40 protein-coding genes, 1 tRNA gene and 1 pseudogene (2 of these 42 running past the window's edge) are annotated in these 57,671 nt (G+C 57.1%); 14 read left to right on the top strand and 28 right to left on the bottom strand.

The window, feature by feature from the left end; genetic code table 11:
- Nucleotides 1-1,146 carry the 3' portion of a Do family serine endopeptidase gene (locus HDF09_RS18275; RefSeq protein ID WP_183768898.1) on the top strand. It extends 444 nt beyond the left edge of the window, so only the last 1,146 of its 1,590 coding nucleotides appear in the window; its start codon lies off the left edge, out of view; it ends in the stop codon at nucleotides 1,144-1,146.
- A gap of 61 nt (nucleotides 1,147-1,207) precedes the next feature.
- On the opposite strand, the gene fdhD is transcribed toward HDF09_RS18275, so the two are convergent.
- From fdhD to HDF09_RS18295, 4 genes are all read right to left on the bottom strand, one after another.
- Nucleotides 1,208-2,158, bottom strand: coding sequence for a formate dehydrogenase accessory sulfurtransferase FdhD (fdhD, locus tag HDF09_RS18280; protein WP_183768899.1), 951 nt, complete (start codon nucleotides 2,156-2,158; stop codon nucleotides 1,208-1,210).
- 50 nt (nucleotides 2,159-2,208) lie between these two features.
- A complete protein-coding gene (locus tag HDF09_RS18285; RefSeq protein WP_183768900.1) occupies nucleotides 2,209-3,144 on the bottom strand; it encodes a carbohydrate kinase family protein in 936 nt (311 codons plus the stop codon).
- A 65-nt stretch (nucleotides 3,145-3,209) separates the two neighbouring features.
- The gene (locus HDF09_RS18290) at nucleotides 3,210-4,388 is read right to left on the bottom strand and encodes an acyltransferase family protein (protein WP_183768901.1); all 1,179 of its coding nucleotides are present in this window, start codon (nucleotides 4,386-4,388) and stop codon (nucleotides 3,210-3,212) included.
- Between the two features lie 5 nt (nucleotides 4,389-4,393).
- Nucleotides 4,394-6,634, bottom strand: a complete 2,241-nt coding sequence (locus HDF09_RS18295; protein ID WP_183768902.1) for an alpha-N-acetylglucosaminidase — start codon at nucleotides 6,632-6,634, stop codon at nucleotides 4,394-4,396.
- 218 nt (nucleotides 6,635-6,852) lie between these two features.
- Here HDF09_RS18295 and HDF09_RS18300 point away from each other — a divergent pair, with 218 nt between their 5' ends.
- The gene (locus HDF09_RS18300) at nucleotides 6,853-8,139 is read left to right on the top strand and encodes an EamA family transporter (protein ID WP_183768903.1); all 1,287 of its coding nucleotides are present in this window, start codon (nucleotides 6,853-6,855) and stop codon (nucleotides 8,137-8,139) included.
- A 114-nt stretch (nucleotides 8,140-8,253) separates the two neighbouring features.
- Here the strand turns inward: HDF09_RS18300 and HDF09_RS18305 are convergent, their stop codons facing one another.
- Nucleotides 8,254-8,895 carry a TetR/AcrR family transcriptional regulator gene (locus HDF09_RS18305; RefSeq protein WP_183768904.1) on the bottom strand — a complete coding sequence of 214 codons (642 nt, stop codon included), beginning with the start codon at nucleotides 8,893-8,895 and terminating at the stop codon, nucleotides 8,254-8,256.
- A gap of 128 nt (nucleotides 8,896-9,023) precedes the next feature.
- On the opposite strand from HDF09_RS18305, the gene HDF09_RS18310 reads away from it, so the two are divergent.
- From HDF09_RS18310 to HDF09_RS18320, 3 genes are read left to right on the top strand one after another with little or no spacing between them, the layout of a single operon-like run.
- On the top strand, nucleotides 9,024-9,587 hold the full coding sequence (locus HDF09_RS18310; RefSeq protein WP_183768905.1) for a cysteine hydrolase family protein: 564 nt from the start codon (nucleotides 9,024-9,026) through the stop codon (nucleotides 9,585-9,587).
- Between the two features lie 34 nt (nucleotides 9,588-9,621).
- Nucleotides 9,622-9,951, top strand: coding sequence for a hypothetical protein (locus HDF09_RS18315; protein ID WP_183768906.1), 330 nt, complete (start codon nucleotides 9,622-9,624; stop codon nucleotides 9,949-9,951).
- 8 nt (nucleotides 9,952-9,959) lie between these two features.
- Nucleotides 9,960-11,228 (top strand): MFS transporter, encoded by a 1,269-nt coding sequence (locus tag HDF09_RS18320; protein WP_183768907.1) that lies wholly within the window; start codon nucleotides 9,960-9,962, stop codon nucleotides 11,226-11,228.
- A 31-nt stretch (nucleotides 11,229-11,259) separates the two neighbouring features.
- Here HDF09_RS18320 and HDF09_RS18325 read toward each other — a convergent pair whose 3' ends face one another.
- The 3 genes from HDF09_RS18325 to HDF09_RS18335 form a co-directional block, all read right to left on the bottom strand.
- Nucleotides 11,260-11,745 carry a DinB family protein gene (locus HDF09_RS18325; RefSeq protein WP_183768908.1) on the bottom strand — a complete coding sequence of 162 codons (486 nt, stop codon included), beginning with the start codon at nucleotides 11,743-11,745 and terminating at the stop codon, nucleotides 11,260-11,262.
- A gap of 155 nt (nucleotides 11,746-11,900) precedes the next feature.
- On the bottom strand, nucleotides 11,901-12,632 hold the full coding sequence (locus tag HDF09_RS18330) for an SDR family NAD(P)-dependent oxidoreductase (RefSeq protein WP_183768909.1): 732 nt from the start codon (nucleotides 12,630-12,632) through the stop codon (nucleotides 11,901-11,903).
- A 105-nt stretch (nucleotides 12,633-12,737) separates the two neighbouring features.
- Nucleotides 12,738-13,484, bottom strand: coding sequence for a glucose 1-dehydrogenase (locus HDF09_RS18335; protein ID WP_183768910.1), 747 nt, complete (start codon nucleotides 13,482-13,484; stop codon nucleotides 12,738-12,740).
- A 165-nt stretch (nucleotides 13,485-13,649) separates the two neighbouring features.
- Between HDF09_RS18335 and HDF09_RS18340 the strand changes: the two genes are divergently transcribed.
- Nucleotides 13,650-14,042, top strand: a complete 393-nt coding sequence (locus HDF09_RS18340) for an ArsR/SmtB family transcription factor (protein ID WP_183768911.1) — start codon at nucleotides 13,650-13,652, stop codon at nucleotides 14,040-14,042.
- 125 nt (nucleotides 14,043-14,167) lie between these two features.
- On the opposite strand, the gene HDF09_RS18345 is transcribed toward HDF09_RS18340, so the two are convergent.
- Nucleotides 14,168-16,936: a bifunctional YncE family protein/alkaline phosphatase family protein gene (locus HDF09_RS18345; RefSeq protein ID WP_260181747.1), complete on the bottom strand. Its 2,769-nt coding sequence runs from the start codon at nucleotides 16,934-16,936 to the stop codon at nucleotides 14,168-14,170.
- A 184-nt stretch (nucleotides 16,937-17,120) separates the two neighbouring features.
- On the opposite strand from HDF09_RS18345, the gene HDF09_RS18350 reads away from it, so the two are divergent.
- Nucleotides 17,121-17,705 carry a KdsC family phosphatase gene (locus HDF09_RS18350; protein ID WP_183768913.1) on the top strand — a complete coding sequence of 195 codons (585 nt, stop codon included), beginning with the start codon at nucleotides 17,121-17,123 and terminating at the stop codon, nucleotides 17,703-17,705.
- Here HDF09_RS18350 and HDF09_RS21400 read toward each other — a convergent pair.
- The 3 genes and pseudogenes from HDF09_RS21400 to HDF09_RS18365 form a co-directional block, all read right to left on the bottom strand.
- Nucleotides 17,702-18,510: pseudogene (locus HDF09_RS21400) on the bottom strand (family 1 encapsulin nanocompartment shell protein). The gene HDF09_RS18350 and the pseudogene HDF09_RS21400 overlap by 4 nt on opposite strands.
- Nucleotides 18,503-19,576, bottom strand: coding sequence for a Dyp-type peroxidase (locus HDF09_RS18360; RefSeq protein ID WP_183768914.1), 1,074 nt, complete (start codon nucleotides 19,574-19,576; stop codon nucleotides 18,503-18,505). Before HDF09_RS18360 ends, HDF09_RS21400 begins: the two are co-directional and overlap by 8 nt.
- Nucleotides 19,577-19,756: 180 nt before the next feature.
- Nucleotides 19,757-20,932 (bottom strand): glycoside hydrolase family 5 protein, encoded by a 1,176-nt coding sequence (locus tag HDF09_RS18365; RefSeq protein WP_260181753.1) that lies wholly within the window; start codon nucleotides 20,930-20,932, stop codon nucleotides 19,757-19,759.
- A gap of 265 nt (nucleotides 20,933-21,197) precedes the next feature.
- On the opposite strand from HDF09_RS18365, the gene HDF09_RS18370 reads away from it, so the two are divergent.
- The gene (locus tag HDF09_RS18370) at nucleotides 21,198-21,596 is read left to right on the top strand and encodes a hypothetical protein (protein ID WP_183768915.1); all 399 of its coding nucleotides are present in this window, start codon (nucleotides 21,198-21,200) and stop codon (nucleotides 21,594-21,596) included.
- A gap of 202 nt (nucleotides 21,597-21,798) precedes the next feature.
- On the opposite strand, the gene HDF09_RS18375 is transcribed toward HDF09_RS18370, so the two are convergent.
- The 8 genes from HDF09_RS18375 to HDF09_RS18410 form a co-directional block, all read right to left on the bottom strand.
- Nucleotides 21,799-23,370: a GMC oxidoreductase gene (locus HDF09_RS18375; protein ID WP_183768916.1), complete on the bottom strand. Its 1,572-nt coding sequence runs from the start codon at nucleotides 23,368-23,370 to the stop codon at nucleotides 21,799-21,801.
- Between the two features lie 25 nt (nucleotides 23,371-23,395).
- Entirely contained in the window at nucleotides 23,396-24,109 is a 714-nt protein-coding gene (locus HDF09_RS18380) for a gluconate 2-dehydrogenase subunit 3 family protein (RefSeq protein WP_183768917.1), read from the bottom strand.
- Between the two features lie 254 nt (nucleotides 24,110-24,363).
- Entirely contained in the window at nucleotides 24,364-25,320 is a 957-nt protein-coding gene (locus tag HDF09_RS18385) for a carbohydrate kinase family protein (protein WP_260181754.1), read from the bottom strand.
- A gap of 46 nt (nucleotides 25,321-25,366) precedes the next feature.
- Entirely contained in the window at nucleotides 25,367-26,722 is a 1,356-nt protein-coding gene (locus HDF09_RS18390) for an APC family permease (protein ID WP_183768918.1), read from the bottom strand.
- 15 nt (nucleotides 26,723-26,737) lie between these two features.
- Nucleotides 26,738-29,491 (bottom strand): glycoside hydrolase family 2 protein, encoded by a 2,754-nt coding sequence (locus HDF09_RS18395; RefSeq protein ID WP_183768919.1) that lies wholly within the window; start codon nucleotides 29,489-29,491, stop codon nucleotides 26,738-26,740.
- Between the two features lie 204 nt (nucleotides 29,492-29,695).
- The gene (locus HDF09_RS18400) at nucleotides 29,696-30,856 is read right to left on the bottom strand and encodes a LacI family DNA-binding transcriptional regulator (protein ID WP_183768920.1); all 1,161 of its coding nucleotides are present in this window, start codon (nucleotides 30,854-30,856) and stop codon (nucleotides 29,696-29,698) included.
- Between the two features lie 185 nt (nucleotides 30,857-31,041).
- On the bottom strand, nucleotides 31,042-32,172 hold the full coding sequence (locus HDF09_RS18405) for a tetratricopeptide repeat protein (RefSeq protein ID WP_183768921.1): 1,131 nt from the start codon (nucleotides 32,170-32,172) through the stop codon (nucleotides 31,042-31,044).
- A 114-nt stretch (nucleotides 32,173-32,286) separates the two neighbouring features.
- Nucleotides 32,287-32,481: a hypothetical protein gene (locus HDF09_RS18410; RefSeq protein ID WP_183768922.1), complete on the bottom strand. Its 195-nt coding sequence runs from the start codon at nucleotides 32,479-32,481 to the stop codon at nucleotides 32,287-32,289.
- A 14-nt stretch (nucleotides 32,482-32,495) separates the two neighbouring features.
- Here HDF09_RS18410 and HDF09_RS18415 point away from each other — a divergent pair, with 14 nt between their 5' ends.
- Nucleotides 32,496-36,071 (top strand): TonB-dependent receptor, encoded by a 3,576-nt coding sequence (locus HDF09_RS18415; RefSeq protein WP_183768923.1) that lies wholly within the window; start codon nucleotides 32,496-32,498, stop codon nucleotides 36,069-36,071.
- Nucleotides 36,072-36,412: 341 nt separating this feature from the next.
- Here the strand turns inward: HDF09_RS18415 and HDF09_RS18420 are convergent, their stop codons facing one another.
- From HDF09_RS18420 to HDF09_RS18430, 3 genes are all read right to left on the bottom strand, one after another.
- Nucleotides 36,413-37,078 carry an HD domain-containing protein gene (locus tag HDF09_RS18420; RefSeq protein ID WP_183768924.1) on the bottom strand — a complete coding sequence of 222 codons (666 nt, stop codon included), beginning with the start codon at nucleotides 37,076-37,078 and terminating at the stop codon, nucleotides 36,413-36,415.
- A gap of 94 nt (nucleotides 37,079-37,172) precedes the next feature.
- Nucleotides 37,173-38,135 carry a GlxA family transcriptional regulator gene (locus HDF09_RS18425; protein ID WP_183768925.1) on the bottom strand — a complete coding sequence of 321 codons (963 nt, stop codon included), beginning with the start codon at nucleotides 38,133-38,135 and terminating at the stop codon, nucleotides 37,173-37,175.
- Nucleotides 38,136-38,272: 137 nt separating this feature from the next.
- Complete coding sequence (locus tag HDF09_RS18430) at nucleotides 38,273-38,893, bottom strand: TetR/AcrR family transcriptional regulator (RefSeq protein WP_183768926.1); 621 nt, start codon at nucleotides 38,891-38,893, stop codon at nucleotides 38,273-38,275.
- A 410-nt stretch (nucleotides 38,894-39,303) separates the two neighbouring features.
- Here HDF09_RS18430 and HDF09_RS18435 point away from each other — a divergent pair, with 410 nt between their 5' ends.
- The 4 genes from HDF09_RS18435 (at nucleotide 39,304) to HDF09_RS18450 (ending at nucleotide 44,373) form a co-directional block, all read left to right on the top strand.
- Nucleotides 39,304-40,686 carry a PQQ-dependent sugar dehydrogenase gene (locus HDF09_RS18435; protein WP_183768927.1) on the top strand — a complete coding sequence of 461 codons (1,383 nt, stop codon included), beginning with the start codon at nucleotides 39,304-39,306 and terminating at the stop codon, nucleotides 40,684-40,686.
- 251 nt (nucleotides 40,687-40,937) lie between these two features.
- Nucleotides 40,938-42,311, top strand: coding sequence for a multicopper oxidase family protein (locus tag HDF09_RS18440; RefSeq protein WP_183768928.1), 1,374 nt, complete (start codon nucleotides 40,938-40,940; stop codon nucleotides 42,309-42,311).
- 64 nt (nucleotides 42,312-42,375) lie between these two features.
- On the top strand, nucleotides 42,376-43,137 hold the full coding sequence (locus HDF09_RS18445; protein WP_260181769.1) for a hypothetical protein: 762 nt from the start codon (nucleotides 42,376-42,378) through the stop codon (nucleotides 43,135-43,137).
- Nucleotides 43,138-43,179: 42 nt separating this feature from the next.
- Nucleotides 43,180-44,373: a VIT1/CCC1 transporter family protein gene (locus HDF09_RS18450; protein ID WP_183768929.1), complete on the top strand. Its 1,194-nt coding sequence runs from the start codon at nucleotides 43,180-43,182 to the stop codon at nucleotides 44,371-44,373.
- A gap of 496 nt (nucleotides 44,374-44,869) precedes the next feature.
- On the opposite strand, the gene HDF09_RS18455 is transcribed toward HDF09_RS18450, so the two are convergent.
- The 5 genes from HDF09_RS18455 to HDF09_RS18475 all read right to left on the bottom strand — a co-directional run bounded on the left by HDF09_RS18455 (nucleotide 44,870) and on the right by HDF09_RS18475 (nucleotide 56,751).
- Nucleotides 44,870-48,232 carry a TonB-dependent receptor gene (locus HDF09_RS18455; protein WP_183768930.1) on the bottom strand — a complete coding sequence of 1,121 codons (3,363 nt, stop codon included), beginning with the start codon at nucleotides 48,230-48,232 and terminating at the stop codon, nucleotides 44,870-44,872.
- A gap of 474 nt (nucleotides 48,233-48,706) precedes the next feature.
- Entirely contained in the window at nucleotides 48,707-48,925 is a 219-nt protein-coding gene (locus tag HDF09_RS21405) for an ATPase, T2SS/T4P/T4SS family (protein WP_183768994.1), read from the bottom strand.
- Nucleotides 48,926-49,332: 407 nt separating this feature from the next.
- Nucleotides 49,333-49,409, bottom strand: a tRNA-Pro gene (locus HDF09_RS18465).
- Nucleotides 49,410-49,786: 377 nt separating this feature from the next.
- The gene (locus HDF09_RS18470; protein ID WP_183768931.1) at nucleotides 49,787-51,427 is read right to left on the bottom strand and encodes a hypothetical protein; all 1,641 of its coding nucleotides are present in this window, start codon (nucleotides 51,425-51,427) and stop codon (nucleotides 49,787-49,789) included.
- A gap of 86 nt (nucleotides 51,428-51,513) precedes the next feature.
- Nucleotides 51,514-56,751: an MBG domain-containing protein gene (locus HDF09_RS18475; RefSeq protein ID WP_183768932.1), complete on the bottom strand. Its 5,238-nt coding sequence runs from the start codon at nucleotides 56,749-56,751 to the stop codon at nucleotides 51,514-51,516.
- Between the two features lie 433 nt (nucleotides 56,752-57,184).
- Here HDF09_RS18475 and HDF09_RS18480 point away from each other — a divergent pair, with 433 nt between their 5' ends.
- Nucleotides 57,185-57,671, top strand: partial view of an XdhC family protein gene (locus HDF09_RS18480; RefSeq protein WP_183768933.1) — the beginning only. Its footprint extends 635 nt past the window's final position; 487 of the gene's 1,122 nt are visible here — the first part of the coding sequence; the start codon lies at nucleotides 57,185-57,187; the stop codon falls past the right edge of the window.

The following is a 57,671-nucleotide window of genomic DNA, read 5'->3' on the forward strand; positions in this document are numbered from 1 at the left end:
GGATATATTGTGACGAACAACCACGTGGTCGATGGCGCGGTGGAGATGCGGGTGACGCTGCATGACCGGCGTGTGCTGAAGGCGAAGCTGGTGGGGCGTGATCCTCTGACGGACATTGCGGTGATCAAAGTGGACGCGCACGATCTGCCGAGCATTGCGTGGGGCGATTCGACGAAGCTGAAGCCGGGACAGACGGTGCTGGCGTTCGGGAGTCCGTTTGGGTACTTTCAGTTTTCGGTGACGCGTGGCATTGTGAGTGCGGTGGATCGGCAGAATCCTTATCGTGATGATGCACGGAAGCCGGGTGGATATATTCAGACCGATGCGGCGATCAATCCTGGGAACTCGGGCGGACCGCTGGTGAATGCGCGCGGAGAGCTGGTTGGAATTAATACGTTCATCATCTCGAACGGTGGCTCGTTTGCGGGCGCCGGGTTTGCGATTCCTTCGCAGATGGTGCGGGCGACGGCGGAGCAGCTGATCAAGACGGGCGCGGTGCATCACGGCTATCTCGGGATCAGCATGAACGATGTGACGCCTGAGAATGCGAGCTTCTTCAACCTGAAGGAGGCGACGGGAGCGATTGTGACGCAGGTGACGCCTGACTCTCCGGCTGCGCAGGCGGGGCTGAAGAACGGCGACGTGATCGATGAGCTGAATGGGCAGAAGGTGATCAACGGAGGCGCGCTGCAGGTTGCGGTGAGCGAAGATACTCCGGGGACGCAGATTGCTTTGGGCATCATTCGCAATGGCTCTTCGCAGACTGTGAACGTGAAGGTCGGTGAGTATCACAAGGATGCTGAGGTGGCGAGCAACGGTGAGAGTGCTGGTCCGCAGAAGGGCAAGCTGGGATTGGCTGTTGCGGAGCTCACTCCTGATGTGCGGCAGCAGCTGCATATTCCTTCGCAGGTGCAGGGAGTTGCGATTCAGAGTGTTCGTCCGGGAAGCCCGGCTGATGACGCGAGCCTTGCTCCTGGGGATGTGATCCTTGAAGTGGATCGGCATCCGGTGACTTCGGCGGAGCAGTTTGTGAATGCGGCGCACGCGAATGCGGCAGGGAAGGATCTGTTGCTGCTGGTCTGGTCGCAGGGCGGAGCCAGCTATCGCGTGGTTCATCCTGATGCAGGGAACCAGAGCGGGATGTAAGCGCTGACGTACCTTGGGCCGCTGCGGGAGATCGCGGCGGCCTTTTTTTTGAGGGTGGTGCTTAGTCTGATGTGTGGCCGAGGATGTGCCCTGCGCCGTTGTAGATATTGAAGTGACCATCGCGGAGGAAGCCTACGAGGGCGATGTCGAAGTCATTTGCGACTTGGACGGCGAGGCTGGACGGAGCGCCGACGGAGGCAACCATGGAGACTCCGCCCATGAGGGATTTTTGCAGGAGCTCGAAGCTGGCGCGGCCGGAGAGTAAGAGCAGAGTGTCGCGGAGGGGCGTGCGGTCGGCTAGAAACTCTGCGCCGAGGAGCTTGTCGACTGCGTTGTGACGGCCTACGTCTTCGCGTACGGCGAGGAGTTTTCCGGTTGCGTTGAAGAGAGCTGCGCCGTGGATTCCGCCGGTTTGATTGAAGAGGGTTTGGGCTTGGCGCAGGCGATTCGGCAGCTGGTAGAGAACTTCGGCTTCGATTTGGAAGGTGTTTTTTCTGCGCGGGGGACAGACGGTTTGGAGTGCGAGCAGAGAGGCTTTGCCGCAGATGCCGCAGCTGGAGGTGGTGTATAAGTTGCGCTCGAGGTTGGCGAGGCTGACGACTACTTCGGGTACGAGGTCTACGCGGACGACGTTTTTTTCTGGCCGATAGGGGAGCGCGCTCTCTGTTTGGAGTTTTGCTGCGGGGAGTTCGGGGCTGTTGGCGAGGTAGAGGATCTGGTCGATGTCGTTGGGGTCGCGCACGACTCCTTCGGTCATGAGGAAGCCGGCGGCGAGGTCGAAGTCGTGACCCGGTGTGCGCATGGTGACGGAGATGGACTTTACGGATCGTGCGTCGAGGGGGCCGTGGGCTAGTTGAAGCTCGAGCGGTTCCTCGACGGCGAGGGCGTCCTGCGCGTGATGCGAACTGACGCCGAGGACCTTTTCGATGGAGACGGTGTGGGTGGCTCGGTTCAGCTCCGGATTCGGTCCGAGATTTGACTGCGGATTTTGAGTGGGGTCGGAGCTCTTCATGAGCGTGTGAGTCCTTCTGAACGACCTGGCAATCGGCTTAGGGAACGGGCCTAGACGTAGTGAGGTGCGTGATGTCGTGAGCCGGTTTTCATTAGGTCTTCGATGATTTCGAGGGGTTGGATTCCGCCTCTGGCTCCGACTGCGGTGCAGTTCAGAGCAGCTGCGGCGCAGGCGAAGTCGAGTTGGCGCGACAGGGGCCAGTTTTGCAGCAGGCCGTAGATGAATCCTGCGTGGAAGATATCTCCGGCTCCGGTGGTGTCGACTACGGAGACGCAGTAGGCGGGAGTGTGGCGGAGCTGCTTGCCATCCCAGGCGACTACGCCTTCTTCTCCCAGTGTTGCAGCTACGAGAGTGCATCCGTAGCGGCGTTGGATTTGCTGTAGGGCTTTTTCGAGGTTGGGCTCGGAGGTAAGACGGCGGGGGAAGTCGCGGCTCACGATGAGGTAGTCGATGTTTTCGATGAGCTCTTCTACGCCGGGATAGAGCTCGTCTAAGTCGGCGATGACTGGTATGCCGGCGGCGCGTGCCCAGGTTGCTGCGAGGGTGGCTGCGGCGGTGTCGTGGCCGTCGACGTGAAGGGCTCGGGCGTTTACGATCCACTCGCGATTGAGATCGGCGGGCTGGAGGATGAGTCGTTCGTCTCGCCGGCAGAGAACGGTTCGCTCGCCGCCGGCGTCGACGAGGATCAAGGATTGCGGGCTGGCGGCGCCTGCGGCTGTGATGATATGCGTCTCGACACCTGCGTGCGCGAAGGCTTCGCGATGAAGCGCGGCGGCTGCGTCATCGCCCAGCTTGCCTACGTAGCGCGTTTTGATTCCCCAGCGCTGGCAGGCTACGACGGTGGATGCGACTTGTCCTCCGGGTAGGACGGTGGCGGTTTGATACTCGACCTTGGAGCCGCGTGGTGGGTAATTGACCAGGGGGATGACGGTGTCTGTGGCGTTGAGCCCGACGCCGACCAGATCGACCTTCGACGGTTTCGTCATCTTTTCACTGTAAATGGAATCGTGCGTCCTGCGGTATTGGCAGGACGCATGAGGGTTGAAGGGAATTAGATTTTGATAAAGATTTTGCGGCGGTAGAGCACGGCGACGAAGAGCCAGCAGACAGCTACGAACGCTAGGCCGTAGAGCAGAGAGGCGAAGGGTATATTCGGAACCAAATGTTGGATGGAGCGAAAGATGGATTGCTGCAGATTGACGCCGGGGTGCACATGAATGCTGGCGATGGCGGCTGCGAGCAGCTCCGAGAAGGCGTAGGCGACGATGGCGTTGGTTCCAAAGATGAAGAAGGGTTTGAGGACGCCGGAGTGATCTTGTTTGGCGGGTTTTTTCCCGGGTAGATCGACGAGGAAGAGGCTGAGGGCGAGGAAGGAGAGGCTGAGACCGCCGGCGAAGAGGACGAAGGAGCTGGTCCAGAGTTTTTTGTTGATGGGGAAGGAGAGGTTCCAGAGGCCGCCCAGGAGAATGCCGCTGAGGCCAGCGATGGCGATGCCGGTTATCTTCTGGTTGAGCGTGCGCTGGGTGCGCAGCCAGATGCCGGTGAGAACGCCGAAGAGAGCGGTGGCTAGCGCAGGGATCGTACTGAGAAGACCTTCGGGGTCGCGGGTGTGCTCGTAAAGATGAGACGCTGAAAATAACTGGCGGTCGAGCCATGCGGTGAGGTTTGCGTCGCGATCGAGCAGGGGAATGTCGTGCGTGGGGACGCCGTATCCAGGGACAGGAACGAAGCGCATGAGGATCCAATAGGCAGCTAGAGCGGAGATCGCGAGAACTGCTTTGCTGCGCCAGCCGGGACTGATGATGTAGAGCGAGGCAATGAGGAAGTAACAGATGGCGATGCGGGGAAGCACGCCGTAGAAGCGCATGGTGTGGAAGTTGAAGAAGGGGAAGCTGTGGATCGCGAGGCCGATTACATACAGCGTGATGGAGCGGCGCAGGACGTGTAGGAAGAGCGTCTGTTTTGTGGCGCCTTGTGCGAGCCTCGAAGCTGTGGAGAAGACGGTCGAGATGCCGACGAGGAAGAGGAAGGTGGGGAAGACGAGGTCGGTTGGGGTGAAGCCATTCCAGGCCGCGTGCTTGAGTGGCCAGTAGGCCAGCTGTTCATCGCCGTTGTTGTTGACGAGGATCATAAAGGCGATGGTGAGGCCGCGGAGGAAGTCGAGCGAGAGGAGGCGTGCTGGGCGGGCGCCGGTGAGAGAGGGCCAGGGGGTTTGGGAGGGTGCGCTCATCGTTGTCATAGTTTACTGGTGTGCCTCGGGTTGTTGATTGGGAGAGCTAGATGAAGTGTATGCGCGATGGCCAGGGCAGCGTCGTAGGAGTCACCGTGCGGTGTGGCGTCGTAGGCTTTCTGGCTGTGATTCCACTGGTCGCCGAAGGCATACCAGTCGATGGTTTTCGGAGCCTCGCCGGTTTCGAGTGAGGCGGAGAGCGAGTCGAAGTACATCTGCCAGCGCGCCATGTAGTAGTCGCGGGTCAGGCCGGCCCAGTCGCGGTTGCCATACTCGTGGAGGCCGTACTCGCTGGCTTTGCGATCGCCCCAGGTGGTGAGGATGGAGCGGGCGTCGTAGTTGAGACGGTCGAGTTCTGTGGGTGAGGAGGCCCAGGGTGGGACGAAGGAGAGCCATCTGCCGAGGAGGAAGAAGGGACTGGTCTGGAGGAGCTGGTCCTGTAGCTGCATGTCGCGAAGCCACTCCTTCGTGAGTCTGGCGAAGGCGGTTTTGTCTTTGGAATCGTAGGCCTGTTTGATCAGCGGCAAGAGGCGGCGGCTCTCGTTGGCCATGGTTTGTCGGGCTACATCGACCAGGTCGTAGCGGTAGGTTTCGGTGGAGCGTAGTGAGGGGTTGACTTCGAGGAGTTCGGTGAGTGCGGGGGCGAAGTCGGCTGGGTTATAGCGCAGGACGTCGGGGGACCAGGTTGCGGCGCGGGTTGCGGTGAGGGACGGCTGGGAGTTGAAGAGCGAGTCTTGTGAGGCGTCGCGTTCGCCGTGCTGTGTGTTGCCGTCGGCTCGGTAGCCGTAGGCTGTTTTGAGCAGGATCTGCCAGGCGCGACGAGCGTGTGGATCGTCTGCTCCGTATCGGCGGGTCGCGTAGGCGTTGGTCCATTCGGTGAGGTCGACTGGATCGGCGTGCCAGGCCATCTCGGTGTAGAGGTCGAAGGCGAAGGGGTTGGTGTCCATGCCTTCGGTGAAGACGGCGGTGCCGACGATGCGGCTGCCGGGGAGCGCAGCCATCCTGGGGAGGCGAACTGCGTAGTCGTAGAGCGGTGCTCCCATGGTGGTGCGTCCGCCGAACTCCCACAGGCCGCCGTAGAGCCAGGATGCGCCGCGAAACTCGCGGTCACGGTCCTCTCGGGGAATGCGACCCTGCTCGATCTCGGCTATGAGGACGTGGCTGGTGTCGAGGGAGGAGAGCAGCTCCTGGGTTGGGTTCTGCTGCCATCCGAGCAGCATCCACAGTGCGTCGGGATGGTCGCGCATGAGGGCTTGCTGTACTTTTTTTGCGGCGGCGGGGACTGGGACGTCGCCGGCGGCTCCACCCTCCTGGAAGATCTCCATGTCGTAGATGGCTGAGTCGCCATAGAGTTCGCGCTGATGGCGGTAGAAGGATGCTGCGAGTTTGTCGAAGTTTGGATCGCGGGGATCGAGCCAGCCGGGGCGAGTGAATCCGTTCCAGTCGCCTTGCGTGATGACGTGTGCGCCGGGGTGAAGGGAGGCGAAGTCTGCGGGGACGATGCCGTAGTAGCCGGGCAGGACGGGCGTGATGCCGAGGCTGCGAAGGGTGGCGATGAGTTGTTGTGCTGAGCGCGATCGCTTCTCGAGAAGCTCCTTTGAGATGGGGCCCTGGAAGCAGCACATGTTGCCCATGAGCTGCCAGTTCTGATGGGCTGGCTGGACGATCCAGTTGCGGATGGCCTGGTCGGAGTAGCCGGCGTCGCGGAAGGTCTGATAGAGGACGAGATCCATGCCGCGCTCGATGAGGATGGCGTTGGTGCCGCTCAGGGCGAGAAGGTCGATCTCATGCTGCCAACGCTGCTGATCCCAGTAGGGGGCGGAGTAGCCGTCGACGTTTTCATTCAAGGCGTACCGCCAGGGGTAGAGTGCGGGTTTCTCGATGGGTGCGTCTGGCGCGGGGAGGGTGAAATTGGGAGAGCCGAGTAGAGAGCCGTTTGGCGAAATCTGCAGGTGGGCCACATACTTCAGATACCAATTGACGCCGTATAGCAGGGTCGGTTGCGTGGCGGCTTCGACGCGAATGTGGCCTCGCGTGCCGCTGATGCGGAAGTAGTCTTTGTGATCGGGCTTAGGGACGAGAGCCAGTTGAAGCTGTGGCGCGAGATGAGGCATGAGACGCTGGAGAACACCTTCGGCGGGTGCCGTCGAGGACTCGGCAGATGCGAATGCGGGCGGCATCGTGAGACCGGCGAGGATGAGAGCGACGGGGAGTAGCGGGATTGCGAGCATCTGCTTCAAAAGCATGCACACCACTGTAGCGAAGTTTAATGGAGGACGAAACCACTTAGTATGGACAAGATCGTGGAGGGTGATTTGGGCTTCGGAAAAAGGATAAAGACGATTGCTACGGATAGCCACTTCCTGGTGCCACTCTGTGTGCTTGTGCTGGGGATCGCTCTGCTGACGGCGTTGCACTAGACGGCGAGCGCGGCCGGGTTGAAAGAAAGCATCGAGGGAGTGGAATGGCACTTGCGTTAGAGCGGGTAAGAAGGACGCGGTTGTCTCTGCATGGTTTGGGCGTCGTCTGCGGATTGACGGCGGGCGTTTGGCTGGGGGCGGCGGAAGCTCCCACGAAGCTTGTGAATGCGGGGTTCTCGCCGTTTGCTATCTCTCTGTGTATGGTTGCTGGGGTGTTCACGGCGCGGTGGACGTTTCCCACGCTGCTGAAAGGGACGGGGTATGTCTTCGAGGATCTGTCGGAGAGGAAGCATCTGATTGTCTGGGCGCTGCTGGCAGGCGCGCTGTGGGCGGTCGCAAATACTTTGACTGTCTTTGCGATTCGAGATGTTGGGTTGGCGGTGGCGTTTCCGATGTGGAATGCGAACTCGCTGATTGGATTGTTCTGGGGACGAGTTCTGTTTCGTGAGTTGGAGGGGGCGAGCCGAGGGAATACTGCAAAGGTGGTGCTGGGCGCGATTGCGATCGTGATTGCTGCGGTGATGCTGGGGTTCAGCACGATCCACGGCGGGGCGGTAGGGAGTCATGCTCTTCGCGGAATCGTTGCGGCGTTGGGCGCAAGTTTGATGTGGGGGACGATGTATGTTCCGTATCGCAAGGCTTATCTGAGCGGGATGAATCCTCTGTCGTTCGTGACGGTGTTTACGGTGGGAGAGCTGGGAACGGTGCTGGCGTTGACGCTGGCTCTGGATGGCGGGTTGCACTCGTCGGCGTTCCAACTGTTCCATATGCCGGGGGTTTTGTTCTGGCTTTTTCTGGGTGGGTTCGTCTGGGTGGTGGGCGATCTGTTCCAGCAGTTCGCGGCGAAGTATCTGGGGATTGGGCGCGGGATCCCGCTCTCGAATACGAATCAGCTTTGGGGACTTGCGTGGGGCGCGTTGGTGTTTGGCGAGCTGGCGAAGGCTGATCGGCAGCACAGGTGGATGGTCATTGGATGGTCCATAATCATGATCCTTGGTGCACTCGCGATCAGCACGGCGGTTGCTTCAGCGAAGGAGCAAAGCTCAACGAATGAGGCGGTGCTGCGAGAGTGCAATCGGTATGGCCTGGACTATCAGCGAACGATGATGGCGCAGGCGGGAGATGAGTTGGGCCGGAGAGATGGGCGGCGTCGCTGGTGGGATTATCTGATCGTTGTGACGGCCAGTGCAGTCTTTGTCACGCTGGGAGTTCGCGCAGTGGTGCCGCCGCTGACGATGGACCTTGGCTGGGTCGTGATTCTGATCGCGGTTCTGCTGGTTAGTCTCCTTGTTGGAGGATGGAGTCTTTGGCGGCGGACGCAATTCAGCTAGGGCCTCTGGATGCATGGTCGAATAAACAAGGGGCGCGCGCGAGTTATTTGAACTCTCATGCGCCACGATGCTGATGCATAGCTGGTCATGTCTTGGGATTCACTTCTTGGGAGTTCACTTCTGCATTCGATCTTTATGGAATGGGGCCAGGCGCGAATTTAGATAGGCTGCGAGAGCGACCTTGTATTCCTTGACCAGTTCTTCTCGCTCTTTGGAGTTGGTTTCTGCATAGAGCTTGTTCATGCTCTTGATGATGCCTAGAGCGACGTTCGCCATTCGGAATGCCACTTCCTGCGAGATGGCAGGTTTTTTGCTTCGGAATACCTTAGCGATTCGCTCCCGTAAGCGGTTTCTTGCTTCCTGGCTACGCTTGTATTTCACAGGAGCGTCGAGGATTGCAAAGTAGGCCGGGTGTTCCTCTACGAAATCTGTCGTCAGCTCGACAAACCGATGGGCTATTTGCTCGGCCGACATCTCCGCCACAGTCTCCTCGTTGAGGTGCGCCCAGCGCTCCTCCATCTCTGCGACGTATTGGCTCCGAAGTGCCAGGACGATGGCCGGCTTGTTGGGAAAGTACTGATAGACCGTTCCGATGGATGCATTGGCTCGGTCGGCGATCTCTGTCATGGTGGCGGCGTCGTAGCCAACTTCAGCCAACAAAGACGCAGCGGCATCGAGCAACTGTGCGACCCGCCGTTCGCCCCGCTCCTGCTGGGGAGCCCGCCTTGGGCTTGACATTGTTGAGGACATGCTCATATTCTAACTCTGGGAAGAAATTGAGGGTATCCTCATGTTTAAGGTGTATCGATCTGCTCTCAATCTTCGATCAAGCACTCATGCTGGTTGATCCTAACGATAGTCCGAATCAACGGAAGGAGAACACCATGGCGATAACCTCGCTTGACCCGAAGACTGCTCTCGTTATCATCGATCTGCAGAACGGCATCGTTGCGATGCCTACAGCGCATCCCGTGGGAGAGGTCGTGAAGCAAGCCAGCGCGTTAGCAGGCGCGTTCCGTCGGTATGATCTGCCGGTAGTGCTTGTCAACGTCTCTGCCGGAGCACCTGGCCGGACGGAACAGGCTCCGAGGGTTCGTGAGTTTCCTGCCGGATGGACCGATCTGGTTCCTGAGTTGAATCAGCAGCCTGAGGACCATGCCGTGACGAAGCGGACCTGGGGAGCGTTTACGGGCACTGGCCTTGAGGAGCGTCTGAAGAAGCTGGGCGTCACGCAGGTTGTCATCGTCGGCGTCGCAACTAGTTCCGGTGTTGAGTCAACGGCCCGCCAGGCGCACGAGTGCGGCTTCAATGTCACCCTCGCCGTTGACGCTATGACAGATTTTAACCTCGATGCTCATACCAACAGCATCATGCGGATCTTTCCGCGTTTGGGCGAAACGGGCACGACTCGGGAGATTCTTGATCGCCTCGACGACAGCCGCGCGTGACAGCGAGGTTTAACGAAAGAGGAGGGTTTGACAAATGGAATGGAATCACTCTGCAGCTTATCTGTTTGGGGGCGTTTTTCTCACAAACTCTATTCCGCATTTTGTGAGCGGTGTGATGGGGCGTCCCTTTCAAAGCCCATTTGCTAAACCGCCTGGTCAAGGGCTTTCTTCTTCTACCGTGAACGTGCTTTGGGGATTTTTTAACCTGGTGGTTGGCTATGTTCTGATATGCCGTGTCGGCAGCTTCAGTTTGCGAGCTACGGATCATGTTGTTTCGTTGGGATTGGGCATTCTTCTGATGAGCATGATCATGGCACGCAGCTTCGGACGGTTCCACGGCGGCAACTCTCCTGGGAACTCATGAGCAGTCCGATGAAAGGCACCTTCCGTTCGCTGAATAGCTTCAACTATCGAGTGTGGACTGGCGGGGCGCTAATCTCTAACGTTGGAACGTGGATGCAGCGCACCGCGCAGGATTGGATCGTCCTCACGCAGCTGACCCACCACAATGCGACCGCTGTCGGTGTGGTCATGGCGCTCCAGTTCGGCCCGCAGGTGCTCTTATTGCCGCTGACTGGTTTTGCCGCGGATCATCTCGATCGGCGAAAGCTCCTGATCGCTACTCAGGCGGCGATGGGAGCGCTGGCCCTGGGACTGGGGATTCTTACTGTTGCTGGGATCATTCAGTTGTGGCATGTATATGTATTTGCGTTTTTGCTGGGTTGCGTGACTGCGTTCGATTCGCCGACACGTCAGAGCTTCGTCTCGGAGTTGGTCGGAGAGGCTGATTTGTCGAATGCAGTGGGGCTAAATTCGACCTCATTTAATGCTGCGCGGATGATCGGTCCGGCCATCGCAGGCGTTCTTATCGCTGTCGTGGGCTCCGGATGGGTGTTCGTTATCAATGCGGCTTCTTTTGTCGCCGTGCTTTGCTCGCTAAGCCTCCTTCGCGTGGGGGAACTTCATCGCGAGGCGAGAGCCGTCCGCAAACGTGGGAGCCTCATCGAAGGGTTTCGTTACGTTTGGAAGAGGCCCGATCTAAAGGCTATTTTTCTCATGCTTTTTTTGGTTGGTACGTTCGGAATCAACTTCCCGATCTTTATCTCAACCATGTCCGTGACCGTCTTCCACGCTGAAGCGAGCCTGTACGGGCTCTTGACGTCGACTATGGCGATTGGGTCGGTTGCCGGCGCGCTTCTCGCCGCGAGACGAGAAAGACCTAACATGACGCCGTTGCTAGCAGGTGCGGCGGTCTTCGGTGTCGGCTTGGCACTAGCGGCGATCATGCCTAACTACTGGCTCTTTGGCCTCGCTCTTATCGTTATCGGAGTGTCTGCGCAGACTTTCACTACCTCGACGAACAGCTTGGTGCAACTCTCAACCGAGCCCGAGATGCGTGGACGTGTGTTGGCCATCCTTCTCGCTGTGGTCTTCGGGGGCACACCCATGGGCGCGCCGATTGTCGGCTGGATCGCTGATAGATTTGGGCCGCGTTGGGCGCTTGGCATTGGCGCTGCTTCAGGGTTTGCCGCAGCGATTGTCGGCGTCTACTATCTCGCGAAGTACCGTCATCTACGGGTGAGCTTCGACGCTGGACGCCTTCGCTTCACCGTGGATGAAGGTAGTTTCGCTGCACGCTAAAGTTGCGTTTGTTCGGGCTTATCGTTTGGAGTTATCTTTGCTGCGCTAGCTTTGCCTGGCCGAAGTGATATGCGAGATGTGCGGTTCTGCCGAGCAGGATGGTGAAGCGGTTGCGATGAGGTTCGAGCTTGAAGTCTTCTTCGGAGACGGCGGTGTGTCTTTGTGCCCAGTCCGAGCTTGACAAGTTCGAGAACGCTGTCCATAGGGCATCGTTGATTTCATTCCAGATTCGCTTCAGGTGTGCTCCCGTGGGGAGATTCTGGAAGTGCCCGTCGGGATTGGAGATAAAGATCGAATCGAGTTCCGGATGGAGTCTCGGGCCTAATCCCAACAGAGGAAGGAGCGCGTCGCTGCTGGCCGCCAAGTGACCCCAGAGATAGATAAGCCTGTTCTTTCCGGGAGCGACCTGCTCGAGAAGCTGCTCCTCGGTTAGAGCGTCGAAGAGTTTCGTAGTGCGGTCAACGTTTGCCTTCCACCCGCGGAGCGCCGAGTCGATGAGCGAAGCTTCTGTGTTCATGCTGTAGTACCTCTCTTATGGAAAAAGCCAAAATAACGATGCATTCAATCATGGATCATCTCTACTTCTGCGCTCGATCTGAGGTTGCCACGCTGCTTGATGCTGTCGGCAGCGTGGCGTGTTCACTCAGTACTTCTCAGCTATGTGTGGTTGCGTTAGATCTGTGCAGTTCCGCCATCGACAAATAGCTCGATGCCGTTGACGAAACTGGAATCGTCGGAGGCGAGAAAGAGCGCAACGGTTGCGATCTCTTCGGGGCGGCCGATTTCGCCACGCGGGATGAGCGTCTTGAAGTATTCCTTCGCGTCGGGGCCGAGCGGATCGAGAATGGGGGTGTCGATCGTCCCTGGGCTGAGGACGTTGACACGGATTTTGCGGTCCTTGAGATCGTTGAGCCACGTGCGCGCAAAAGATCGCACCGCGGCTTTGCTGGCGCTGTAGACGCTGAAGGCTGGGAAGCCCTTGATGCTGGCGATGGAGCCGTTCATGAAGATGGAGCCGCCGTCGTTGAAAAGCGGGAGGGCCTTCTGCACGGTGAAGAGTGTGCCACGCACGTTGAGGTCGAATGTTTTATCGAAGTGCTCTTCGGTGACTTCGCCGATCTTGGCGAACTCGCCCTGGCCCGCACTGGCGAAGAGGACGTCGATCTTTCCTTTTTCTTTTTTTACGGTCTCGTATAGGCGATCGAGGTCGGCGAGGTTTGAGGCGTCGCCCTGTACACCTGTCACATTCTTGCCGATTGCCTTGACAGCTTCATCGAGTTTGTCCTGGCGACGGCCTGTGATGAAGACATATGCGCCTTCTTTTACGAAGAGCTTAGCGGTGGCGAGTGCCATGCCTGACGTTGCGGCGGTGATGACTGCTACTTTTCCATCGAGCTTGCCCATGTGAATTCTTCCTTTCGTATTTGCTGTTCTTGTTCGCTAGAGTCGTGTGCGAGAGCCCACTCAAAACGCTTGATGCCGCTAGCGATGAGTGGGCTTTGTGCGAGGTTAGCGGAGACCGCCGCCGGTGATGACGCGCTCGCCGGTGATCCACTTTGCGTCGTCGGATGCAAAGAAGGTTACGACGGAGGCGATGTCGTCGACGCGGCCTGCGCGACCGAGGGGAGTTTGCGCGACGAGGGCCTTCTCGAAGTCGGATCCGATGAAGCCTGCGGATTGCGTGCCTTCGGTATCGACAATGCCGGGGTTGACGGAGTTGACGCGGATCTTACGCGGACCGAGTTCCTTTGCGAGGACGCCGGTGATGGCGTCGAGAGCGCCCTTGGTGCCGGTGTAGACGGCGCTGTTGGGAGGGGTAATGCTGCTGACGCCAGAGCCGATGTTGATGATGCTGGCCCCTTCGCCGAGATGTTTGGACGCTGCTTGGGTGGTGAGCAAAACGCCGAGCACGTTGATGTTGAAGATCTTGTGGAACTGCTCTTCGGTTACGGTTTCGAGGGGGGAAAACTCGTAGACACCGGAGTTATTGACGAGGATGTCGAGGCGCCCGTAGTTCTTGATGGCTGCGTCGATGATGCCCTGCGCTTCTGCGGCTTTGGAGACGTCACCACCCACGGCGACGGCTTTGCCTCCGGCTGCGGTGATGGCGGAGACGACGGTGTCTGCACCAGACTTGCTGGAGGCGTAGTTGACGACTACGGATGCACCTTCGGAGGCGAGCGACTTGGCGATGGCGGCTCCGATACCCTTGGATGCGCCAGTGACGACTGCTACTTTACCCTTGAGCTTGCTCATGATTGGTTCCTCTTTGAGATTGCTTTATAGAAACTTGAGATTTTTGGAACTACTGTGGCTCAGTTCCGGTCTGCTGAGTAGATGGAGCCTGGTAGTTGAAAGATTCATTAGTTCCGCATTTATGCACTATTGAACAATTTGTTATTAGAGACTATCGTGGTGTTCATGAGGCCCTTATTCCACCCCTCGGTCCAGGACGTGACGGTTGAAGCGATCCTTCATGCCTTGTCCGACCCTGTGCGTGTGGCGATCTATGCCGACATCGTAGGACAGGATTGTTCGCACAACTGTGTGGCGTTTTCGAATATCAGCGAGAAGCCGATACCGAAGTCAACGCTTTCTCAGCATTTCAAGATACTTCGCGAGGCCGGGCTGATTCGGGGCGAGCGTCAGGGCGTTGAGATGCACAACACGTCTCGTTGCGCGGAGATCGACAAGCGCTTTCCAGGGTTGATTGGAACTATTGTTGCGGCGCATAAGATCCAGTTGGCTGACGGTGATCGGCAGACGAAAGCGGCTAAGGGGAACGCTGCTCGGCGGACTGTAAGAAGTAAGTAAGACGACAGCAGCAAGGGTTAGACATTCGTCGAAAACACGAGGCGAAAGCACTACGTTAGCGTCTTAGAAAAAGTAAACTGGAACTCGAATAGATCTGTATCGTCCGCTCAGGTTTCTTCTCTGAATTAATCGTCGTCGTCGTTCTTCTGCTTCCTGGGGCGAGCGTTCAGCAGGGCCGGTATCGGGGCGTCGCCCATGGCGTCCTTCCATAGGATCACATTGAGCTTTTGTGTATCCGCATGGTCTGCGTGACGAAAGTCCATTTTCTGAGACGCCTTAGCTCCCGGTGCAGTCTTCGTATTTGCTGTGAAGATCAGAGCGTTATCGCGATTTCTGTAATCGGCAGAGAATGGGGGCTGACTCCCCTCTCCGTTGAACAATGACCCCATCATGGAGCTGAAGGCATCGTTGTTGTTCATCGGCGGAAGGCCAAGGAGAGTCTCCATGGTCCGCAGAACGCTGACAGTCGAGTAGAAACGACTGTCAACGAAGGCTTCTCCGTTCGCCGCCTTCGGGGAATATTTGCTGACAACCAAGGCCAGACTGCGGTGCGCATCCACATGATCTGCGCCGGCCTGCGCATCGTCTTCCAGAATGAAAAATGCTGTGTCGTCCCAATAGGCCGAATGGGATACCGCGTCAACTGCGCGGCCTACGGCCAGATCGTTATCGGCGATCGAGGACTTAGGGGTGGGTCCACCGGGCGTTGTTCCTGCTGTGTGGTCATTTCCAAGTCGGAGGAGTATGAAGTTCGGCATGTCGTCGTTGCCTGCTTCTCGGTCGGCTACCCATCTTTCAAAGTGCCTCATGAAGACATTAACCCGGATCTGATCCGGGATCCTTAGATTGAAATCTGGTTGCTCTACCGCAAAGTGCCCGACTAACTCCGGCTTGGTTGCAATGTTTGTCGCCAGAAGGGGGATGGGCCACGGCCATTTGTTCACGCCGCCACCCCACTCTACGGGGAGAGTCTCTCCAGGCATAATCGAGGGCTTCTGGCACTTCGCTCCCTCCAGTTGCGGGCCTTCCTGAGGGCTTACTGTTTTTTTGGTATCGCAGAAGGTGGACGAGATGTATTCGCCAAAGTGGTAGTAAGTTTTGTTTTGACGCGCGAGGTTTCCCCACAGATATCCACTTTTGGGTTCATTGATATCGGGAATTTTTTGCAGAAGAGGATAGCCCTCGGCGACTACGCCTTCAAAGTCGTAGGTCCGCTCGTCTCCTCGATAGCTCTGCTGCCATGTCTTCTCGAGATAGTCTGTGCCGATGCCAGCGGTCGACCACACGTGGCCGTCGCCCGACACCTCGCCTGAGTCGTAGAAGTTATCCAGCACTCCAAACTGTAGAGCGAGTTTGTGCTGATTCGGCGTGATCTCTGCGCCGTACATCGTCAGTCTTGAGTCCCCGTTGCCGACGGCCTTCCCGTTTTGTCTGAGATCTCCGAAGATCTGATCGTAGGTGCGATTTTCTTTAATGATGTAAATCACATGCTTGATGCGATCCTGTCGGCTGCCTGCAAACTGAATCTTTTCTTCGGCCGCCTTCATCCGATTCAACTCAACTACTTTGGCCGTCCACTTCGGAAGATCTCGCTCCATGGATTGCGTGTCCAACACTGCAAGCGAGCCATAAAGGAGCGTTGCGATGTAGCTGGAGGATGCTGCGTTTGTTCGTGCGCTGTCGAGTTGTCGCTGCGGGAAGTTGTTTGGTCCTGTTCCTTTGCCTTTCGCCGTTGCAACGTAGAGCTTTCCGTCGATGAGCCCGATTGACATCGGCATCCACTCCGTTGGCACAAAACCTAGGGGTTCGACCATCCCCATCTTTGCTGCCTTGGTCGACAGTTTTCTGGTGTCAAACACTGCGATTGCGTCGGTGATCGCGTTCGCTACGTAGAGCCTTGAGCCATCGGGAGACAAAGCCAGCGCCTCGGGCTCTGCCCCGAAGTAGGTCTGGTGCGGCAGTCGAGTGTCGAAGTAACCTTTTGCCGAGAGTTGGCCGCCATCTATATTGACTGCGGCAACTGCATCGCGGTTCGCTAACGCAACGTACATGGTTCGGCCGTCGGCGGACATCTCGAGTGCACAGGGATGAGTCCCGGCAGCTGTTGAAGTGTCTGGTTTCAGCAGAGGAAGCTTTCGGCCAACGGTTCCATGCTTCAGATCCAGTTCAACGATCTCGCTTGCATTCCACAGTGCCACGAACGCGCGGGTTTCATCTTTTGAGACGCTGAGTGCGACAGGGTAGGTCGAAGGGACCGCATCATTTTCCGCGAGATCGAACCGAGTAAGAATCGCACCTGAAGCTGGGTCCATCAGTAGGACGTCGTCTGACAGATTATCGGCCACTAAAAGTTTTTCTGAGCCTGAGGGACCTATTACTGCGATTGCGGCAGGAAACGGTATGCCCTTATCCGCGGCGGTGCTGCCGGTCAGTAGCGTCCTTCGGCCAGCAGCCAGTTGCTGCAGAGGGATCTTGATCATTCGTTCCTGCGAGATTTTGCCTGCGTTGAAACCATAGACTGCGATGCCGCTACCGGTGTCATCTTTCTCAGTTCCAAGTGGATCGGTTTCGGACCCCATGCTCGCGTACACATGTTTACCGTCTCGGCTGAAGACCAGTCCTGAATAGAGCGTCTGTCTGGCCTTTATCTGGGTTCTGTTGTCTGGAAAGTCTTCCACTATGCCCGTCTGAGTATCCATTACCGCGAGCGACTGTTTGTAGCCAGACTCGAAGGTTCCGTATCCCGCGTTGACTGTGATGACAAATTGTCGATCCGGGGAGATAGCCATCGAGAGGGGCAGTCCATTGAGCCTCTGCGGATTGCCTGGGACCGGCTGTAGAATCTCCTTGCTCGTGGGAAGATCGACACTTGTTGAACCAGATTGTGCTGCCATTGAAGCTGCTGTCAGGATGAGTGCCACTGCCAGGAAGTGGGCAGCATGTTGTCGGGTTGTCATTGTGACAGCTTAGCAAGTTCTCTGTTGACCACGTGTTACAGGCAGCTTCAGCACGAACACTCTCGTAGAGCCTCCATCAGGTACTCAGACTGGGTTTGGGGACTGCATTAGAATCATTTTTATGTCTGGCACCGCCCTGGCTTTCCTTGCTTCCCCCGACGTGCTGGCTCGCGCCCGCAAGATCAAACTGTTTCTGATGGACGTGGATGGCACTCTGACCGATGGCGGGGTCTGTTTGATCTCGACGACTGCCGCTGATGGGTCCGTAGATCCTGTCGTCTCTGAGATGAAGGTGTTCAATGCGCAAGACGGACAAGGCCTGTCGCTCGCCCACACGATGGGGATTCAGACAGGTTTCATCACCGGCCGGTCGTCACCCGCAGTTGCCCGGCGTGCTAAAGAACTGAAGGTCACTTTTGTCTATCTGGGACAGGCGAAGAAGACCGAGGCGTTCGAGGAGTGCATGCGAAAGGCGGGCGTGACCGAAGAGGAAATTGCCTATATGGGCGACGATCTGCCGGACATTCCGCTGGCGCAGCGAGCCGGGTTGGCTGTGTGCGTGGCCGATGGAGCGCCGGAGTTGAGGGCGGTCTGTCACTTCACGACTCGCCGACATGCAGGACGTGGCACTGCGCGCGAAGTGGTGGAGCTTATCTTGAAGGCGCAGGGACGATGGGAAGAGGCAGTGCCGCAGGCGCTTGCTTAAGACTTTCCGGAAGGTGCGAGAACGACCGATGCCTCGCTTGTCAGGAGCCGGAACGTAAAGGTCTCCTGGAGGTAGAGCCGAACGACAGCGTCCGTGTGACTGAGATAGCCGATAGAGACATCCTGTCCGATGTTGAGCTCGAAGTCGCCGCCGCGTGTGGTCAACACAAAGGCGCCCTCTATGGCTGGCGCCCAGATAATATTGCCGTCGACGAGGCGTTTGACGTGTTCGAGAACGGGATGCCCTTGATCGCGGGTCTCCGCGAGCTCTGTATAGGCGTTGGCTCCAAGCAGGATGGAGTAGGGACCGTTTACACCTACCAGACGTAGTTGGCTCAGTGCCTGAGCACGGCATCAGGGTAGTTTCGGACGTCGGCGGGAAGAGTCATCACTGGATTGCTGGTGCCTTCGCGAAGGCCCTGGATGTCCGCTTCGCGATAGCCGTTGAAGATGGTCCGGTCTTCCGCGAAGGCGATCTTTCTGGCGGCGTCCTTGGCTGGTTGCCAATCGGAGTCGTCCGAGCCTCGCTCCACATCGTCGATCGCTTGGCGCGTGAGCTCGAAGGGCACCCGCAACTCCACGAGGGTCCTAACCTCACGCTGCCTTGCGATGATGTCCTCCGCGGGAGGGGCGATCGACACCAGGTGGCCCGTTGCAACTGCCGACAAGCCAGCTCCGGTGGGAGTCGGTACATCGACGACACGTCGGCCGGCGAGATAGCGCTTGAGTGTACGAGTGGTTTCCTCCTCGATCTGCTCCCAGGCGGCGTCAGAGATTGGTGCCAACTCCCGATGGAGGTTATTCATGACGTTCTCCTCTAAGCGATCCTATCCCAAGTGAGGTGTCGCGCACAGAGGTTGGGGAAGGCGGATCAGATGCCACAGGTGGCGTGGCGATTGCTGGGGCGGCGGCAGGTTGTTCTTCGCCGACGTCCTCAAGAAACGTTGCCGAAGGCGCAAAAAACAGGCCTCCGGTCACGGCTTTGCTGAAGTCCAGCAGTCGGTCGTAGTTTCCCGGCGGACGGCCAACGAACATATTCTCGAGCATCAGTTCGGTGATGCGGGGGGTGCGGCAGTAGGCGATGAAGTAGGTGCCGAATTCACCGCGGCCGGGTTGACCAAAGGGCATGTTGTCCCTCAGGATCTTGACCTCCTTCCCATTCTCGACGACGACGGTTAGCGCAGTATGGGCTGAGGGTGGTTTTGCGGTATCGCTGAGCTCGATACCCGATAGTTTCTTGCGGCCGATGATGAGCTCCTGCGCCTCGGTGGAGAGGGTATTCCATGCTTTCATATCGTGAAGATATTTCTGGACCAGGACGTAGCTTCCACCTGTAAAGAGAGCGTCTTCTTCGCCAACCAGGGCGGCACCAAGCGCAACAGAGCCTCTTGGATTTTCTGTGCCATCGACGAAGCCGATAAGATCGCGATCCTCGAAGTAACGAAAGCCTTGAACCTCGTCGGCTACCGAAACTGCGTCGCCAATGCGCTCCATGATCTGTGTTGCCAACTCAAAGCAGATATCCATCCGGCCAGCACGGATGTGAAACAGAACATCGCCCGGGGTGGCGACGGCATGGCGATTGCCACGGCGGAATTCCCGGAAGGGATGTAGCTCGGCCGGGCGGGGATCACCGAAGAGTCGATTCCAAACCTCCGATCCGAAAGCCGCGATACAGGTGAGTCCGGCATCGATGTCGCGGAACTCCACCGCGCGAATCAGGCCAGCGAGGTCGCTGCAGAAGGAGCGAATTGTTGCACAACTTTCAGGCTCCGGCTTCACGGTGAGGACAAGGAAGATCGCCGCACGCGTGAGTGGTGCGAGCACCGGCTGCGGAAGAGGAACGTGGTCAGGCGCGTTGAGAGTTGTCATCCGATCTGCCTCGATCTGCTGTGATTTTGTTTCATACTGTCCGTTCTCAATCCATGAAAAGCCAGAGCGAACCTGACTTTTTCGTTATCGATGATACGAAACGGTGATGATCGGTTTGATAAAGTGTTTCTTCCAGAGCTACGGTATCACCGACAGCTCAGTGAAAAAGGTTAGGAGAGGTTACTTTGCAGGGCTGAGGCCAAGGGCGTCGAGGATTAGAGGGTCGGGTATGGTGGCTCCGTTCTTTTTAGTCACGACGCCGAAGTTGTCCTGATAGTCCCACATGGCCCAACCGATGTGATGCTTTTCGAGTGCGATACGCATGTCACGTAGCCAGTGCGCGCGCATTGCTTCATCAGCGAATGGACGATGCACGCCGAACTCGCCACAGTACACCGGCGCATGGTGCAGCTTCGACCAACGCTCGGCAAAGTCGATCGTGGCATCCACACGCTGCGCGTCCCATCGCGCCAGGCCATACTGCTTTACAAAGAGCTGGCCCGCTAACGTGGGCTCCTGCTGCACGTTTTTTTCTACGTTTTCCGGCGTGGATGGGTACGGAACTCTGCGCAACGGTTGCACGGCAGGATCGGTCCAGGTCGCGCCCTGGTGGGTGAAGGCGAATGGCTCGTAGTCGTGGAAGGTATAGATGACGTTGTCATACGGAATTGGCTCGAGCAGCATCAAATCTTCCAGTCCCGACCACTTCGCTCCGCTTGCGATGATCGTATGCTGCGGTGCCACTGCGCGGATCTGGCCGGCAACGAAGCTCTCGATCCCCTGCCACCGATGCGTATCGGACTGCTCAGGCTCGTTCATGATCTCAAAGAAGACAAGGTTCGGATCCATGGAGCCGAAGTGCTTTGCAACGCTCTGCCAGAGCATGCCGAAGCGCCCCACTGGTTCGGTCCCTTGGAGAAGTTGCTGCTTGTAGCGGCTCTCCGGATGTAGATCGATGATTACCGCCAACTTCTGTTCGAGTGCCACCTGCACGACATGGTCCAGCTCCGCCATGAACGGCGCAGCCTGGGGGAGGTTACGCTGCCAGTCAAGCAGCGGCTTTGCGTCGATGCTGATTCGGATATGGTCAAACCCCAGCTTCCTGATCAGAACGATATCGTCGGTCGTCGTAAAACTCCGTAGACGTTGGACCGTGTAGTTGTCGGGCGACTGCGCGAACCACCGACTGGTATTGATGCCGTGGCTCAGATGCTGCATGCGTGTTATGGCTACGTTCGCGACTTCCTGTGCCGACACGGCAGCTGAAGATAAGGACGCCCCCGCGCTTGCAATCGCAAGATAGAGAAACACCTTACGATGCGCCGAAGCTAACCCTACTTGTATCTGCTCAATCAACTTTCGTTCAGGCTCCCCGATCAGTCTAGTGCAAAGGGGCGACAATTATTGTAGCTACGTGCCTAGCAACAGCTACCTCTGCTTTGGTCGTAAAGAACAGCGTTCGCCTGTCGAAATGAACTCGGGCGCAGCATGACGCCTATCCAAAATTTCAGCCTGTTCCGATCATCGGCAACACTCTTTCGGCGGTTAGCTGTTTCGGGGACTACAATTGCGCCCTCCCCAGGAACAGGCAATTCAAAGTCAAGTAAAGAGGAGATCTATCATGATTGGACAACAAATAGGCGAAACAAAGGGCAAGAGGCTTGTCAGACGGGTGCTTTCCATCGATCCGCCAACCGCAGAAGTGTCATTCGAAGATAGCGGCCAGATGCTCGGTGTTCCCACCACCGGCATGGGGAGCTATACGTCGATCGTCCGTGCGGACGGCTCCATCTATGGTCAGGGCCAAGGGCTCAGCATGACGCAGGATGGTGAGGCTATCACCTGGACGGGAACTGGCCTGGGAAAATTTGGGCCAAGTGGCTCCGTCAGCTACCGCGGTATGTTGTTCTTCCAGACGACATCGCAGAAGCTCGCGCAGATCAACAATAGCTGCGGGGCCTTTGAATACGATGTCGACGCCTCCGGCAACACAACCTCCAAAGTCTGGGAGTGGAAGTAGGGGCGTAGAGGGTGCGGGTCAGGATTTATTTTGATCCTGGCCTCAACCTCGCCAGCCCGCGAGTGGAAGGTCGGATTAGCACACACAGATGCGCTTGTGTGGATCTGTTGATCCAGAGGCTCAGTTCGAAGATGGCAGAAACGCGTTAAGTCCGACGGAAACCCCGCAACTGCATTTCGCGAAAAGCGCGATGTGTCTCCTTCTAAATATTTCGCGTGCTCATCTCGCCGGCGAGATACTCTGAGGCTCGCATCGAGAGTGCCAGGATCGTCATCGTCGGGTTCTGCCAACCGGCACTCACAAAGCTCGCTCCATCGACAACGAATAGATTCCTATGATCGTGGCTTTGGCACCACTTATTCAGCACGCTCTTCTTCGGATCATCGCCCATGCGACAGGTTCCGACTTCATGGATACTGTACCCCGGCGGATTGGGAACGACATTCTTCGAGAGCACTTCGAATCCAGCCGCATCCGCCACCGAGCAGCCAACTTCGACCGCATCCTTCGCCATGTTGAACTCGTTGTCGGTGTACCTGGTCTCGATACGAAGCACGGGAATACCCCATGCGTCCACCTTCTCCTTATCGATGCGGACGTGGTTCTCATAACGCCCGAGCACCTCCCCCATCACTGTGATGTAGAAAGCACTGCCGTTGTATTCGTGCAGCTTCTGCTGCAGCTCCGCGCCATACGCCGCGAAGTTGCGCGGGTCGACCCCACCCATGCGGCTGGTTATATTCAACGCGTAGCCGCGCAAGAACTTGTCATACTTCGTTGTAATGTTGCGGAAGCGCGGCACGATTGCTGAGCCACCCATCAACTGTTCTGTTGCCTTGCCATTGCGCGCCTCAGGCACGGAGCAGGTGACGCCCGGTCCGTAAATCTGGTCCATCAGGTAGTGCCCCATAACGCCGCTCGAGTTGCCGAGATTTGAGTTCAACAGCAGGCGCGTGCTCTCAAGCGTTCCCGTGGCCAACACAACTACGCGAGCCTTAACATGCATCTCCCGGCGCGAGAGCCGATCGATGAAGTAGCACCCATTCGGTTGGCCGGTATTCTTATCGACCGTAATCTGCCGCACTACCGCATTGGCGATTGAGGTCAGCTTGCCGGTTCGCTCTGCATCCGGCAGCAGAAGATTCACCGAGCTCGCCAGGCCATCGCGGCCTTGCGCCCGGCGTTGCTTGCAGACCGGCATGTTGTACGCCTGCGAAGCCTTGATGAACCGCTGCATCGACTCCGACCACGCATCGTCGACAGGAACGAAGTTGCCATTTGGCATCTGCGGGGGGCCATCCTGCGCGCCCGCCACCTGGAAGATCTCTTCCACGCGCGAATAGTACGGTGACAGGTCAGCGAGGCCGATAGGCCAGTCTTCGCCAAAGCCATCATGCGACTTGCCCTTGAACTCGTAGTCGCTCAACCGGAACGACTGGCGCGACCAGAAGAGCGACCGCCCGCCAAACAACCGCACCCGCACCCAGTTGTACGGATTCGCGGGATCGAATGTGTATGGAACCTCCTCCTCGTCCACCCAGACGTTCGCGTTGAACTCGTTCGCCTGGAAGACATGCTCCAGCCGCCCCGGTGGTTTGAAGCCGCGATACGGAAGATCGTACGCGGGCTTGCGCTGTGCATCTCTGGCTACGTCGGCCACCGGGCCCGCGTTTAACATCAGGCATCGAATGCCCTTCTCCGTCAGGATCTTGGCAGCCATGCCGCCAGAGTGCCCCGACCCGATAATTAGTACATCGAAGTTTGTGACTGTCATTGTCTTTGTCTGGAGTTACTCACTTCTAACGCGGGTAGGAAGGCATCGTGTGCGCGGCTTTGGGAACAGCCATCACGTGCGGAGGGAGGTGCGTGGAAGTTGCGCCCAGGCCGGCCATATCCGGCTCGATCGGAGACCAGTAAAGTCCTCCCGTCACCCAGTCTTGCCCGGCTGCCGCGCTAACGTCGTCCCAGGCCTTCGAGTTCATAGTCGCAGTTCGGATGTCTTCGTGTGCGATGTTGATGAAGTCCGCGTGCAGTTCGGTCGGTGGATGGTCCGTCATCCAGGTGCGCAGCCAGGGCTTGATGAGCGCATCTGCCTGAGTCGCATTCAGCTGAGCGAACGGCAGCTTGTACCTGGTCTTTGCTTCTGCGTCGAGCCAGTCCAGGCCACCGCTGTATACCTGCTTGCGGGCTTCGGAGGAGCTACCGATCAGGAAGTCGAGGAACATGGGTGTCCCTGCCTGGAGCGCGCCGGGCTTGTCGCCGAGCGGTGGGAGCAGTAAGTCACATAGCCGCGTGAATGTTGCAAGTTGAGCAGGAGTAAAAAAGTTCGCCTCGATCTCCGCAATCCCTTCGGCAGTTTCAGTGACAGGTAGTGGTGTCTTGGGATTCAGCCCCAGTGACCACGGTACCGGAGCTGGGGGTGGCGGGTCAGGATTCGCTGTCTGCTGAGCAAGCAGTGCCTTCGGTAGAAGTCCTGCCGAGATGACAGCGCGCACGAATTCACGACGCAACATAGAGTCTCCTTCTGCTGGCAAAAGATTACACTCACCTTCTTCCGTCGTCCAACTCGCGCAGCAGCAGCTGTGATTTTCAGTGAATGCAACGCGTAACGGAAGCGTCAGGCGAGGTGGAAAGGGTGATCTCATCTGACGAGACAGGGAGACTATGCTTGCCTGGCAGATCGTGACAATAGCTGACGCTGTTTTGTTGCATCCGACTTTCGCCTAAGACACTTCAACATTCATCTGCTATTGCGATCGTCCGTCTTTCATCGTGAAACGATCTCCGTCGCAACGCCGAGGCCCTCAAGAAATTGTTGCATGCGATGTGGCGCGGAAAACGCCTGGGTCCCTCCGATTGCTGTTGTGGAGTAGGCCCCGCACGCATTGCCCAGCGCAAGGCAGTCTCTTACTCCGGTGCCGTGGACGAACGCGTGTAGAAACCCGGCGTTAAAGCTGTCTCCGGCGCCTATGACATCGACGAGCTCGGTGAGATGCCCGGGGGCTTCGTAACGTAATCCTCGATGGCTAACCAAGGCACCTGCGGCTCCACGTTTAATGACCAGCATAGGGATCATCTCGGACAGCTTGTCAATCGCGTCTTCCAGATTGGACTCATTCGCCAATCGGCAGGCCTCTCGTTCGTTGGGCATCAGAATATCGAGATGGGCGAGGGTCTCTGCGATGGGACCCTCCCATGAGTTCTCTGGATCGTCATTGGTATCGAGCGAGGTAGTCAGGCCAGCCTGGCGCATTGTGGCCAGAAGCTTCGGCACATCGTCGCGCAGTCCGCGTTGGAGGAAGAACGAGGACAGGTGAAAGTGTCTACCGGAGGCAAGATAGTCGAGGTCGAGATCCTCATAGCGGAGTCCTGAGATTGTGCCGGGATAGGTGAGAGCCCGGCGGTTGTGTTCATGCTGCAGCAGCACGGTCACGCCCGTGCCGATGCCCGGTTTCGGCGAGACGGCACGCGATAGGTCGACGCCCGCCTGCAGAAGAGCCTTAAGGCAAAGATCCGTGAAGGGATCGGCACCAAGCTGCGGGATGAAACCGGTGCGACTGCCCAGGGTGGCGAGGTTGTGCGCAGTAATAGCGGAGGAACCGCCTAGTGTCAGAGCCATGCTGGTGGCGAGAAGTTCTCGCTCGACGGGAAGCTCTTCAGGCAAACCGTACATCAGCAAGTCCATTGTGATCTCGCCGGCCAAGGTTATATCGAACTGTGCCAACTTGCCTCCCAGCTATTTCGTCTTGCCGAATTTGAGATCCGATCTCTCATGAGCGTGTGCGAAGCTGCGTGCCTCCGCTCATCTGATGTCTGCGAAGTAGCCATAAAGCGATACCCAGCGTAGCCCAGACGGTTCCCGTCCATCGCGCCGTCACGCCGAGATTGAGCCACAAAAAGAAGCACACCAGGAAACCGGAGAGAGAGAGCACAATGGGGAACAATGGGTTGGTGCCATCGGCACGATAGGCGCGATAGGCTAGTACCGCGGATGCGACGTTCACACCCATGAAGGCCAGGAGAGCGCCGTAGTTCAGCAGTTCGGTTCCTAGTTGGTAGCTCATGGCGACCGCGCCTACCAGGACGATCGCGCCGATCAGCAGGACGTTGTTCTGTGGGATGCGACGGATCGGATTGAGCGCACCGAAGAACCTGCGCGGCAAAGCTCCGTCTTGCCCCATTGCGAACAAGAGCCGTGCCGCTCCTAATTGTGACGCCATGCCGGAACCGATGGTTGCGATCAGTAGCGCACCGTTCATCAAAGCGAATAGGAAGGGGCCTCCGGCGCGCTGCGCGATTGCTACATAGGCGGTGTCAAGATCAGGGAAGGCGACGCCGCGTGGCCACACCAGTTGTGCCAGATAGACCTCGATGGATGCGAGAACACCGGTGATGAGGCAGGTGAGAATGATTGCGCGCGGAATAGTCCGGCCCGGATCGTGCGCCTCATCGCTCAGGGTCGAGATGCCGTCGAAGCCAATGTAGGTGAGCACCGCGATCGAGGTGCCACGAAAGACGGCGTGAGCAGAGAAGGTGCTTCTATCGTAGACAGGGTTCGTATAGAACGCGACGGATGACGTATGCAGATGGAAGATGTAGCGCACGGCGGCGACCACGAAAAGAATGATCACAACGCCTAACCCCGCTGCAACAGCAGTGTTGATACGCGCCGAGGTTTCGACGCCTCGCAGGTTGAGGATGGTGAAAAGTCCAGCGAAGAAAAGCACCCAGAGGATGTAAGGAACTTCGGGAATGAAGTTGATTGCGGCTTTACTGCTCCAGATCGTGCAGATCAAAGGGTTGAGAATGTAATCCATGGCCATGCACCAGCCGGTCATATAGCCGAGAGCCGGATGCAACTCTTCGCCCACGTAGGTGAATGCAGAACCGCCCTTGGGATAGGCGCGCGCCATGCGGCCGTAGCTGTATGCGGTAAACAGCATCGCGATCAGCGCGAACAGAATAGCCATCACTACGTGACCGCGCGACTCCTGGTAGATGACACCAAAGACCGGCATCGGTGCAGTCGGTTGAATCAGGATGATGCCGTAGAGGATGAGGTCGCGATAGCGCAGACTGCGTTTCAGCGTAACCGCCTGTCCATCGTGGTGCAGCTCAGTTGGCATCGTGCTCTTTACCTTTTATTGATCTTGCGTCGCCTTTGTGACTAACAAAGGCGATCCGGACTTCTCGGGAGTAACCTGAGAGCTGATGGTAACCGGCTCCAGATTCCACCCTTCTATCTTTACCTTCAATCCGGACTTCCCCTTCAACTCGACGCGGGAGAGGATGTCGGACGGCAGCAGCGCAGTCAAGTCACGCTCTTCGCCGGGCATTAGCTCGATGTAGTTATCGCTCCAGGTAATACGTGGCAGCTTCGCCCCTTGAACATCATCAAGCTCAGCTGCGATTTGAAAGGCCAGCGCCTTCGACGGATTCGAGACGTGCAGATGAACCATCGTCCCCGCGCTTCGAGCTGTCGCTGTGATGCGCGAAGGTGCCAGGCTCTGTAGAGCTGTCATGTCTTCCGATATCTTCGCCGGGGTGTGCGTGTAAGTAGTCTTTGCCCAGTCGAACTCCGTCAGCTTCGCCGGCACCCAGTAGAAGTTTCTGCTCTCCACCATATCCTTCGCGTTCTTCAACTCGAGTTGAACGAAGTACACGGTGGATGGAGTCTGGAAGACCTCTTGCGGGATGTCGAATGCCTTGATCGAGCTATCGGGTCCGACATCCAGAGGGGTAGATTTGCTGAACAACTCCTTCAAGTTGATGTCATACACATGAGCAACCGCGGTTAGACCGGGTGCGGCCTTGTAAATGCTGTTGACGACATAGACGCTGTGATCGTCATAGGAGTACTGCACATGCAGCAGCTCGCAGGCTTTCTTCGTTCCGTAGTATCCCCCCGCAGCATCGAGGTAGTAGTCGTAGAGGTGCCAGATGCTCGAGGGCCACGCGTTGTTGAGCATCCATTGAATCACGCCGGTTGAGTTGTACTTGTTGCGGCCATAGGCCTCGAACATGGCGCGTTCGCCATCGAAGGCCATAGACTGTGCAACCTGGTTATAGCGTGCCGCGGTCTTTGCTTCGCCATAAGTTGCGGACATGGCGTCGTTGAAGACGTGAATATCCTGGAAGCCTTCGCCGCCTGCGTGATATCCCCAGACAGCGTCCTGCGGCCACTGATGATCAGGCGGCAACATCTTCTTCAGACTCTGCAGAGAGGGAATTGCCGGTCCGGGGCTGGTCTCGGTGTTGAATCCATAGGCCCCGCCGTACTTCGTATCGACGAGCCAGTAGGAAGGCGCGACAAAATCGTACGGGCCAGTCATCTTGACCCCACTCGGACCGCTCACGGTAGTTGGTGCTGCGCTCGCCGACGACACGATGGCATTTGGCCAATGCGTCTGCTCGAGAACTTTCAGGTAGGCCGTTTCGACGTTCGCGGGCGGAGGATTGTCGCTTCCGTTGAACCACGCAATCAAGCTGGGATGGCTGCGGATGCGAAGGATCTGAGACGTCAGCGAAGCCGTGGCGACGTTCAATGTATCGGGGGTCCACTTGTCCCAGTGCTCCCAATGATCGCAGCAACACCAGCCCGCGATCACCAGAAAACCTTGCTCATCGGCCAGGTGAAAGAACTCGTCGGTCTCCATCTTGCCTTCCAGACGGATCGTATTCAGGTGCATGTCATGCACCATGCGAAACTCTTCGGCCACGCGTTCGGGCTGTTGACGCAGCAACATATCCTGCGACCAGCCTGCACCACGAATGAGAATGGGCCGCTGGTTGACGCGAAACAAGCGGTACCCCTTTGCAGTCAACTCGGAGTTAACCTCGCGTATGCCGAAGCGGCTGGTCTGCTCATCCGAAACCGAGCCATTCAGAAGGAAGCGGAGAGTCAGGGTCTGGAGCGGATGCGCCCCCTGGTCGACCGGCCACCATATCTGGGGGTGTTCGATCCGTAGTTGGGGAAAGTCGCTTGGCGCAAACGAGATCGTCCTCTCTTCTCCCGCAGCCAGGCGCACGGACTGCGAGATGGGGATGCCGGCGACCGTTCCTTCGAGACGACCTTCAACCGGATGGTCTGTCGCGTTGTTAACTTCGGCCCGGACGGTAAGCTCTGCCGTCTGCAAGGAGGCATCCGGGAAGTGGGTCGTCGCAATGGGGGAACGTACCGCGACAGGACCACTTGTCATCAGAGAGACGGCCCCCCAGAGACCCATGTCTTTATCGGGAGGGCAAGGATTCCAGTCGACCCAGTTGATGCCCAGATCGGTCGGAGTGGGAGCAAATGTCTCCACAGCCAGCACATTTTCCTCACCTGGCTTTATCGCTTTGGTGACGTCGAACTCATACGTGCGATAGGCCCCCTGCACCTGATCGGAGTCGGCGATCTTCCGGCCGTTCAGCCAGATGTCGGCGCGGTAGTTGATGCCGCCGAAGCGCAGCCAGAGCGTCTTTCCTCGTTCGCTGGCAGCTACGTGGAAGCTCTTGCGATACCACCAGCCACAGCGATAGGGGCTGTCCGCCGGCATGTCAAGGTTCGAGAAGTTTTCTCCCAGCGGGTAAGACGTTCCTGGAATCGAACGCAGATTTGTACCTACGAAGGGATCTTTGAATTCGCCTGCCGCAACCTGCACCGCGAGCACCGTTGCAGGAACGCTTGCGGGATACCAACCCTCGGTTGGCGCATTCGACATGGAGAGTTCTGCGCCCACGCCGTGGACCTTGCAATCTGACTGAACCGCCCAACCCGATTTGAGCAGTACCGCAGAGGGCGGATTGCCTGCCGCGGCGCGTGCCGGCCCATGGGATGCAGCAAGCCAGACACCCAGGATGATTAGACGGCTCCGATGGATAAGGCACTTCGTGGTGCGCGTTCGCAGAGTCATGCTGTTCAGTACCTCCAGAGATCTTTCTTGCGTCTGGTTTGCGATTCAATTCGGGAGATCCGGAAAAGATATCGAATGCAAACGGACGACTGGGAAGTCACATTTTCAGTGATTGATGTGGACGACGAACGAATATTAGAACGTTTGAATATAAATTGCAATCCCATAAATTATCTCGACCACACGTCGCAACAGAAAGCAGCGCTATCTCTTTTTCCTTCGTGCACGCCCTTGAGACGCGACAGACAACCGCGTAACTGGCGTAGCCCGCATATCCACTAGACGTCTCGCCGTCGATTGGCGGATGACCAGCTCTGGAGGCAACAAGTGCAGCGTGCCGGTGAGGGAAGAAGGCCCCACCGTAGTATGGGACTTTGTATCGGCGAGCGAGTCGAGCACCCACTTGGCCGCCATGCTTCCCATCTGCTCCATCGGTTGACGGATCGTGGTGAGGCCGGGTGTATTCACGGCTGCGTGGGGAATATCGTCGAAGCCGATGATGGAACAGTCTTTGGGTATGTGCCGTCCCGCCTGGCGCAGTGCACGAATTGCGCCCAGACTCGTGAGATCGTCGAAGGCGATCACGGCAGTGAACTCGGCTCCCTTTTCAATCATCGACGAGATGAGACGGTAACCTCCCTCAAACTCGGAGGTTGGGTCGTCGGCTGGCGAAAGTTGTCCGACGAGTTCAGGAGCGAGCGATAGTCCGGCTTCAGCGGCGAAGCGCTGGATTCCGTTCCAGCGGCGATCACTGTCGGCCAGTTCGGAAGGACCACGGAGAACGGCGATCTTACGATGGCCAAGCTCATAAAGATGCTGTGCAGCGGCGTATCCACCAGCCTCGTTGTCTACCTGTAAAGAGCGGACGCGGCTTGCGGTGAGGTCACGGCCCACACCGACCATGGGAATCTGGCTCTTCCGAATGTCGGCGAGCTGGTCGAATTCACCAAAAAGCCAGTTGGCAACAAGGATCAGCCCTTCGACCCGGCGCTCCATCAACATCTCAAGATGGCGACCAAACTGCTTGCGCTGGTTGTGGGCGATCATGATGATTGGCAGGTAGGTCGTTGAATGGAGTGCCTTCTCGATGCCTTGCAGGATGAGCGTGCAGAACGGATCGGAGATGTCCGAGACCATGATGCCGATAGTGTGGCTTCGGCGGCTGCGGAGTGAGCGAGCAGCCGCGTCTGGACGGTAGCCAAGTTTGCTGGCGACGGCGCGGATATGCTCTTTGGTGCTGGCGGCAACATAACGGGAGAGTGGCGCTTCGTTGAGCACGAGCGAAACGGTGGAGATAGAAAAGCCGCTGACGCGCGCAATATCGGCGAGGGTGATGCGCTTCGTGTAGTGGTTTTGAGTTATCAAGCGACGCGACCCCTTACGATTATAAAATCTGCGATAGCTGTTGCCGAGTGTAAAGGAAGTTGTTGGAGCGCGCTCTGTAGAAGCTGCGGATGGAAGAGTCGGCGCACCGTTTCCTGCGTGTTGATTGGCGGAGTCGATCTTTGTGACACGATAGAAATCCTTTTGCGATGCATACTCTGTAGCAACTATTGCTGCGCAGCATCCTGCGCGTCGGCTGACCGGTCACCCGAAGGATCTTGCTGCAGGCGATCGTTGAACGACTTCAGCAAATGCGCGGCCTTGTCGAACTCCTGATGGGCCTTCGCGGACTGGCCTAGGCGGGTCAAAACTTTGCCTCGGGCGTAATGCACACTGGCACTTTGCGGGGCCAGGGCTTCGGCATGGTCCAGCATCTCCAATTCCTCCGAGTAGCGGGCGGCATCCCGGTACAACTTGGCGAGACCGAAGTAAGAGTTTACGAGTGCGCTGTTATGTTCGATAGCTTGGCGGAAACTGTGTTCAGCTTTTTCGGGCTGATGGAGTTGGGCGTACAAGATGCCGAGATCTTCGTAGTCATAGGCGAAGTCCGGTTCGAGGGCTGCGTCTTTTTGTAATTCCGTCTCAGCTTGAGGATAAGCATGCTGCTCCAGGTAGGTGCGCCCCAAAAAATAGTGCACCAGAGGAAGGTCGGAGCGCGCGGCTGCAGCGGCGCGGAACTCTTCCAGGGCTTTTTCGGTATTGTCTTCGGCCAACCATGCCTTCCCAACATATAAATGGAACTCCGGCGTGTTCTGGCCAATCGCCAGCATCTGATCGAAGGCTTTCTTTTGTAGCAGGGGGTTGGACGATTTACTGGCCGCTATGCTCAGGACATAGAGAAAGTTCAAATTCGTAGACTCTTGTTCCCACAGCGGCGTGAGGGTATCGCTGGCTTCCTTGTACTTATTCGTAAAAAAATAGCAGAGCCCCAGCAAATACCGAGCCTGAAGCGAATCGGGCGCACGCTGCAAGGCTTCGGAGAACGGTCCGATGGCCCCCTCGAAGTCGTTCTTGCGATAGTGGGCAAGGCCGATGTTCAGTGGAATACCGGGCACATTAGGTGCGAGCAATTCCGCTTGATGCAGTTCGACCAGAGCATCATCCCACCGCCGCTCCCGCATATAGGCAACGCCTAGATTGACGTGGGCCGCACTCGATTTAGGGTCCAGAGCAATAACTCGTCGAAAATCCTCTTCAGCGGCACCAAGTTGGCCGCTTTGCATGGCCTGCATACCCTGGCGGAAGAGCGATGCAGGATCTGCAGTGGTGTTGGCGGAGTTTTGTACGGAGGCCGACACAGCTGCTGGCGCTGAGAAGGTGGCCTGTTCTGTGCCGCGAGCAAGGGCCTGAGCTGCATAGAGTAAGCAGAGTAACAGTAGAGATCGAAATCCTTTGCAGTGATTCAAGTGGTTTCAGCCTTCTGGGGGCAGTGTACTGAAAACCTGCTTAGGAGCACATACAAATCCAGGCCCAGATAAATAAACAAAAAACTTTTTCTTGACAAGATATTCAATCGTTCTAATATAGGCACATTCCACTTCTGCCAGCGCGCCGCAAAGGGAACCTTTTTTAGAACTGCCATTGTTTTTCATTTCCTGAGTGCTCACGGAGGCATTAAGTCATGTGGTCCCGATGTTCTCTTTCCTCTGATCCAACCGCGCAATCCGCTCTTTCTCACGCTCCGTTCGACGCCGCCGGGAAGTCGGGGAAGACTTCTTCCTCGAAGGGCCTTCGCTATGTGCTCTTCGCGCTTTGTCTTCTCTTGCCGGCCTCACTGATTGCGCAGCAATCAAGTTCCATAGACGGCACCGTCAAAGACCAGAGCGGTGGGGCCATCCAGAATGCCAAGGTGACACTCATCAATGTGGCCCAAAATACTGCCATCGATGCCACCACCAACGCGGCTGGCGAGTACTCGCTGCCCGGTCTTGTGGCCGGCACCTACAATCTGCAAGTCACCTCTCCGGGGTTCGAGAAGTTTGCCGCCAACGGGATCATCGTCCGCGTTGCGCGGAAGGAGCGGGTGGATGCGCAACTCACGGTTGGAGCCGTAACCGCGGAGATCCAGGTAAGCGGTAGCGATTTGGGTGTCGTGCAGACGGAGTCGCCTGAGATCTCCTTCACCATCACGGGCAAGCAGATTACGCAGCTCGTGTTGAACGGCCGTAACTTCGCACAGCTCGTCACCCTGTCCCCCGGTGTCGTCAGCCAGACCAACCAGGACGAGGGTGAGACCGGCGTTGCCGGCAGTGTCGAATACGCCATCAATGGCGGGCGCCCCCAGTACAACAACTGGGAGATCGACGGCGCGAGCGTCATGGACAACGGCAGCAACGGCACCCTCAACGTCTACCCCAACGTCGACGCCATCGCGGAGACTCAGGTGCTTACCTCCAACTACGGCGCTCAGTACGGACGCAACGCATCCGGCACTGTGCAGTCCCAGACAAAGTCGGGTACAGACCGTTTCCATGGCGAGCTATTCGAGTTTCTCCGCAACGATGCCTTCAATGCTCGCAACTACTTCGAAACGTCGGTTCCAACCTATAAGAAGCATGACTATGGCTTTACCATCGGCGGCCCGGTCTATATACCGCACCTCTACAATCCAGGCGTGAGGAAGACCTTCTTCTTCTACTCGCAGGAGTGGCGCCACGAGAATGTGCCTGGCACCAACTTCAATCAGCCGGTACCTTCGGATGCGCAGCGCACCGGAAACTTCTCTGACCTCTGTCCAGCCGCAGGCAGTCCTGTAGATACGGCGGATTTTCCTGATTGCCCGGTCAATCCATCCACCGGCTCGTACTTCACGAATAATCAGGTCCCCGTCGATCCCAATGGACAGGCGCTGCTCGCACTCATTCCCGCGGCAAACACATCCGTCCAGGGAGCTCCGTACTATGTCGCGTCTCCTTCGCAATTGACCACCAACCGCGAAGAGCTCTTTCGCATCGATCAGGTCTTTAGCGAAAAACTGCGCGGCTTCTATCGTTTCATCTACGACTCCTGGTCCACGGTGAGCTCCTCTCCGACCTTTCAGACGAACGCCTTTCCCACCGTCCAAAACAGCTTCGCCGGCCCCGGCATCGATATGGTGGCCAACCTTACCTACGCTGCCTCTCCGTCGCTGGTCAACGAGTTTGTGGCCGACTACACCACCGATCACATCACCCTCACCAATATCAGCAAGGGTATCGATCGTAGCGGCTTCTCTGGCAACGGGTTCTTCAACAACGGCTACGGCGGGGTCCTTCCTTCGATCATCCTTACTGGCAACTCGGCATATGCCGGTGGCTTTACCGTCAATACCGGTTACTTTCCATGGCAGAACTCGAATCCCACCTATAGCTACCGCGACGACCTCACTAAAACCCTCAACCGCCAAACCCTCATCTTCGGCGTCAGCTTGATCGCTGGCCAGAAGAATGAGCCGTCTACGGGAAATAATCAGGGGACCTTTAACTTCAGCACATCGTCGTTGGTAACCACGGGAAATTCCTTCGCCGATTTGCTGACAGGGCAGGTCTACAAGTTCTCACAAACCTCCGCCCAGCCGAAGTACTACAACCGGTACAAGATTGTTGAGCCCTACTTCCAGGACAACTGGCGCGTAACTCCGAAACTGACCCTTAACCTCGGCCTTCGGTTGAGCCTCTTCGGTACCTATCACGACATCAGCAACCAGTCCGGCAACTTTGAGCCTTCGGCATGGAAGGCTACGAGTGCACCAACGATTGACGCAGACGGATCGATCACAGGTCAGGCAGGAGCCCTTGTGCCCGGTACCGGAAATGTCTTCAACGGCGTGGTCTCTTGTGGCAAGAATGGCGTGTATTCGGGCTGTATGAGCGGGCACCTCTTCAATCCTGCGCCGCGAGTAGGGTTTGCTTATGACGTCTTCGGCAACGGGAAGCTTGCGGTGCGCGGCGGCTATGGCATCTTCTTCGAACACACCAATGGCAACGAGAGCAACTCCGAGTCTTTGGAGGGTTCCGCTCCAATCGTACAGACCCCGAATAAGTACAACTTCACCGGCTACACCAACGCAGGCGGAGCCGGCCTGCAGTTCCCGCTAGCGTTTTTCGCAATCCCAACCCACGCTGTCTGGCCGTACGTCCAGCAATATAACTTGGCTGTCCAGGGTGAGTTGCCAAGCCACACGGTACTGCAGATAGCCTACGTCGGCAGCGTTGGCAGGCATCTGCCCACCTGGTCTGACCTGAACCAGCTCAGGCCACTGACCGCAACGGAAAACCCTTACGGCCCAGGCCAGGCAATCTCTGCTAACGACTGCCTCACAAACACTGTAAATGGGCAGCCGCTAACCGGAGATCCCTTGATCCGCCTGGAAGTTGCTTGCGGGACCTCTGCTGATTTGTTCCGGCCTTATACAGGCATCAGTGGAATCAATAACTCAACCAACTCCGTGAATTCGATCTACAACGCGCTGCAGATCGGAGTCAGCCGATACTTTGGTGGCTTGAACGGCAGCCTGGCGTACACCTACGGTCACTCCATCGACGAAGGTTCGAACGGCGCGTATGGGAATACCGAAGTAATCAACAGCTACAACCTCAGCCAGAGCAGGGCGAGCTCAAACTTCGACGAACGGCACAGCCTTGCAGTTAGTCTGGTCTATGACATTCCCCTCTTCACCCAACCCGGACTTTTGCACTCGGTCCTTGGGGGATGGCAGGTCTCAGATCTCACCATCTTTCAAACCGGCACGCCCTTCAGCCTGACCAACCAGGCCAACACGGATAACGCCGGAACAGGAAATGCCTTCGCCAACACTGCAAATGGTCAAGTGCAATCCTATCCGGATATCGTTGGGAAGATACACGGCAAAGTCGCTACCAAGTATCCCTCTGGGCCGGGACCGCGGCTTTATAACAGCGATGCCTTTGCCGCTCCTCAAGGGCTCACCTATGGCAACGCTGGCCGCAACGTGCTCAACCTTCCGTCTCGCACGAACTTCGATATGGGGCTGTTCAAGAACTTTGCCATCCGCGAGGACATGCACTTCGAGTTCCGTACGGAGGCGTTCAACGTCTTCAACCATACTCAGTGGAGTACGATCAATTCGTCCACAAGCTGCTACGCCGTCGCAGGAGGCTGTTCGGCCGACCCCTTCCTGACGGCGACCGCAGCGCACAACGCGCGCATCCTCCAATTCGCTGGAAAATTTGTCTTCTAATCAGCAAGGCAATGCATGCTGGCTGGGCCGTTCCGTACGGTTCAGCCAGCATCTGGTTGCTTGACAAATTGCTCCCACGAAAGAGGGTGGAGAAATATAGTTACCCTGCCCTGGACCGCTCTAACCCTCACAAGGTCACATCAAAGTCCAAGCCTAAGCCACCTATCCTGAATACTTTGGCGCATTTTCCGGGGGATGGGGGATTTGGATCCTCGCGCAATGGGCGCGTTTATCGGCACTAATCTGTTCATGGCAAGCAGTAGTGCACGAGGTGAGTGAACCCACATCTCTGTAGGAGAGATGTGGGTCAAACCTGCCTTTGGAAGAAGGCCTTTCGCTTATCAGCCGAGCCAGGAAGAGTTACGGATCACACTGCAGAAGTTGCCACGGTGAAAGGCGGGATCTTTGTCTGCGAGCACGTCCGCTTTAACGTTTCCGAAGGTAGTCTCAGGCTTGTGTTTGATGCCGTCGTAGAAGGTCTGGAGGATATCCTCTTTGAAATGGGCTGTACGCGGGAACGCCTGCACAACCGCGTTGCGGTCTGACTCTGTGAAGCTGGTGTAGTCGATTCCGAGCACATCCATTTCGACGCCTGCCGTCACGAGGGCAACGACCGGATGCATATATTGAGGGATGCCGGGAGTTGTGTGAAGTGCAATCGCAGTCCATACGCGGTCGATGTCCTCTTCAGAGATGCTATGGCGGCGCAGGAAGTCGCGCGCGGCATTTGCACCATCAACCTCAAAACGGTCTGCGGCGCTGCTGTAAGCAGGTACGAGACCGATGTCGTGGAACATTGCGCCGGCGTAGAGAAGTTCGGCATCAAAGTTGAAGCCACGACGCTGGCCTGCGAGCGCGCCAAAGTAGTAGACGCGGCTGGAGTGATTGAAGAGCAGAGTCGATTCCGTATCGCGAATGAACTCCGTGATTTCATTGGCAAGAGTACTGTCTGGAACTGTGATGCCCGAGATGAGTGCTGCTTGAGAAGCCTGAGTTGATATGGTCATGGACGCCTCCTGCGTGATTTGCTTACATATCCACGCTAGAACTTCCGGTGTGTGAACGCCACGACATGATTACAGCAATTTAGGACATTTGCATCTACGAGACTGACCCACGCGCGAGTGTGCTCTTAAAGCGACTGACGTATTCGGCCGCAGTAACGCCGAGGACCCGGAGAAAGGTGCGGCGCATCGCATCTGCAGATTTGAAGCCGCAGGAGTCGGCTATTTCTTTAAGCCCGCGAGAGGAGCTGTCGATGATCTGCTGTGCTGCTTCGACGCGCATGCGGTCAACGAACTGGCCGGGGTTCATTCCGGTCTCGCGGAGGCAGACGCGCGTGAAATGGCGAGCGCTCATACCAATGCGCTCGGCGAGCGACTCAACGGTAAGGTCTTCACGAAGGTGTTGGAGCATCCATATTTGAAGCTCGCGCAATGGCTGCGAGGTGACGGCCTGATGGGAGAGCATGTGACTGTATTGCGCTTGTCCGCCCGGACGCACGAGGAACATGACGAGGAAGCGCGCGATCTTGAGAGCTGTTTCATGTCCGTGATCTTCTTCGACCAGCGCGAGCGAGAGGTCAATTCCGGCTGTGATACCTGCCGATGTGTAGATAGAGCCGTCGCGCAGATAGATAGGCTCGGGCCGCACAACGACGTTTGGGTACTCCCTGGCGAGACGGTCGCAGAAGTTCCAGTGCGTAACGGCTTGCTTCCCGTCCAGGAGACCTGCTTCGGCGAGAAGGAACGCGCCGGTACAGATGGATGCGACACGACGTGACTGCCTTGCGGTTTTCGCGATCCAGACGATGAAGTTAGGATCGTAACTGCCACTTTCTGCGCCGGGACCTCCGACGATTACAAGGGTGTCGATGGGACCGCGCACGTCAGCGATGGGAGTTGCGTGGGCGAGCACGACGCCGCGATTGGTCTGAAGAGTTCGTTCAAGGCCGGGGTTTGCAAGTTGAATCTCGTAATCGGGCGCATTGGAAAACACCTCGAACGGGCCAGTTACGTCGAGTATCTGAACGGGAGACGGTCCGATGATGACTACTTTCCGCATATGGCTAGTTTAGGGGAGCGGCCTACAATCACATCAGATTGCATTGAGTGAAGTGGCGACTTTTTATCAATCGAGAATCAGAACCTCTGAGACGGCCGACCTACATTTACTCGATTGAGTGAGCGAGATACGCCTTCTTAACGCACATCGCTGCAAACGTTCCCGAGAATGAGGTCGACGGCGGCGCAAGCCAATCGCTCGAGCTCGGTATCGTTTTCATGCTTGCCGACTCCTGCCAACAAACGGTATAAGACGTCTCCCGTCAATGAGTCGTGAAGGACCACCGCCATTCGTTCAATCGGGATCGGTGCCTTTCGCAGCTCGTCTAGACGACTTTCCAACAGAGATCGTATGATCGAAGCCGTTCTGGCGGGACCGTGCGTGTACCATGCCTCGCCTACTTCGGGGCAGTTCACGGCCTCGCCGATGGCGAGACGGTGAAGCTCTACGGACCGTTTTGCGGTGATGAGCTTCAGAATGTGAAAAGAGAGCTTTTTGAGACTCTCTTCAAGGTTCAATCCTGTGTAATCGATCTTGGTGAGCGGTTCGTTCGACTCGCGGCACAGGTTCTCAATACTGCTGATGAACAGCCCACACTTCCCGCCAAATTTGCTGTAGACCGTACTCTTCGAACCGCCAGCCAGCTCGACGATCTTGTCGATGGTAACGCCCTCATAGCCGCGCTTCAGAAACAAGTCAGCTGCGACTTTTTGGAGCCTGCCATTTCGAACCTCTCCTCGCGACCGCCTGTCAGGCATTCATCTCTCCCTTCTCCGGCCTGCATGCATCAAGGAAATATTTAATGGATCCACAGCTTGAATCCTCCTGTGTTGACAGCATTTTATGCGGCCTCCTCTTCAGGTCACCCTGGATTGCCGGCCTGAGGGTTGTCGTCGAGAGTTTCTCATTGTAATGTAATGTACAGTACAGATAATTCGCTATGCAATCGCGAATTACCTGGAGGGTACATGGGAAGCAAAAGACCGGCATTCACCATCACGGCGGACAGGACACCGTCGTTTTCGTCCTTGTAAGGAGAGGCATATGTGGGGTGGCGCGATTTCGGGGAACTCTCGGCCACCTGCTGCTGCCCCTGCTCTGGGTTGCTCTCTGCTCAACACTGCACGATCAACTATCGCAAAACTATCGATTTTGGGAGATGAAAACTATGAAACGTTCGCCCTTCGCAAAGTTCCACGCGTTAACTCTCGTTTTTACCCCGTTTCTTCCTTATGCGCTCCATGCGCAGCAGACGATCACCGGTCAGGCCGCCTTCGCGGACTACACGCAGCAGAAGCCGGGCGTCCGGCGAAAAATAACCGTGGCAGACCTGCCGGAGCCGAAACCGTCTGAATCTGTAGATAACGGTCCCACTCTTGTTCCAAGGCCTGAGGGTGCGTGGCCCCTTGCCCCGGCCGGATTTAAGGTCCAGCTCTATGCGGGCGGGGATGCAGCCACTCCTATGCAGCGCTCCGAAAACAAGAAAGAGACACACGCGCCTACCTCTGGAACCTTCGTGATGCCTCGCATCATCCACACTGCACCCAATGGAGATCTCTTTATAGCAGACTCGCAGGCTGGCTCCATATTTGTGCTGCGCGGCGTTACTGCTGCCGGGAAGGCAGGCACCATCAGCAGCTACGCCACTGGCCTTGATCATCCGTTTGGCATTGCGTTTTATCCTGCTGGCGCAAATCCTCAATGGGTCTACGTCGGAAACGCCACGACCGTCGTTAGATTCGCCTACAAGTCCGGGGATCTAAAAGCTGCCGGCGCGCCCGAGACAATCGTGCCCGATCTCCCCGGCTATGCCCAACTTCGTGGCGGAGGCCATTGGACGCGGGATGTTGTCTTCTCTGCCGACGGCAAGCATATGCTGGTGTCAGTTGGAAGTGGATCGAATGCCGACGATCCTGACACCCATCCCAGTGAGTTCCATCGTGCGGACGTGCTGGAGTACACCCCGGAGGGTAAGTTCATCGAGGTATACGCTTACGGTATTCGTAACTGTGTCGGCGAGGCTATCAACTCGGTTACGGGTCAACTGTGGTGTTCAACCAACGAGCGCGACGCCCTGGGGAACAATCTCGTTCCTGATTATGTGACGTCAGTTAAAGAAGGCGGCTTCTATGGTTGGCCCTGGTTCTATATGGGGGGCCATCAGGACCCACGACTTATGGGCACTCATCCTGAACTCAAATCCAAGGTCATTACCCCCGATGTCCTGGTTCAACCCCACATGGCTTCGCTCGGAATGACCTTTTACCCTACTAGCAAATCCACCTTCCCATCCCAATATGACGGCGACGGATTCGCAGCGCAACATGGGTCCTGGAACCGTGCGAATCGCGGAGGCTACGAGGTTATCCGTATTCCAATGAAGAACGGCAAAGCTACCGGCGAGTACGAAGATTTTCTTACTGGATTTGTCACCCCGGATGGACAGGTCTGGGGCCGACCGGTAGGAGTAGACGTAGGTCACGATGGCGCTCTCTACGTTACGGACGACGGCTCTCGCAGCATCTGGCGCGTAACCTACAGTGGAAAATAGCGAGATTTTCAGTGGATGAAACATCTCTAACGAAGTCGGCTGTGTCCACTATCTCTTGTCCCTGTTTCTCGTCGTGCGCAGGCACGCGGAGGCGATCTTCTGACCTTGTAGGACACCTTTTCGAACTGAACAAACTTCGTCAGCATGACAACCCCTTCAGGCGGAACATGCACTCTCATACAACAAAGGCGGTCCTCTGCCTTCATGGGCCGAGTCTTTTTCCACTCCGTTCGCATCCAGATATTGATGTTATGACCAACCAGGGATATTCGACATTGTTGACTCGCCGGCGCTTCGCGCAGCTTACAGGCATGGCTGCGGGCTCGGCTCTTTTGGGCGCAGCGTCCGGAGTGGCGGCCCCTCCGGACGTCGCGCTGGAGATCGCTCCGTACACGCTCGAAGCCTCCCCTAAACACCACATTCGCACAGTCGCCTACAACGGCCAGGTCCCCGGTCCGCTTCTTCGCATGCGCCAGGGACAGGAACAAACGGTAGAGGTGCGCAACCTCACCTCCGATCCCGAGGTGGTCCACTGGCACGGTCTGTTTCTTCCGTCAGAGATCGATGGAGCGATGGAAGAAGGCACCCCGATGATTGCTCCAAGAGCGTCGGCCCGATACACCTTCAAGCCCGATCCGCCCGGATTTCGTTGGTTCCATACCCACACCTTCGCGGGCAAGGACCTGGGCAAAGCACAGTACGGGGGCCAGCATGGCTTTCTCATGATCGAGCCACGCGAGAACGCGGGACGCTACGACCGCGAGGTGTTTCTGGGACTCCATGATTGGGGCGGTCATATGTTCGGCGCGGATGATGGCTCTATGAATCCCGTGTATGACGTCTCGACTATCAATGGGAAGATGCTGGGGGCAGGCGATCCGGTGCGTGTCAAGCAAGGTGAACGGGTCCTGATGCACGTTCTCAACTCAAGTCCAACCGAGGTTCACTGGATTGCGCTCGCGGGACACAGCTTCCACGTCGTCGCTCTGGACGGCAATCTCGTACCGCAACCTCGGACCGTTCCAATGCTGCGTCTCGCGCCCGCCGAAAGAGTGACTACGGTGGTTGAGATGAATGCTCCGGGCGTTTGGGTGCTTGGAGAAGTGCGGAAACATGTTCAGGCAGCAGGCATGGGAATTGTGATCGAGTACGGAGGCGCGACCGGTGAGCCAGTCTGGAAACAGCCGAATGATCTCGTCTGGGACTATCGCCAGTTCGCAGCCTCGGGCGAGACAAACCAAAGCGGAGACGAGGTCATTCGCATCGATCTCGCCTTCGATTCAAAGTTCCAGGGACACGGCAACGAGGAGCTCTGGAGGATCAATGGAAAATCCTATCCGCAGACCGACGAGCCGATCCTAAAAACGGGGCAACGCTATCGACTTGTGCTGAAGAACTTGAGCGCAGACGATCATCCGATGCATCTGCACCGCCACACCTTCGAGGTGCGCAAGTTAGAAGGAACCTCCGAGATGCACGGATTGAGGAAGGATGTCGTGCTCGTGCCCTCGAAGAGCACAGCAGATGTTGAGTTTATCGCAGACAATCCGGGAAGGACGCTCTTTCATTGTCATCAACAGGATCATATGGATCGAGGTTTCATGATGGTGTTTCGATATGCCTAGCTATTCGCGAGGCGTTCAGAAAACGTCTCACTCGTTCAGCCTCCTGTTGATTCTGGTTGTCTGCTTGTTCTCAGGTTCAAGGGTTGCACACGGCCAGGGAAACTACGAGATTCAGGTCTACGGTGCCGACACGGTCCCGCCAAAGAGCCTGATGGTGGAGTTGCACTCAAACTACACTGTGTCCGGCCAGACCAAAACGATCAACGGCGTGTACCCCACCAACCATCAGGAGCACGAGACCCTCGAACTGACCAAGGGGATTAACAACTGGTCGGAGGTCGGTTTCTACGTCTTCACCAGTGAACAGGACGGACACGGAGTCCAATGGGTCGGAGACCATATCCGGCCGCGCGTGAGGGCACCGGACAGCTGGCATCTCCCGGTGGGACTCAGTCTTTCGACCGAGGTCGGCTATCAAAGAGCCGTCTACTCTCCGGACACCTGGACCTGGGAAATCCGCCCCATCATCGATAAAACCCTGGGGCGCTGGTACCTCTCCTTCAACCCGGCTCTTGAACGTACCTGGCACGGGCCTGATGTAAAACAGGGACTCGGCTTCTCGCCCGGCGTCAAGGTTAGTTACGACTTCACTCGCCAGATCAGCGGCGGCCTCGAATACTACGCGGATTACGGGCGCATTGGATCGTTCGATACGCTGCACAACCAACAACAACAGATCTTTGCTGTTACTGACCTCAACGTCTCGCCGAAATGGGAGATCAACATCGGCGTCGGTGTAGGCCCCACCGCAGGAACCGACCACTTGATCGTAAAGGGAATCCTCGGCAGGCGCTTCGACTGGGGAAGAAAGTCTGCAGTCGAGTAGTCTGTTGCTCGCTGTTGTTTGCTCAATCGATAAGGAGATTCGATGACAGAATCGGACAATAAGAGACTACTCGCAGCGCTCGCGGCCAACTGGCAGGCAGAGATGGACGGCCACTACACCTACTCGGCGCTGGCCAAAAGAGAGGATGAGCCACAACGGCGAAACGCTTTACGTGGTCTGGCTGCGGCGGAAAAGCACCATGCCGACCTCTGGGCTGGACGCATTCTGGAACTCGGTGGACAAGCGCCCCAGTACACGGGTAGTGAATCAGGACAGGCCGACTCCCTGGCAGCGCAGATAGGAGGAGCGGACCTTGCCCTGCGCCGACTGGAGATCGACGAGGGACGCGACATTGCCAAGTATGGGAAGCAGTTGAAGGCGCTCGGAGACGAACCAAGCATCGCGATTCTCAAGGAAGTGATCGCCGATGAACGAGAGCACTATCAAACCCTGGGAAATCTCATCCGGTCGCGACGTCCGCTGCCTGCAATGACTCCTGAGCAGTCGCAGGAAGCACTTGATAGCCTATTGAACGCCCGCAAGGAAGGCCATCCGCAAGCGGCAGGCTGGGTAGGCGACGCCATCTACGGCATCAACGATGGGCTTGGCTCTATCTTCGGCATCGTCTCGGGCGTTTCGGGGGCGACGCTGGGCAACAGCCACTTTGTTCTTATTGCTGGTTTGGCCGGTATGGTGGCCAGTGCGCTCTCGATGGGATCAGGCGCCTATCTTGCCTCGAAGAGCCAGCGGGAGATCTTCGAGGCAGAGTTTGCGAGGGAGCGGGAGGCCGTCGAGGACAACGAAGCTGAAGCGCGCGAGGTGCTTTCCCTCAGCTATCAAATCCGGGGGTTGCCAGAAGAAGAGGCACAACGCTTCGTCGAGCATATAGCCAGAAACAAGGAACAACTCATCAAGGCGCTTGCTCGTGAGCGCCTGAATACGTCCGAGGAAGCACTGAGCAAACCTCTCGTCTCTGCTGTATCTGGAGCTCTGTCGACCGCAGTGGGCGCACTCATTCCGATCATTCCGTTCTTCTTTATGAATGGAATTAGAGCGGTCATTGCAGCAGCCATCGTGTCTCTGATTGCGCACTTCGCCGTCGGAGCTGCAAAGTCGTTCATCACAATTCGTTCATGGTGGAGCAGTGGACTTGAGATGACAATCGTAGGAGCAGTTGAGGGCGTCGTGACCTATGTGATCGGAATTGGTTTAGGCAGAATTGGAGGAGGCCAGTAGGGCTATCCGGAACTGAAAAGTCAATGAGAACAGGCCAACTCACTCATCGAGAGAGTTGCAGCAAGCCTTATAGGGCATTGGAAATGCCAGATTCATTCTGCGGCTGGCCTGGGCAGACTGAAACTTTGGCGATAGCAGAGTCATTCACCGGAACGGGGACCGAAGCTCAAAAATCGAAAATCCGAATGCCAGCTTCGGAGCTTTCAACGGCAGCAGCAGTGTTTTCCCCTCACGACAGGTTCAGTTGGTTTTACGCCAGGCGTTCTGAACTTTATCTTTCCGCAACTGGGCGATGAGACGGCTTTGCCTCGTCGCCCGGGCCCCTCGTAAACGCTAGGAGGAGAATGACGGCTCAGTCCAATCACCCGATTCTATTTCTTCGGAGTTTTGGCCCTTCACGACGCCAGATCTTTTGCACTATGCGCTTACGAACATTCCATCCTTTCTCGTCTGGGCAGGGTTATGGTTCGACGATAGTCAACCGAGCATTCCACTATTAGAAGACAAATCTTCCGCTTACCAACCCAGACCTGGGACCACCAAAGCTCTTGCTGGTAGTGCTGGTGATCTGTCCGACACTGCTATCAGTGATGGTTACGTTTGGATCCCCGTAGTTAGTGTGATTGAGTACGTTAGTGAAACTGCCTTTCAATTCGAAGCTAGTCTCCCTGAACCCTCGGAAGGTCTTGAACAGAGCAGCATTTAGCGCATTCAGATTTGGCCCCTCGACCGTACCGAAAGATCCGCTGCCAAACGTTCCGTTTTGAGGAACGGCGAATGCTGCCGCATTGAACCAGTTGGTGATCGATCGCTTACCTTGAGGAGTGAGAGATCCACCCACTCGCTGAGCCGCGCCGGAGAACTGATTCGTATTTGAAGGATCGGGTCCACTAAAGCTCGGAGACAGAAAATCACCGCTTTGAGACAAGTACGCTGCGCTTACCCGCCAGCCGCCAATCAATCTCGATGCGTAGTTATCGCCATTCAGCAGCCGCTCACCTCTACCGATGGGGAGTTCCCATATCAGATTGGATACGAAGCTTAGTCGAGGTGTGTATTTTGCATTTCCTTTTTGACGCGAGAGATCATAACTGTTCTCAGCCGTGACGCCGCCATCAATGCCATTTCCCAAAGTATCGTCATCGTCGGTAAGATTTTTGGCCCAGGTGAAGCCAGCCTCATAGCTGAGACCATGTCGGAAACCCCTGTTCACCTCCGCCGAAAAAGCGTTGTAATTTTCGTATCCGCCGTTTCGGAAGAGATACGTAGAGTAGAAGAGAGAATAAGGAGTCGCACTTTGTGAGAATGGCGTTGTGCTGGCGGGAACCTGATTGATATTGGTGGCATATCCCAGCTTTACACCTCTGGTCCCGATGTATGACAAGCGCAGGCCGGTACTGAAACCGAGGTTCTGCTCGAGCGTTAGATTGAACTGCTGCACATAAGGGTTGCGATAGTTGTGGTCGAAGGTCTGAATGCTAACCGCACCTACTCCAATACCTCCTGCCGCGCTGTTGATGGGATGCTGAAAGTCGACGAGCGGACCGCCGTCTACGATACCGTTCGTGTAACCAACGCTGACGCCATACGGCCCCCCATAGAGATAAGAAAATAGGGACGCGCTGATCTCGTCATTGAAGATCCCGTAACCGCCACGGATAACAGTGTTTTCATCCTTGAATGGACGATAGGCAAAGCCAACTCTTGGATAGGCAGCCAGTTTGAACGAGTTCCTCATACTACGGTCGGGAAATCCCGCTGTCTGAGCAGTTTCGATCGGAATCTGAGCCGGGAAGACGGGGTTGATATTTTGCTGTGCGATGGCAAGATTAGGTACGACGATTGCTCCGGTGTTGGGATCGAATGACGCAATTACGTTGTACTTGTCAACTGCCGGGCTGTTGTACTCGTATCGAACCCCGAGAAATAGAGTCAGATTTCGCTTGATCTTCCAATCGTCCTGAACAAAGGCGTTGAGATACCAGAGCCGTGAGTATTGAGGAGTGCGCGGATAGGTGTAGCCAGTTGTTTGAGGCAAACCAAGCAGAAAATCCGCATAATCGAAGTTCGAAAAAGACCCGGTGAAGCTATAGCTCCCAAAGGTCGGATTGAAGTACTGCTCGGCCTGCAATGGCCTGAATTCTGCTCCGGCCTTGAAGGTATGAGAGCCGCGCTCGTACGTCACTTGATCCACGAACTGAACAGTCTGTTCTGTTGGCTGACTTTCTGGCAACTGGAAGGGAGAGGCGAAATTATTCAGGTAAACAGAAGGAATTCCGGTTTTATCATCTGGTGCGACCTGCAGACCTGTGATTCCAAGTGCATCTACCAACGGTTGCCCCTGAATGTCTCCACCGAAGTCATTTGCAGTGTGCGTCAGACCAAACTTGGCGACGTTGATCATATGGGGAGTGAGAATCCAGGTATCAGACAGTACACCTTGCCAGGTGTGTCGCTTTTGGACGCGATATCCAGTTAACGAAGGAGGAAGGCCACTATCGAGGACCTCTGGCGAAGACCTGACGTATCCGACACGGGCAAAAAGTGTGTTGTGTTGCGAGAGCGAATAGTCGCTTCTCACGTAGTACCGATTGGTGTAGATATGCTGAGGATACGTTCCTCTGAAGTTAGAGATGTAGTTCGTTGCCACTCCATAGTTTGGCAACGGATAGAACAGATTTTGCCATGTCAGCGCCCCTGCATTGAGCATAGACGTGGGAATCGTATTGTTCTGAAACGGAGTTCCGGTATACGGATTGTTGATGACAATAGGATTTGCCCCCAGAAGCAATGAACTAAAGTCGCCGCCGCGCATTGCGAGAGTAGGCACACTTGGGTTGATCGATATCGGCTGCGCCTCTCTTAGGAATTCGCCCGAGGCGAAGAGGAATAGCTTGTTCTTAATAATCGGGCCGCCGATGTCGGCGCCAAAATCGTTCTGGACAAGGCGGCCTACGCGGTTCGCAAAATAATTCTTCGCCTGAAGGACGTTACTTGCATAGTTGTCGAAGAGATCTCCATGGATCTCATTTGTACCGGATTTTGTAATGACACTTATGTTTAGGAGTTGTCCGAGTTCAGCCTTGTTGTTGACCGCAGTGTACTCAACTTCCTGAATCATTCCGAAAGGAGGGAGCGACGGTCCAACCATATTCCCATAGAGGGCCGAATTTGAGCTGATTCCATCGACGTTGTAGTAGGCCTCGCTGCCGCGCGATCCATATATAGACCAGTCAAAGGAACCTCCAGCCTGGGATCCGCCAGGTAAGAGTGAGGTGTAGAAGAGTAAGCCGCTGTCACCCGTCGCGTCCGACGTGCTCAGCAGATTTGACGAGGAGTTCGTTAGCGTCTGAGCCGACACGGTGCTTGAAATCGAAGGCATCTCTGTCTCGATGACAGACTCTCCGGCAGTTACCGTTATGGTCGAACTGGTGCTGCCCACCTTCATGGCCACGTCAACCCGCAGAGTTTGCTGGGAGGCAAGGACGACTCCTGCATTTCTGATCTCAGCAAACCCGGGAGATTCAACCTTGACGGTGTAGTTGCCAGGATTCAAGCCTGCAACAACGTAGTCCCCCTTCGAATTTGCAATAACGCTTCGACTCACATTGGTGCCGTCGTTCGTGACCGTCACGCGAGCATTGGGCAAGATGGCTCCGTCCGCCGTAGTTACGGTTCCGGTAATAGTCCCTTCCGTTCCCTGGCCCAGCAACGGCGAACAAAGCAAAAGGATGGCAAGCGTAACGAAGCAAGACGATTGCCACAGTCGCCGACATAGACCAAGATGGCTGACGCTACTAGCATTCTGCTCTGCGAATTTGGGTTTCATTGGATAGTTCCTCCATTTAGGTACCTGCATACCTGGGATACGCTGGGCTGATCGTTAGCGCGGGCTGGTATTTTCTTATATTCCATTTTGTTACGGTTTATGGTTTATAGAGAGGAACAGTAACAGATATAACGGGGATGTCAAGATTAAAAGAAATTCAACGTAATATTATTGAATTTGCGCCAGTTGGCTTGCAGGGCTAACCCTTGCGAGGATTTTGCAATCCGGCGTACACGATCCCAAACGAAACTTAGGATATTGCTGGATGGCTTGTTCCACTACAGTGGCCCCTTCAGGCAAATCAACAAGACTTGAAAGGGATATCACAGGCCTCCGTTATAGTGGGAAACAATGCATGTTGAATCAAAATCGAAACTAAACATAAATAATGCACTCAAAATTTTACGCAATAAACGATAGGAGGGTTGATCCCCATCAGGCCTCGAAGTGAACAACAAAGACGTTTGGGTACTCTGGCACTTTTGGTATCCGGTGTTGAGCGTGTTAAGGACGACGCGCGCTTCCGGACCACGAATCTCGCCAACCAATAATGCGATCCGGCCAGTGGCGTAGGGTTGCTTTCAACAGGTCGCTGAATTCGATCTGACTCGTGTGCGTATCGAGCTGGGCTTCGGCGGAGATGACGTGCTGTTTCCTGATATATAGTTCAGCGACATCTTCGAGGATCAGGATGCACTCTGAGTCGGGAATGAATCCCGCGATGACGTTGGTGGTGTTGTCTTGCTTGCTCCAGTTCCGCCAGAGATCAACAAATTGTCACCGCGGCGGATTGCTTCTGTGAGCCGTTGCGCCTTGCTCCGTAGAGAGCATTCTGAGGATCAGGTCTTCCATCGTGAAATCATGCGAGGTGAACTTGCGGATGGTCATCATAGATTGCGGATTCACCACAGGCGGTTTGCTCGATGCTGGGGGGCCACTGGGCACGGTGCGGACTCGGGTGTGCATACCTCGTCCGAGCTGACGCGAGAGCATTACATTCACGCGGTCTCCTCGGAATCGCGAAATGCGGTGGCCGGATCGAAGAATTGGCGATTGGATCTAAATAGATCCACATCGAGCTTGGGGCCAAAGAGCCCAATGCTCTAGCTAGTTGAACGTGGGGATTTAAATGGTCGGGGCGAGAGGATTCGAACCTCCGACCCCCTGGTCCCGAACCAGGTGCGCTACCAGACTGCGCTACGCCCCGAATGTGCTGCGATAGTGCCGATGAGGAGTGCGTTCCGTAAGACTCAAGCGCGCGGGTGGGCTTGGTGGATCGCTGTACCGACTCAGGTAGTTTAGCAGATCTCGCGGCGGTTGGCGAAGGAGTGGGAAGCGGGGGGAGAGTTGACTTGCCGGTTCGCCGCGAGCTTTGACTTGCGGAATAAATTTGGAATGCCGGAGGGAGAGAGACGAGATGCGGGGCGGCGACTGCACGGTTGCGCGATGATGTATTGATCTATTTCGGTCGAGAGGATGATGTTCGACTGTCCTTGTCTGTTTCGCGTTCAGGGGTGCTAAAGGGGAGCCACTGGAACTCCCTCCTTTGTTTTGTGAGGCAAGGCCGATCGAATTCGCGTCTGGTTAGTGGTTCGTAATGTTCTTTGGCTTAGCGTAAGGCTGGCCCTGCCGCTTCACGGAACTCGCATCGAAGGTAGCTGTGTCGCCGGGGGTGAATGAGGCTCCGTCGGGAACGAGGGTGCTGTCGAGGATGCGGCCAGGCTGGCCGCTTGTGCGCATCGAGATGCGTGCCGGGTCGATTCCTTTCTCGTCGGTGAGGTACTGCTCTACGTTGAGGTCGCGCTGGGCTGCGGCATCAGGTGTCTCGTCGTCGGAGTGTCTGCCAACAATTACGAGCTTAGAGGTAGTGTCGCGGTTGAGGGTTAGAGCGATGTCGTCGAGGCAGGCTTTGCCTTCGTTGTCGACGCGTACGGGACGCTTTAGGTCGCGCTCAAACGAGATGCTGCACAGGGGGCGTACCTTCGGGACTGGAGGAGGCGGAGGAGTGACAATGGTGACGGTGGTGTCGGCGGAGGCATGTTTGCCGAGATCGTCGACGACGTTGCAGGTGACGGTGACGACGCCTGAAGGAGCACCGCTTGTGACGAGTGTGGCGGTGGGGGTAGTTCCAGAGATTTGGCCGGCGGTGGAAGAGTAGGAGTAGCTCAGTGTCAGGCCTTCGAGACTGCTGGCAACGGCTGTGATGGTGGAAGGATCACCCGGCATGACAGTGCTGGGGTTGGCAGAGCAAGTGATGGTCGGTGGTGCGGGATTGTGGATGCGGAAGCTTGCGGTGCAGTTGGCGCTCTCGCCTGGACGCTTGCCTTCGCTGACATGGCCGGAGACAGTGTAGTCGCCGGGAGCCAGGCCCGCGGTGTTGATACTGGCGGTAGCGTTGTTGTTGGTGAGTTCGCCGCCGCTGGCGGTCCAGGTGTAGGAGAGCTTCTTCTTCGGCTCGAGATTGGCGGCGGTGGCGGTAACGGTCACGGGGTCGCCCGGGAAGACGTTAGTGGGTTGAACCGTGCAGCCAAGTTGGACAGGTGCGGGAGGCGTTTGCTGGCCGAAGCGCAGAACTACGCCTGCGGAGAGTCGGTAGGCAGTAATGTCACCGACGCCTCCGGTGACCTGGGCAGGATCGACTGGACCGTAGTCGACATGGGAGTAGTTGAAGTCGGCCTGGACTACGCGAAGGGCGATGTGATTGTTGAAGACCGGCAGGACGAGATCGAGACCTCCGCCGGCGGTGACTCCCCAGCCCCATGTGCAGGGTTGGAAGGCGGGGCCGCCCGCTCTGGCACCGCCGCCGAGGGCGTGGACGAATGGAATCAGGCGGCCTTTCTGGTAGCGGAGTACAGGGCCAGCCTGGGCGGTGTAATAGCAATCGTTAGGGCCGTTGGGGAAGAAGCTGCCCTCCGCCTGAAGTCCCAGATAACGATTGAAGTAGGCGGTGGCGCTTGCAACGGCGCCGGGGTTGATGGGCTGATAGACGAAGGGGGTGATTTCGCTATTGAAGGGATGGAAGTAGGCGTAGCCGCCGTAGAGGTCGAAGCGGGAAAAATCGGGAGGAGGTGTGGAGGCGGTTTTGACAGCCTGCGCTAGTGCGGGCAATGGCGAAGCTGCGATGCAAAGGGCGACGAGGAGCCTGGTCCCGGAATGGAGAAGGGCGCCGGCGAGTCGCACGGCGTGGGAGCTCAATCTATCGGGGCTCACGTGGCGGAGATGCATAAGGATGAAACCTCCAACTGCTGTGCTTCCTGATTTCTTTTCCCTGTATGTCCCGTGAGATTGGCAGGACACACGGGGCACTGTTACTAGTTCCCGACGGACAGAAAGACCGAGGTGGATTGAGCCTGCGTCGTAAGGCTGGCGCTGGTGCCGGTGACGCTGACGGTGTAGGTCTGGAATGTTGTGTTGAAGCAGCAACCTGCCAGGCCAAGGATACCGAAGGAGAGGAGGATCACTGCGAGAAGGCGAATCTTTTGAGTACCTGGCTTCCTGCGGCGTCGGAGGCCGGCGAAGAAGATGCCAAGGCCGGTGAGTTCGACCGGGAAGACTGCGGCAGCGGTGATCGGAGCGAGATCCCCTGGGCTGAGGCTGGGGATTGATGGATCGCGAAGTTTGGCATCGGCTGCGGTGGTGTTGATGGTCAGCGCAACGGTGGCAGTGCCTCCGGCGGTGAGTGTCGGGTTGCTGGCGAAGGTGCAGGTGGCGTCAGCAGGCAGACCAGAGCAGGAGAGATTGATCTGGCCAGCGAAGCCTCCGACTGAGGTGAGGGTGACTTGATAGGTCGTCGTACCGGGACCGCGAATGAGCTGAGTGGGAGGGGTGGCGGAGATCGTGAAGCTGCCGACGGGAGCATTGATGATCTGGGTTAGGGTAGCCGAGCTGGTGGAGAAGTTGGTGTTGGCCTGGAAGCTGGCAGTGATGGTGTGACTGCCTGAGGTCAGCGCGCTGGTGGAGAAGGTGGCGACACCGCTGCTGTTTATGGTCCCGGTACCGAGGAGGTTGCTGCCGTCAGAGAAGTTGACAGTACCGGTGGGCACACCAGTTGTGCTGGTAACGGTCCCGGTGAAGGTGACGTTGGCGCCAGCGGCTGCGGGCGAGCCGGAGCTCGTGACCGTGGTAACGGTATTGATGGGGCTGACGTCGAGTGTGCCCGGGTGGATGGTCGCGATGTAGTTGCCGGCGGAGGTTCCCGAGACGCTGGCGCCGATGGAGTATTGGCCTGCGGGCGAAGCGGGAGTGGCCGTGGTCGTGTAGCTAACGACTACGTCGTCGCCAGGGACAACGCCGGTGACTGTTCCGGAGAAGGCAGGGTTTGGTGCTCCGTAAAGACGGCTGGCGCTGTTGACATTGATGACGAGAGCGGCCTGATTCTGTGTGATGGAGAGTGAGCCATTGACGAGGTTCACGGAGTAGTTGGAAAGGGCGGCCCCGGAGACGGAGGGAATGATGGGGTAAGCGCCGACAGGGGAGTTGATGACGGCGGGGCTGCTGTAGGTTGTGGCGACCGCGTCGCCCTTGAGCAGACCGCTAGTCGTGCCGGTAAAGGCTGGGTTCGCTGTGTCGTAGACTCGGGTGGCGTTGTTCGCGGTGACTGTAAGTGTGGCCGGGCTAATGGTGAGCGTTCCATTGGTCGTTGTGACGGTGCTGTAGTTGGAGGTTGCGGGCCCGGAGACCGTGGGGACAACAATGTAGGTGCCGACCGCCGAGGTCGGAGTGTCGGTGGTGGCGTAGGTAATGATGAAGGTGTCGCCGTTGAGTGCACCAGTGACTGTGCTGGTAAAGGTGGGATCGGCTGCGCCGTAGCTGCGTGTGGCATTGTTAGCCGCCACGTTCACAGTGACGGAGGCTTGAGTGATCGCGAGAGTTCCGGGAGTGACCTGGATGGTGTAATTGGAGGATGCGGGGCCGCCGACTGTGTCATTAATCGGATAGGAACCGACTGGCGATGCAACGGTGGCTGTGGTCGAGTAAGAGTTCGTGAAGGTGTCGCCGTTGAGAGCGCCACTGACGGTGCTGGTAAAGACGGGGTTGGCTGCGCCGTAGATTCGGGTTGCGTTGGCAACGGTGATGGTGAGTATGGCCTGCGTGACGGTGAGTGTTCCGGGAGTGACGATGACGGCATAGTTGCCGGCATTTGCTCCGGTGATGGTCGCGTTGATGGGATAGGTTCCGGCGGGCGAGGTGACAGTGGCTGGCGAGGAGTAGGCGATGGTCAGTATGTCGCCGTTGATGGTGCCCCCACTGACGGTATTGCCGTTCAGGACGCCGAGGGTCGTGCTGTTGAATGGAGGATTGGATTGGCCGTACTGACGGCTTACGTTGATAACTGTGACGGTGATGGGAATCGGAGTGACGGTCAGGATCCCGGGCGTGTTGGTGACGGCGTAATTGGAGAGGCTTGTGGTCCCGGCCGTGGTAAGGGTAGCAATGATGGGGTAGGTGCCGACCGGAGAAGTGGCAGTGGCGACGCTGGAGTAGGCGACAAGGACGGTGTCGCCCGAGGCAACTCCGGTAAGGGAGCCGGTGAAAGCGGGGTTCGACGCTCCGTAGAGACGGCTGATGCTGTTGACTGTGACTGTGAGTGGGGCGGGGGTGACCGTCAGAGTTGTGTTGCCAGTGGCTGGCAAGTAGTTGGTATCCCCGGAGTAGGTAAAGGTGATCCCGTAGGTGCCTACGGCAAGGCCGGTATTGAGCGCGTTGCACGTGGAACCGACTCCCAAAGTCGCGGAGACGGTGCACAGGACTCGCGCGCCGAGACTAAAGGTGATGGTGCCGGTTGGAGAGGGACTGCTGTTGGTTACGTTCACGGCCTGAGAAAAGGGCTGGCCGTAGACCTCCGTTTCGGCTGGCAATGTGAACTGAAGCGGCGCAATTACCCTTCCGGTACCGGTGAGAGTAAGAGTGAGCGGGCTGTTGTAGGCGTTGGAAATAATACTGACGGAGGCGGTCAGCGAGCCCATGGCTGTAGGGGTAAAGACGAAGCCCAGGTTACAGGTGGAACCCGCGATGATAGTGGTACCGCAGGTGGTCGTTCCGGGATCGATGGTGAAGTGCGGGTCAGAGGATGTGATGGCACCATTGAGGGTGAAAGGAGCCGAGCCAAAGTTGCTCAGGGTTTGCTGAACAACGAAGGAGCTTTGGCCGACCACTACACTGCCGAAGGCAAGGGTGGGATTGGGATATGTGATCTCGCGGACGGCGCTGTTGCCGTTATCAACCTCGAAGAGATAGCTGTTGCCTTCGACGGCGATGCTGACAGGATTGCTGATCTGGGCGAGGTTGGCGAAGCCGCCGTCGCCTGTGTTTCCTGCGATGCCGGTACCGAGAGTGGTCGAGATGTTGCTGCCGTTGCTGGTGGTAGAGACGAAGACGGTGTAAACGAGATTGGCGGTGGCATCGGCGATGTAGAGGTCTCCAGCTGCATCGAAGGCGAGGGAAGAGGGAGCGAGGATAGCGGTGCCGGTGGCCTGTCCGGGAACGGTGGTCGTCGCAGCTCCATTGCCGGCGACCTGATGAATGATGCCAAATTTATCGACGGCGTAGACGAGGTGGCCGCCAGTGTCGGCGATGTACAGGATGCCAGTGGTGTCGAGGATAAGTCCGCCCGGTGAGACGAAGCTGGCGGTGGTGGCAAGGACGCCATCGGCGGAGGTATTGTTGCCACTTCCTGCGATCGTACGACTGCCGCCGCCCGCAAAGACCTCGATCACGTTGTGGGCTGAGCCGGCCTGGGCGATGAAGAGGTTGTCGAAGCCATCGACGTAGATGGATGTGGGAGTGTTAAGTCCGGTGACGTAGCTGGTGTTCAGGCTGCCGTCGACCCCGAAGCGGGCGACCGTGCCGTGGACTGCGTCGGTGATGAAGTAGTTGCCTGTGGAGTCGATCGCGATGGCCGAGGAAGTGAGTAGACCGGAGCCTCCCGGAATGATGGGGAATGGAATTCCTCCGCTAACCGGAAGGAAAAGAAGATTGCCGGTGCCGGGGGTTGCGCCCGTCTCGAGGATGTACGCGTTGCCCGCGGGGTCAACCGTAACGGCAGAGGGCGCCGTGAGAGCGCTGACGACGGTCTTGACGATACCGGGGGTGAATACACCGAGCGAGCCGGTTGCCGTGCCCTCGAGGCCCTGGGAGATGCTGTTCCCGGAGATCGAGTCAACGAGCTTGATGGGGGCGCTGCGCAGACCTAGAAGAGTAGGTGTGAAGCGCACAAAGACCTGGCAGGTGACAGGCGGGGCTCCTGGCGCGGCGGGGGTAAGGACGCCTGTGCAGGTATTTGTGGTGATGTTGAAGTCTGGCCCCGACGTAACGGTAAGGTTCACCTTTTGGTTGACGGCGAAGGTGACCGGAAGGCCGGCGCTAAGACTGCCGACTGGGGTAGCGGGAAAGATGATGTTACTGCTGAGTTTGCGCAGGATGCTGTTGGCAGAGTCGGCCAGAGAGAAGTTGCCAAGGCTGTCGACGGCCATTCCGCGGGGACCGTTAAGAGGGAAGTTGAGGGCGGAGGTTCCGTCCTGAACCGGGCTGTAGGAGCCGGAGGCACCATTGGGTAGACCCGCGACAATGGTCGTGCTGCCTGAGCCAAGGACGTAACTGACGACGACGTCGGGACTGGTCTCGGTAATGTAGAGCGACTGCGTGGGTGAGAAGGCTAAACCGTAGGGTCTGTCCAGGCCAGTGGCGATCGTGCCCGAGTTGTCATTGGAACACTGGCCAACGGCTGTTTGGAAGGTTGCGAGACCGACGACCTGGCGAACGCAGTTGTTGCCCGTATCTGCGATGAAGAGATCTCCTGCGCCACTAATAGCAAGACCAGAGGGACCGTTCAGAGCGACGCTGCCGGTGATGCCCACGCAGGTTGTAGGAACGAGTGCGGAGGGTGCGCCAGCGACCACGCAGAGGCTGGCGGCAGGAGCCTGAAGCAGTACCTGATAGTTGCTGAGAGTGGCGGGGACTTCAGTATCCTGAATCGCGATGTAGAGGTTGTTGCTGGTGTCTAGGACGAGACCGTTGGGGTTTGGAGTGGCGGAGACTGCCGAGCCGCAAGTGCCGGAGACGGTGGTGAGAGAGGCGACACCTGAGGCTCCGGCGGCGAGTCTGCGGACGCAGTTGTGACTGCTATCTGCGATGTAAAGATTGTTGGTGCTGTCTACGGCGAGGCCCGTGGGCTGGTACAGGCCCTGGGCGGGCGTCGGGGTGCTGTTCGACGCTGTGGAACAGGTGTCGCCCTTACCCGAGACGGCGAGTCCGACCAGCGTGCTCATCGAACCTGAGGTGTCGATCTTGCGAACGCAGTTGTTCAGGGTATCCGAGATATATTGATTGCCGTTTGAATCGAAGACGATATAGGACGGAGTGTTGAGACTGACCGTTGTCGCCGGTCCGAAGTCCCCGTTGAACCCCGGTGTGATGGTTCCGGCATATCGAGTTCCGCTCTGCACCAAGGTCAGGGCCTGGGCGTGCGCTAGAGACGGAGTGATGGTGTATGCGACAAGAACCACCAGTGCAGAGAGAGTCTGGACACCAGAGAGACGGCTGAGATGCATGGGGTGAAGCTCCTAGGTTCGCGCGCTGCAGTGAATCAGAACGGACGGCGTAAATAGCAGGTAAAACGACTCTTCGGAGTTGTGGCCCCTCCGATGAAGGTCGATATCCGGTCTCCTGCGCCAAAAGTATTGCATATAGAGGGTTTGGGGGAACTACCTATAAAGTGGCAGTTGCAGACGCCTCTGGACGGTTGAGTTTTTGGCGAGATTAGAGCAAGGCTCCCGGCAGGAGCGCGAGCAGGGAGACGGTTTCTCCGGGAGACACACCGGTCCCTTCGCGAAGGTTCACCCCTAATTACAGGAGCGATTCTTACGCTTTGAGCAGCTCATTCTGGGAGTGATCGGGTGCTCTGGTGCCTTCCGTTTTGATGGACAGATGAGACTGTCGGCGTGGAGAATGGGAGTTAGAGTCGATGGAAAGAGGACTTCTGGCATGAGAGAAGGTCGGCAGATCGTTCGGCTGTGGCGTCAGGGAGGAGCAGTTGCTCTGGTAACGCTTGTGCGGACCGAGGGATCGAGTTATCGACGTCCTGGAGCCCGCCTGCTGCTGGGCAAGCAAGGAGAATACGCCGGGACGATCAGCGGAGGGTGCCTGGAGGCCGAAGTGGTGCGCAAGGCAGCGTGGCTGATTCGGGAGGGCGCCATAATGGAACGGTATTCGACGATGTTTGACGATACGGCGGAGATGCCGTTTGGGTTAGGGTGCGGCGGCATTGTCGATCTGCTGATCGAACCTGTCGATACTCCTGAGTGCCGAGTTGTACTCACGGCACTGGAGGGTGCGCTGCTAGGGGACGAAGTAACGGTGCTGACCTGGCTGCCACGTATAGGGAGGCCATTGGAACGTGCGGTGTTGGCTGCCAACTGGGACTTTACGTTTGCCAGCGAAGGGCTGACAGAGCTTGAACTTGTCGAGGCGA

It is taken from the genome of Edaphobacter lichenicola (genome assembly GCF_014201315.1).
In the GTDB taxonomy this organism is placed as follows: domain Bacteria; phylum Acidobacteriota; class Terriglobia; order Terriglobales; family Acidobacteriaceae; genus Edaphobacter; species Edaphobacter lichenicola_B.

Excerpts from the sequence above, each read along its gene's own strand:
- fdhD (WP_183768899.1), bottom strand. The coding sequence starts at position 2,158 with ATGAAGAGCTCCGACCCCACTCAAAATCCGCAGTCAAATCTCGGACCG.
- HDF09_RS18285 (WP_183768900.1), bottom strand. The coding sequence starts at position 3,144 with ATGACGAAACCGTCGAAGGTCGATCTGGTCGGCGTCGGGCTCAACGCC.
- HDF09_RS18290 (WP_183768901.1), bottom strand. The coding sequence starts at position 4,388 with ATGAGCGCACCCTCCCAAACCCCCTGGCCCTCTCTCACCGGCGCCCGC.
- HDF09_RS18295 (WP_183768902.1), bottom strand. The coding sequence starts at position 6,634 with ATGCTTTTGAAGCAGATGCTCGCAATCCCGCTACTCCCCGTCGCTCTC.
- HDF09_RS18300 (WP_183768903.1), top strand. The coding sequence starts at position 6,853 with ATGGCACTTGCGTTAGAGCGGGTAAGAAGGACGCGGTTGTCTCTGCAT.
- HDF09_RS18305 (WP_183768904.1), bottom strand. The coding sequence starts at position 8,895 with ATGAGCATGTCCTCAACAATGTCAAGCCCAAGGCGGGCTCCCCAGCAG.
- HDF09_RS18310 (WP_183768905.1), top strand. The coding sequence starts at position 9,024 with ATGGCGATAACCTCGCTTGACCCGAAGACTGCTCTCGTTATCATCGAT.
- HDF09_RS18315 (WP_183768906.1), top strand. The coding sequence starts at position 9,622 with ATGGAATGGAATCACTCTGCAGCTTATCTGTTTGGGGGCGTTTTTCTC.
- HDF09_RS18320 (WP_183768907.1), top strand. The coding sequence starts at position 9,960 with ATGAAAGGCACCTTCCGTTCGCTGAATAGCTTCAACTATCGAGTGTGG.
- HDF09_RS18325 (WP_183768908.1), bottom strand. The coding sequence starts at position 11,745 with ATGAACACAGAAGCTTCGCTCATCGACTCGGCGCTCCGCGGGTGGAAG.
- HDF09_RS18330 (WP_183768909.1), bottom strand. The coding sequence starts at position 12,632 with ATGGGCAAGCTCGATGGAAAAGTAGCAGTCATCACCGCCGCAACGTCA.
- HDF09_RS18335 (WP_183768910.1), bottom strand. The coding sequence starts at position 13,484 with ATGAGCAAGCTCAAGGGTAAAGTAGCAGTCGTCACTGGCGCATCCAAG.
- HDF09_RS18340 (WP_183768911.1), top strand. The coding sequence starts at position 13,650 with ATGAGGCCCTTATTCCACCCCTCGGTCCAGGACGTGACGGTTGAAGCG.
- HDF09_RS18345 (WP_260181747.1), bottom strand. The coding sequence starts at position 16,936 with ATGGCAGCACAATCTGGTTCAACAAGTGTCGATCTTCCCACGAGCAAG.
- HDF09_RS18350 (WP_183768913.1), top strand. The coding sequence starts at position 17,121 with ATGTCTGGCACCGCCCTGGCTTTCCTTGCTTCCCCCGACGTGCTGGCT.
- HDF09_RS18360 (WP_183768914.1), bottom strand. The coding sequence starts at position 19,576 with ATGACAACTCTCAACGCGCCTGACCACGTTCCTCTTCCGCAGCCGGTG.
- HDF09_RS18370 (WP_183768915.1), top strand. The coding sequence starts at position 21,198 with ATGATTGGACAACAAATAGGCGAAACAAAGGGCAAGAGGCTTGTCAGA.
- HDF09_RS18375 (WP_183768916.1), bottom strand. The coding sequence starts at position 23,370 with ATGACAGTCACAAACTTCGATGTACTAATTATCGGGTCGGGGCACTCT.
- HDF09_RS18380 (WP_183768917.1), bottom strand. The coding sequence starts at position 24,109 with ATGTTGCGTCGTGAATTCGTGCGCGCTGTCATCTCGGCAGGACTTCTA.
- HDF09_RS18390 (WP_183768918.1), bottom strand. The coding sequence starts at position 26,722 with ATGCCAACTGAGCTGCACCACGATGGACAGGCGGTTACGCTGAAACGC.
- HDF09_RS18395 (WP_183768919.1), bottom strand. The coding sequence starts at position 29,491 with ATGACTCTGCGAACGCGCACCACGAAGTGCCTTATCCATCGGAGCCGT.
- HDF09_RS18415 (WP_183768923.1), top strand. The coding sequence starts at position 32,496 with ATGTGGTCCCGATGTTCTCTTTCCTCTGATCCAACCGCGCAATCCGCT.
- HDF09_RS18420 (WP_183768924.1), bottom strand. The coding sequence starts at position 37,078 with ATGACCATATCAACTCAGGCTTCTCAAGCAGCACTCATCTCGGGCATC.
- HDF09_RS18425 (WP_183768925.1), bottom strand. The coding sequence starts at position 38,135 with ATGCGGAAAGTAGTCATCATCGGACCGTCTCCCGTTCAGATACTCGAC.
- HDF09_RS18430 (WP_183768926.1), bottom strand. The coding sequence starts at position 38,893 with ATGCCTGACAGGCGGTCGCGAGGAGAGGTTCGAAATGGCAGGCTCCAA.
- HDF09_RS18435 (WP_183768927.1), top strand. The coding sequence starts at position 39,304 with ATGAAACGTTCGCCCTTCGCAAAGTTCCACGCGTTAACTCTCGTTTTT.
- HDF09_RS18440 (WP_183768928.1), top strand. The coding sequence starts at position 40,938 with ATGACCAACCAGGGATATTCGACATTGTTGACTCGCCGGCGCTTCGCG.
- HDF09_RS18450 (WP_183768929.1), top strand. The coding sequence starts at position 43,180 with ATGACAGAATCGGACAATAAGAGACTACTCGCAGCGCTCGCGGCCAAC.
- HDF09_RS18455 (WP_183768930.1), bottom strand. The coding sequence starts at position 48,232 with ATGCAGGTACCTAAATGGAGGAACTATCCAATGAAACCCAAATTCGCA.
- HDF09_RS18470 (WP_183768931.1), bottom strand. The coding sequence starts at position 51,427 with ATGCATCTCCGCCACGTGAGCCCCGATAGATTGAGCTCCCACGCCGTG.
- HDF09_RS18475 (WP_183768932.1), bottom strand. The coding sequence starts at position 56,751 with ATGCATCTCAGCCGTCTCTCTGGTGTCCAGACTCTCTCTGCACTGGTG.